Source organism: Candidatus Eremiobacterota bacterium, from assembly GCA_031082125.1.
Taxonomy (GTDB): domain Bacteria; phylum Vulcanimicrobiota; class CADAWZ01; order CADAWZ01; family Ess09-12; genus Ess09-12.
Window position 1 is genome coordinate 287,602 of sequence record JAVHLM010000002.1, and the last position, 57,671, is coordinate 345,272.

The following is a 57,671-nucleotide window of genomic DNA, read 5'->3' on the forward strand; positions in this document are numbered from 1 at the left end:
TCCCCGATCTAAGGGAAAAAGATATCCTTTCCTCTCCTTATGCCGTGAACAGCTACACCGTATCCAGCAACCTGGGGGGCGAGGAAGGCCTCAGGGATTTAAGGTCCAAGGCCCATAAGGCAGGGCTCCCGGTCATGCTCGATTTCGTGCCGAACCATACGGCCCTTGATCATCCCTGGGTGACAGAGCATCCTGAGTACTACGTGGGGGGCTCCCTTGAGGATTATTACCGCGATACGGGGACTTTCTTCAATGCAGGAAATGAATACCACCCCGTGGTGATTGCTCATGGAAGGGATCCCTATTATCCCGCCTGGACCGATACGGCGCAGCTGAACTACTTCAATGCCTCAACCCGCGAAGCAATGAAGGCCACCCTTCTAGAGATCGCTTCAAAGTGCGACGGTGTGAGGTGCGATATGGCGATGCTCATTCTTAACGAGATCCACATGGGTATCTGGGGAGAGCGCCTCTTTCCCGAGGGGCGGCGCAGAAGGATTCCCGGGGAGTTCTGGCAGGAAGCCATTGAGGAAGTCAAGGCAGTGCACCCCGAGTTTCTCTTTGCCGCCGAAGCATACTGGATGAAGGAGGGGGAGCTTCAGTTCATGGGCTTTGATTACACCTATGACAAGGCCCTCTACGACTGGCTGCGCTCTGCCGAGCCCCTCAAAATAGAGAATTATATCGGCGGGGGCCCCTTTTTCTATCAGGAGCGGTGCCTCCGCTTTATTGAAAACCATGACGAGGACCGTGCCGCCGCGGTATTTTCACCTGAGCACCTGAAGACGGCCGCCCTCATTGCAGGGACCCTTCCTGGAGCCCGGCTTTACCATGAGGGACAGCTGGAAGGATACCGCAGAAAACTTCCCGTGCAGCTCGGAAGGCGCGAGCGTGAAGACCGTGATGAAGAGCTGTGGCTGTTTTACGAGAAACTCCTCTCCCTCACCTCCCAGGAGGTCTTCCACCGGGGCAGGTGGCAGTATCTTCCCACTTATTCCGCCTGGGAAGGAAACAATACCTATCAGAATTTCATCGTGTACCTCTGGGCCCTGCGCACGGAGCTCTATCTCGTGGTGACAAACCTCTCACCGCAGCGCTCACAGTGCTACGTACCCCTTCCACCGGGGGGGATAGAGGGAAAGACCTGCACCCTTGTCGATCTCCTTGATGACAACCTCTACGAGCGTGATGGAGATCTGCTCTCCACGAAGGGCCTTTACCTGGATATGGGCCCCTTTTACCGCCACCTCTTCAGGATCGAGGTCCCCGCGGCGACCCAGGCCTCCCCTGTTTGAATCTTTTTTTAGTGTAAACACATCTTGATGTATATAAAAAGGGAATGTGAGGTGAAACCATGCGTTACGATAAAATGACCGTCAAGGCCCAGGAGGCCCTTCAGGCAGCGATGGATCTCGCATCGCACCACAGCCATCAGCAGGTCGAGCCGGAGCATCTCATGCTCTCCCTTCTCGAGCAGCACGAGGGGATAGCCGTCCCCATCCTGCAGAAACTCGGCGTGAACCCCCCCATGGTCATGGAGCGCCTCAGGGAGGAGCTGAAAAAGTCCCCTGCCGTATATGGCGGCGGCGCGGGGCAGGTATACATGTCGCCGCAGCTCTCAAAGATTCTGGAGGTGGCATGGCGCGAGGCCCAGCGCCTCAAAGATGAGTATATTTCCACGGAGCATCTCTTTATTGCCATTGCCGATGAGAAATCCTGCAGGGCTGGACAGGTGCTGCGCAGTATGGGGGTATCCCCCGAGGCCATTTACAAGGTCCTTGTAGAGATCAGGGGCACGCAGCGCGTCACCGACCAGAACCCCGAGGACAAGTACCAGGCCCTTCAGAAATACGGCCGCAACCTCACGGAGCTTGCCCGGTCGGGGAAGCTCGATCCTGTCATCGGCCGCGATGACGAGATAAGGCGGTGCATCCAGGTCCTCTCCCGGCGGACCAAGAACAACCCCGTCCTCATTGGTGAGCCCGGCGTGGGCAAGACTGCCATCGTTGAAGGCCTCGCCCAGAGAATAGTGAGCGGTGACGTGCCTGAGAGCCTCAAGGAAAAGAGGCTTGTAGGCCTCGACCTGGGTGCCCTTGTGGCAGGCACGAAATTCAGGGGAGAGTTCGAGGACCGTCTCAAAGCCGTCCTCAAGGAGATAGAGAGCGCCAGGGGTGAGGTTATTCTCTTCATTGACGAGATCCATACCCTTGTGGGGGCCGGGGCTGCCCAGGGAGCTGTTGACGCCGCCAATATGCTGAAGCCTGCCCTTGCCCGCGGCGACCTCAAGTGCATCGGCGCCACGACCCATGACGAATACAGGAAGCATATAGAAAAGGATGCGGCTCTTGAGCGGCGCTTCCAGCCGGTCTTAGTAAAGGAGCCCGACGTGGAGAGTACCATCGCCATCCTGAGGGGACTCAAGGAGCGCTACGAGGTCCATCACGGCGTCAAGATCAAGGACGGCGCCCTTGTAGCCGCTGCCGTGCTGTCCCACCGCTATATTTCGGACAGGTTTCTCCCCGACAAGGCCGTCGATCTCATCGATGAGTCGGCATCAAGGCTCCGCATAGAGATTGACAGCATGCCCACGGAAATAGACGAGCTGGAGCGGCGCGTGAGGCAGCTCGAGATAGAGAAGCAGGTTCTCTCCAAGGAGAAAGATGAGGCCTCCCGGGAGAGGCAGAGGAGGCTCGAGGAGGAGCTCGCCTCGCTCAAAGAGGAGAGCGACGAGATGAAGGTGCAGTGGAAGCTTGAAAAGGAGTGCATCCGGAAAATAAGCGATTACAGCGAGCAGATTGAGCGTTACAAGACGGAAGCAGAGGGGGCTGAGCGCCAGGGGAACCTCCAGCGCGTCGCCGAGATACGCTATGGGCTTATCCGTGAACTCCAGAACAAGATAGGCGAAGAGAACGCAAGGCTCGCCTCGATACAGAAGGAGAGGAAGTTCCTCAAGGAGGAGGTGGACGAGGAAGACGTGGCGGAGGTGGTCTCCAAGTGGACCGGCATCCCCGTGTCAAGGATGATGGAGGGAGAAATGCAGAAGCTCGTGCGCATGGAGGAGCAGCTCAGGAAGCGCGTGGTAGGCCAGGATAATGCCATCATGGCCGTGGCCAATGCGGTGCGCCGGGCCCGCTCGGGGATATCGGAACCCGACAGGCCCCTCGGCTCATTTATCTTCCTGGGCCCCACAGGGGTGGGCAAAACAGAGCTCGCAAGAACTCTTGCAGAGTTCCTCTTCGATGACGAGCGGGCCATGATCCGCATTGACATGAGTGAATACATGGAAAAACACTCGGTGGCGCGCCTTATCGGTGCTCCTCCGGGTTACGTGGGCTACGAGGAGGGGGGGCAGCTTACCGAGGCAGTGCGCCGGAGGCCCTACTCGGTGCTCCTCTTTGATGAGATTGAAAAGGCCCATCACGATGTCTTCAACGTGCTTCTCCAGGTCCTTGACGACGGTCGCCTCACTGACGGCCAGGGCCGCACCGTGGACTTCAAGAACACCATCGTGATCATGACCTCCAATGTGGGGAGCGTCTATATCCAGGAGCTGGGCGAAGACGAGGCCGAGGAGATGAACCGCAGGATCCAGGAGGCTCTCAAGGAGCACTTCAGGCCCGAGTTCTTAAACAGGCTTGACGAGATCATCATCTTCAACAAGCTCACAAGGTCCGAGATTTCCCGGATTGTGGACATCCAGGTGGAGCACCTGCGCACGAGGCTCAGGGACAGGAAGATTGACGTGGAGCTCACCGCGGGCGCCCATGAGTTTCTTGCAGACGCCGGCTTTGATCCCGTATACGGTGCCAGGCCCCTCAAAAGGGCTATAAGGAAATATGTGCAGGATCCACTTGCGCTCCAGATACTCGAGGGGCGCATCAAGGAAAACAGCCTCGTGACGGTGGACAGGGAGGAGGCCGGCCATGGTCTCACCATGATCGTTGCAGGAAGAGAGCTGCAGAATGTTGAGCGCTAAGGCAGGAGCAGTCCTTGCGATTTTTTTGGCTCTTTTTGTGGCCTCTCCCTCCCATGCCGGGGATCTGGAGGAATCAGGAGAGCCACCCTCCCTGAAGTGCACCTTCAGGGAGCTCCCTGTTCCCGCCATTCATAAGGTCACCCTCTCCCTCCCTGCCCGCGACGGCGTGAAGATTATCCCCTCGGCCCCCCCTTTTCTTGCACTGCTGGAGAGCGAAGAGGGGACGCTCTATGTCGGTGCGGGGTGCGGCCTCATCATCTCCTCTCCCGGAAGAAAGGAGTGGACCCTTTTCAATACCCTCAACGGCCTATGCTTCAACAGGGTAACGGCCTTTGCCGAGGGGAGGAAGAGCGTCTGGATAGCCACCTCGCCCCGGCTTATTAAGAGCCCTGTCCTTGGGGGCCTTATGAGGCGTGATGCAGACGGCAGGGGATTCCGCTTTTACGGGGAAGGGAAAGGCCTTCCATGCCCCTGGATCACCGAGCTTCTCCTCTATGAGAGCATTCTCTACCTTGGCACGGAAAACGGCATAGTCTTTTTCAACACGGCGACAGACTCCTTTATCTATGCGAAAGAAGGCTTCAATGCGCAAAACGTCTTCGTGGACGGGACCCATGTTCTGGTAGAAGCCGAGACATCCCTTCCCTCGCCGACGGAGCTCTACTCTTTCGGCCTTGAGGACCGGATAATAGAGAAGAAGGCCACGAAGACCTTTTCTGGATTTGACAGGATTGACTCCTTCGCCATGGAAGGCACGACGCTCTGGATCACCGGCTCATTGCTGAGGGAGGAAAAGGGTGCATCGAGCCTGCGCTGTGGAGGGCTCCATTTCTACGACTGTGACAGCGGCAGGCTTACCGAGGTGAAGGTTCCCCCGGGAATTTACGAGGAGTCTCTGAAGGTAAAAAGATGCGGTGATGAGCTTCTGCTCCTCTCTGACAAGGGATTCGGCCGGTGGGTCAATAACGGGCTTCTATTCTACAGGGTGCCTCCCTCGCTCAAAAGCTACCTGCCCTCGGTCATTGAGAGCTCCCCGTCTGGAGCCCTCCTGCTGGCAGCCTCCCGAGCGGTGATGGTCATGAAGGGTGACCGCCTTGAGGCCTACGAGTTTTCAAACACTCTCCCCGGCTCCTCGATAAAGGCCATGGCCCTCTGGGAAGGGAAGCTCTGGGCCGCTTCTGACACAGGAGCCATCACCCGCTTTGCCCCATCAGGTGAAGTGGAAGCCTCCTATGTCCCCGCGGAAGGCTCGCAGGTGGAGGAGCTTTTTCCCAGCACCGAGGGGAGGCTTTACGCCAGGTGCAGGCTCCCGGCGGGTCTTTTTGCCTATGACCGGGACTCTGACAGGTGGTGCCCCGCGTCTTCATGGGCAGGGGAGAAGGTGACGGATTACCAGGCAGTCCCCATGAGGTTCATGTCTCTTCTTGATACGCTGAGGCTTGAGGTGCCCCACGACATGGTGAAATGCATCGAGGACAGGGATTGTTTATGGGTCTCGACACAAGGCGCGGGCCTCATCAGAGTGAAAAAGTGAAAGAAGGGGGCGCAGGTATTGCATTCCCCTTCCACTTGTGCTATAATGAACAAAAATTTCGGAACTATGAGGCGAAAGACCGCCCGAAAGAGAAAGGGATGAAGACCATGAAGTTCGACCTTCAGCTTTTTGCTCATAAAAAAGGTATGGGAAGCTCGAGAAACGGGAGGGACAGCCATTCTCAGAGGCTCGGGCTGAAAAAGTCCGGAGGGAGCATGGTGATTGCCGGAAATATCATAATCCGCCAGCGCGGCACCAGGGTGAATCCGGGAACGAACGTGGGAATGGGAAGGGATCACACCCTCTTTGCCCTCGTGAACGGAAAGGTGGAGTTTGACACCAGGAACAACAAGTCTTTTGTCCATGTAGTGCCCGTATAAGGCAGACCACATCCCCGGGAGGTGCCCTCAAGTCCACGATGTGTGGACTTTTTTCGTCATCTGAACGATCAGGAGAACTCCGCGCCTGCCAAGGCAATGGCCTCTCAAGGCCATGAAGCTACTCACCGAGCGAAAGACAGAACTGCCAGGATCATGAAAGAACGTCTTATTGATGAAGCAAAGATTTATGTAAAGGGAGGCGATGGAGGAAGCGGCTGCACCAGTTTCCGCCGTGAGAAGTGTATTCCCCGCGGCGGCCCCGACGGCGGGAGCGGTGGCCAGGGCGGCACTGTCTATCTTGAAGCCGACAGCTCCATGAGCGATCTCCTTGCCTTCAAGTACAAAGTGCATTTCAAGGCCAAGAGGGGCGATCATGGCAAGGGAAGCCTGAAAGACGGAAAGTACGGTGAAGACATGGTGGTGAAGGTTCCCACCGGGACCATTGTCTATGACGTGGAGAGTGGCGATGCCCTTGCCGACCTCGTGGCTCATGGCGAGCGGTTCCCCGCGGCGAGGGGAGGCAGAGGAGGAAAGGGAAATACGGAGTTCAAGACGGCAATGAGGCACATTCCCCGTTTTGCTGAAAAGGGCGAGCCGGGAGAAGAGCACTGGCTCAAGCTTGAGCTGAAGCTCCTTGCCGACGTGGCCATAATCGGCTTTCCCAACGCGGGCAAATCCACGCTCCTTTCAATGCTCACCAGGGCCCTGCCCAAGGTGGCGCCGTATCCTTTCACAACCCTCACGCCCATGCTCGGTGTAGCGGCAATGCAGGGCAAAGTCATTGTGATTGCAGATGTGCCCGGCCTCATTGAGGGAGCTCACAGGGGCCAGGGGCTTGGCATCGAGTTCCTGCGCCATATTGAGAGGACCAAGATGCTCCTCCACCTCATAGATGCCGCAGAGTGCGCCGGGGAGGACGATCCCTTTCTTCCTTATGAGAAGCTCAGAGAAGAGCTCCGGCAGTACCGGGAGGCCCTCATGACAAGGCCTGAGCTGATAGTGTTCAACAAGGTCGATCTGCTGGAGGGGGAAGCCCCGAGGAAGCTGATAAGGGAAAGCTTCCGGAGCAGGGGAAGAGAGGTAAAGTTTCTCTCCTGCGAGACGGGCGAGGGGCTTGAGGCTCTTCGTGAAGAGGTATTCTCAAAAGCGTGGGAGGCTCCGGTCCCTGAAAAGGTCGTGCATATCGTGGAAAGGCCGGCCCAGCCTGAATTCACTGTAAGGCAGGACGAGGGACGCTATGTCGTTGAGGGGAAGAGAGTGGAGCACATGGTGGCCATGATCGATCTTGACAACGATGAGGCGGTGCAGCATCTTCAGAAAAAGCTGAAACGACTGGGCGTGGAAGAGGCCCTTCTTGCCAGGGGGGCTAAGGAGGGCGATACGGTGGCCATTGGGAAGAGCGAGTTTGACTTCAGCCCCGATGGGTAGATTATCGTTTTATGAAAAGAATTTTTGCGGAGTACTGCGCAAGAAGGAGGTGGCGCTTTTTATCGCGAACTCATGGGGAAAGAGATCCCTATAGAGCAGGCCCTGTGCCGCACCGGCGATCGGCCGGCGGGAGGCGAACTGCCCGGCGCTCTTTTATTTTCCCCTATGATACCAGGGAAAGATGGAGATACAGCATTCTGTTATGGGAGGTAACGGTTTTGAACGCGTACGAGGTGACTTATATTATCGATTCGGCACTGACGGAAGAGAATGTACAGAAGACCATTGAGAAGTTTTCTGACCATGTGAGCAAGGCAGGAGGCCAGGTGGTGAACGTGGACAACTGGGGAAAGAGGCGCCTTGCCTATGAGATAAAGGGAAAGCTCGAAGGGGTATACGTGACGATGCGGTACAATGCCCCCGAGAACGTCTCATCGGAGCTTCGCCGCATTATGGGCATCGATGAAGAAATCGTGAGAAACATCATCATCAGAGTGAATTAAAGAGAGGTTGCATGTCAAGCTACAACAAGGTGATTCTTATCGGGCGCGTCACAGCCCTGCCCGAGATGCGCTATACCCAGACCGGCAAGCCTGTCACGTCCTTCACCATAGCGGTGGACCGGCCCCGCAGGAGTGAGGGCAAGGACAGGGAGACCGATTTTATCAGCATAGTGACCTGGCAGAAGCTTGCCGAGATATGCTCCCGGTACCTTGACAAGGGGAAGCTCATCTGTATCGAGGGCAGGCTCCAGGTGCGCACCTATACGACGGCAGACGGCCAGAAGAGAAAGGTCTATGAGGTCGTCGCCTCTGACATGCGTATGCTGGGAAGGCCCAAGAGCGAGGGGGGAGCTTCCCAGGACGAGACGGAAGGCCACATCGTGGAAAGCGGTGACAGGGATCTCGATCACCTGGGCATCTCTGACATAGGAATGGAGGATGACGTGCCCTTTTAGCGCGCCTGTCCCGCCGGCGGCACTCAGTGCCCCGTGAAAAGAACTAGAGAAAGGATGAACGGTATGAAGCGTGAGAGCAATATGAGGATGCGGAAGCCCAAGAGGAAGGTGTGCCACTTCTGCGTGAACAAGATTGTGAGCCTTGATTATAAGGATTTCAATGCCCTCAGAAAATATGTAAGCGAGCGGGGCAAGATCCTTCCCCGGAGGATCTCCGGTAACTGCGCGAAGCACCAGCGGGCCCTTACGAGCGCCATTCAGAGGGCGCGGGCAATAGCGCTTCTTCCTCACACCATATAATCCTCTCCCGGCGCATGCACCCTGAAGATATGCCCCCGCGGGGGGCGGCGGTGCGGTCGTGAAGGGGGAGACACATTATTTTCTTGAGGTGATAGACATGAAGGTAATCCTTAAAAAAGACGTGGAAAAACTCGGTGAAGAGGGTGCCATCCTGGAGGTCAAGAACGGCTATGCCCGGAATTACCTTCTTCCCAATAACCTTGCGATTGTCGCTTCCTCCGGGAACATGAAGACCTGGGAGAACGAGAAGAAGACGCGGGAGCGCCGCGTTGCCAAGAATACCGAGAAGGCGAAAAATCTTGCCGACAGCCTTTCCCAGAAGAACTTCACCATAAAGGCGAAGGCGGGAGAAGAAGGGAAGCTCTACGGTTCCGTGACCTCGCAGGACATTGTTGAGCTCGTGCTCGCACAGGCCAAGATAGAGCTTGACAGGAAAAAGCTGACGCTTGCGGAGCCGATAAAAAAGACGGGAAGCTACAAGGTTCCCGTGAAGCTCTTCAAGGGCGTGACGGCAGAGATCAGTCTTGAAGTGGCGCCTGAAGAGTAGGCGCTCCGTTTCCCCGAATGTGAGAGGAGAATCGACCTGTGCAGATCTCTGTTGACAGGGTTCCGCCGCAGAACTTAGACGCGGAGACATCGGCACTCGGTGCTTGCCTTATTGAAAAGGAGGCGCTCGCAAGGGTTGCAGAGATACTGCCCGATCCCGCTGATTTTTACCGCACGGCTCACCAGGTCATCTATAACGCCATCCTGAAGCTTTATGAGCGGGGCGAGCCTGTCGATCTGATCACGCTCACCAACGAGCTTCGCAACAGCAGCAAGCTCGACGAGGTGGGCGGCGTGGCGTACCTCACCTTCCTGATAGATTCCGTCCCCACGGCGGCCAACGCCGAGTATTACTCCACCATCATCAAGGAGAAGGCGATACTGAGAAACCTCATCACCGCAGGCATGAACATCACAGGGATGGGATACCGCGAGGATGAGGCTGCCGAAATGATAGTGGACCGCGCGGAGACGGAGATATTCGGCATCGCGCAGAAGCGGATGCTCTTCGATTTTGTGCCCCTCAAGAAGGTCATGGCGACCACCTTCGAAAAAATCGAGGACCTCTATGCGAGGAAGGCCCATGTGACGGGTGTGTCCACCGGCTACAGGGATCTTGACCATTACACCGCAGGCCTTCAGAAGGCCAACCTCATTGTCGTCGCCGCGAGGCCCGGCATGGGGAAAACCGCCATCTGCCTCAATATCGCCCATTACCTTGCCACGAGGGAGAAGCTGCCCGTGGCCATCTTCAGTCTTGAGATGGCCAAGGAGGAGCTCGCCCAGCGCTTTCTCTGCGCCGAGGCACGCATTGATGCCCAGCGCCTCCGCACCGGCTACCTCGAGGAGACTGACTGGCCCCGCCTCACAAGGGCAATGAACGTGCTCTGCGAGGCACCCGTCTTCATTGATGACACACCCAACCTCTCGGTCATGGAAATGCGCTCCAAGGCCCGCCGCCTCAAGAGCAAGCATGGCATCGAGCTTGTGGTCATCGATTACATCCAGCTCATCAGGGGCTCGTCGCGGATTGAAAACCGCAACCAGGAGATATCGGAGATATCCCGCCAGCTGAAAGCCCTCTCCAAGGAGCTGAGTGTTCCCGTTATCGCCATCTCACAGCTCTCCCGCGAGGTGGAGAAGCGCCAGGACAAGCGCCCCATGCTCTCCGATCTCAGAGAGTCGGGGGCTATCGAGCAGGAAGCCGACATGGTCATATTCATTTACCGCGATGATTATTACAATCCCCATTCAGAGAAGAAGAACAAGGCCGAGATCATCATCGCCAAGCAGAGAAGCGGTCCCCTGGCCACGATAGATCTCATATTCCTTAAGCAGTTCACCGTCTTTGTGTCAGAGGAGAAGATCCATGTGGAGGAATAGATGAAAGGAGTGTGGTGCTATGGGTACGACGAAGAAAGTGGTAAAGAAGTCAGTAAAAAAGTCTCTTGAGGCCCATCTGGAGAAGGTCTACAGCGACAAATACCAGGTGGTGACCGGTGTGCCGCTCGCGATGGCAAAGAAGTTCATCAAGACCCTTCTCACCCAGGTGGTGAAGGAGAGCAAGGATGCCGGCACCTATAATCTTCCCCCCGATCACGGCAAGAGCATGCTCGAGGCCGCCAAGAAGGATCAAAAGGTGAAGAAGGCCATCGAGCTGAAAAGGAAAGAAGGGGTCACCGACGAGGATTTCATCAACTGGTGGGCCGTTCCCGATGTGGAAAGGCGCCTTCTGCTTCGCATCGATGAAACAAACAGGATGGGCCTCTTCATGAAGTTCACCAACATCGACAGGATGCCCGCCACGGAGGCGAACAGGCTTGTCCTCAAGTATCACCCCCTCTACGGTGAGCCCCAGGAGACCGACAATGAGGCTGATATGGACAGGCCCCTTCCCGCCGAGCTCCGCGAGCGGATCACACGGTACGCCGAAAACCTTAAGGAAATCCCCGTCGAGGAGCAGCAGGCTCTTATTGACAAATTTTCCACTCTCAATGCCCGTGTCCGGCATGAGATAAAGAACAAAGCTCTCTAAGGGGGGGGCCATGCCAGGCACAAGAGAACAGGTCTTCAGGCAGCTTCAGATACTGAGGAGGATCCAGGTGCGCTCCACTCTCACCGCGCAGGACCTTGCGAGGGAGCTCGAGGTGAGCGTGAGGACCATATACAGGGACATAGGCCTCCTCAATGAAAGCGGTTTTCCAATCTATTTTGATAACGGCTACCGCCTGCCGGGCGATTATTACTTTCCCCAGATCAACTTCGAGATGGATGAGCTTGTAGCTCTCTTCCTGAGCAGCAGGTTCCTGCTGCGCTACCGCGATCTTCCTTACTACAGGCTCATCAAGTCAGCGATGGACAAGATAGAGGGGAGCGTCAACGCACAGTACAGGGAGATGCTCACAAGGCTTGACCACCAGTTTGCCGTGGGCATTCCCTACGAGATGTTCGAGGGAACCTCGTCAAAGACCACTGACACGGTGAACAAGGCCATTCTTGATCACAGGTGCCTTGAGATTCTCTACCACACCTTCATGGATGACACGGTAAAGACAAGGAAAGTTGAGCCCTACGGCATATTTTTCTCCCAGGACAACTGGTATATTCTGGCATTCTGCCACCTCAGGAGGGAGATAAGGGAGTTCAACCTGAAGCGCATCAAGAAAGCCACCATTCTCGAGGAGAAATTCAGCCTCCCCGAGGGCTTTACCATTTCCCGGCACCTGTGCCATCCCTGGGATTTCGGCGAGGACGACCCCGTGAAGGTGGTGATACGCCACAGCCCCCCCGCGGCCAGGAAGGCAAGAGAAGCCCAGTGGCATCCCTCGCAGGAGTTGAAGGAGCAAGATGACGGCTCCGTCATCATGACGGTGAAAGTGAGGGCCCCGGAAAACATGATCGCCATGATCCTCTCCCAGAGAGGTGAGGTGGAGGTTGTCTCGCCCATTTCCCTGAGGCATGAAGTGGCCTCAGAGATCAGGAAGATGGCTCTCCTCTATGACGGGAAGCCAAGGGGATCACCGTGAGGATTTTCTCTTCTTCCCCTTTTTCTGGGTGAATTTTCGGGCCTGTGCCGCTTCTTTCTCTTTCAAGGGCGGCTTTTCTTCTGCCTCAGGGGTCTTCCCGGCATCAGGGGGTATTTCCCTCTCTTCCAGCCGCTTGACGGCCGACATGACCAGCGTTTCACCAAGCCCTTTCAGGTGGGAAGCGAGTTCCTCGTGGATGCTTCTTGCTCTGCGCTCCGCCTCATCTATGATGAGGGCTCCCCTTTTCTCCGCTTCCCCGAGAATCCGGTCATACTCATCGCGCGCATGGGCAAAAAGCGTCGAGAAGTGCTCGTCGAGGGCGCTTTTTGTCACTTTGATCAGGGCTTCCTCAAACAGGCTTTTCATATCAAGCTGAGGCGCGGCCTGCGATGCCTCACAGGGGACAGGTGGCGCTGCAGGCATTGGTTCGTCGGCACCTGCCTGGAGATCTCCTGCTTCCAGAGGCACCGGTGCGGACATAGAGATCTCGGCAGGCACCGTGATCCCGGGTGGTATTTCAGCGACAGCCTCGGCAGCCGGTGCTGTTTCGGCTTCAGGGGTGGCTTCAAATACAGCTTCCGGTGGTGCCTCTGGGACTGCTTTCGCCCTTTTGAGGATCTTTTCCATTTTTTCTGCCCGCTCCCCCCGGAGTCCCAGGGAGGCTGCCTTGCCGGCGACAAGATCCATGCACTCAGGCGGCACCGGTGCCGGCGATGAGTCATAACTGTCAAGCAGGGAGATTGAGAGGTACGCATTGAGCTCAAGAGCTTTGGTGAGCCACTGAAGTGAATGGCTGCTGTCGCCGAGCTCCCTGTAGAGATCAAAGAGCTCCCGACAGAAGAGAAAGTGGGCGTCATGCTCAAAAGCGTTGAGGAAATAGGGAAGGGCGCTCTCGCGCCCTCCCCCGTGAAAAGCAGATTTCCCTATGTAGTAGTAAGTCCACGAAAAGTTTCTGTTCATTGAGAGAAGCTCTTCGAAGACCGTCCTGGCTTTCCCAAAGTCACCGGCGATGAAGGTGTCATACCCCATGGAGAAGCCATCGAACCACTCCTTTGCATTCTTGAGCTTTGAATATATCTGGGTGGCAAGCTTTTCCGAGGCTTTTGCCCTGGGGAAGAGACCCAGGAACGCCTTGAAGGTGAGGAGGGCCTGCTCTGTGGTGCCCAGGTTCTGATAGGCTTTCCCGAGGGTGATATAGACCTTTTCCGCCATATCGGACTTGCCGCCCACGGTAAAATCAAGGTCGATGCCCCGTTGGAGGCTGTGCCGGGCATTTTTCCAGTCGTGGGCCTTGAAATAATAAAGCCCCTGCAGGAAATAGGGCTCACTGAAAAAGGGATCTTCCTGAATGGCACCATCGAGGGTCTTGAGGAATTCTTCCCTCTGGACTCTCGGATCAATGAGCTGGGCCTTTTTCAGGAGCGCAGCGGCCTCGATAAGCATAGCACCCGGTCTTTCTATGGATATAAAAGGTCCGGGTACAATTTCTCCATAGCGGCGCCCTGTTCCTCTGGAATGGGAAAAGATTGTGCAGGAAAGAGGCGCTTCTCCCATGAATCCTTAATATCCCCGGGTGAAGAAGCCTTTTCTGCAATGGGTGATCATTCCTCCCATGAGGGGAGAAGAGGTGCCATTATGAAGACAACCGTAGGCGATCCCCCCCGCTGGTACCGCTGGGGTATATTGCTCATGGTGAGCATCACTGTTTTTGGAAGTTATCTCGCTTACGACAGCATCGGCCCTATCGGCCCCATGATCAAGAAGGCCCTGGGCTATGACAGCAGGCAGCTCGGCCTTCTCTACAGCATTTACAGCATCCCCAACATCGTGATGGTCTTCCTTGGAGGGTTTGTCATAGACAAGATCGGGACCCGCCTCGGCGGCTTCATCTATGCCTTCCTGGTGCTGCTGGGCGTTCTTATCACCGCCATTGCACCCTCATGGCACCCCGTGCCTTCCTTCATCATGCAGGCTATCCCCGCAGAGTGGCAATGGAGCCCCGTGTTTATCTGGATGCTCCTTGGCCGCTTTGTCTTCGGCCTCGGCTCGGAGTCTCTCATTGTGGCCCAGAGCACCATCATTGCCCGGTGGTTCAAGGGCAATGAGCTTGCCCTCGCTTTCGGCCTTAATCTCACCGTGAGCCGCCTGGGAACTTTTGCCGCCTTTTTTACCTTCGGGTGGATAGCCGACCATTTCCGGTCAATCCAACCCGTGCTCTGGGCGTCAGTGGTGCTCTGCGCCGTCTCGCTTGCCTCATATCTGATCTATATCGCCATGGATAAAAACGCCGAGCGCAGGTTCGGCCTTTCTATGAGCGATGGGGGAGGCGATAAGGTCCTTCTTTCCGACATCTGGAAGTTTCCTGCCTCATTCTGGTACATCAGCACCCTCTGCGTGCTTTTCTACTCTTCCATCTTCCCTTTCACGGCCTTTTCCACGGACTTTTTCCACGAGAAGTGGGGATACTCCCAGGATTATGCGAGCAAGATCTCTAGCATCATCATCACCTTTTCAATGATATGCACGCCGATTTTCGGAACTCTTATCGACCGCTACGGGAGAAGGGCCTCGGTCATGATAGTCGGCTCCCTTATGCTGATACCGACCTATCTGCTGATGGGCTACACTTCTCTTCCCCCGTGGATTCCCATGTCCATCATGGGTATAGCCTTCTCGCTCGTGCCGGCGGCCATGTGGCCCTCGATGCCTCTCATCATCAATGAGGCAAGGCTTGGCACTGCCTACGGCCTCATGACCATGATACAGAACTTCGGCCTTGCCCTCTTCCCCTTCGTCATCGGCTGCGTACATGACAAGACCGGCAGCTACGTGCCGGCCATGCTTGTCTTTTCATCCCTTGGCGTTGCCGGGATTGTCTTTGCCGTCCTTCTCTACCTCAGGGAAAGGGAACGCCTCGAGCTTGGAAGACCGGCTACGCCTCCTTGAGGGCGGCAGCCTCTTTGCTGGTCCGCTCTCTCATTGAAAGTGCGCCGGAGATGCATTTCTGGGTGCAGATGCTGCAGCCTACGCAGCGCTCGGCATCGGTGACGGGAACCTTCTGCTCGTCAAGCGTGATGGCGAGGTACGGGCACCTCGTGCAGTTCCCGCAATGAACGCAGAGCTCGGCAGTTACCGTGGAGATTTTCTTCACCGGTGTGAGCTCCATGAAATCTGTGACAGGCCCGGGGAGGGCAATCCCGATGAGCTTTTCCACCGAGGGAATTCCCCGCTCTGCCAGCAGGTGCGAGAGACCCTGGTGGAGCTCATCGATGATGTGGTAGCCATATTTCATCGCGACGGTGCAGAACTGCACGGTTCTCACGCCCAGGGCCAGGAAGTTGGCGGCTTCCAGGTAGTCCATGGGGCCTCCGTTTCCCGAGATATGAACACCCAGATGGGCCACCTTGGCAAGCGTCAGGTTGCTGATGGGCGTGACACCCCTGCCGCTCATGCCTACGATGATCCCCTCTTCCCACTCCTTTTTAAGACCTTTCCTGAAAAAGAGCGTGGGGAACGTGTTGGCCAGGGTGATGCCAGCCTTTTTGCCGGAGTGCTTTTCAATGACCTCCTTGATGGCCATCACGATGGCGGCAATGGAGGTGACCTGGGCGGTGAGCTTGAAGAGCTTGGGAATGTCGGGGCTGCTCACCTCGAGGATCCAGTCCGTGATCTTTGCCGTGAGGGCGGCGTTCTGCGACACGATGTCGCCCTCGGTGCCGTCGCCTCCCTGGGGGCATGAGAGGCTGTATTCGATGGCCATGGCCCCTGCGTTTTCCAGAGTTTTCGTGTTTTTCTGCCACTGCTTCCTGTCGGATTCATCATTTCCCGTCACAGGGCCTCCCGTAGAGGCTATGGTGAGCCTGTCAGGGAACTCACGCACCAGGGCTTCCACTTCTTTGCAGACCCGCGAGAGGGGGTGGCCCGACACGTTGTCGCAGTTCCCGTAGGTAAGGGGGCTGAAAGCGTGCATGTACTCCGAGGGGATATGGATGGCCACGTCGTCAAAGGCCGTTTTCATGATGCCGCCTGCCCAGCCGGCCTCGTAGGCCTTCTTCATCTGCTGGTAGCCGTCGGTGGGCGGCGCTGCCGAGAGAATGAAGGGCGATATGAGGGTCCTCCCGAAGAAGTCCGTGGCGAGGGGGACTGGAAGGTACCTGTAGCCGTCAACGGGCACGAGGCTCTTCACCGGCTTGGGGAACGAGGGCTTCTCGCCGCCTGAGAGAGAGGCGTGGACCAGGAGTGCGGCGTTCTTGCCTGCCGCCACGGCCTCTACCACCGTAGTGGGCCCGTTGGCGCAGTCGCCTGCATAGAAGAGGCCCCGGTGCTCCTCTCTCTTTATCCCCGCTCGGTTTCCGATGGCCACTACCACGTGGTCAAAGCCGTCGCGGGCCACTTCGGTGCCGGCCACCTCGGCGATGTCTCTCAGGTTGAAGGCCGTGCCTTCAGGGAGGGTCACCTTGACGGTCTTAAGTCCCGTAATCTTCCCGTTCCGGGTTATGAGGGCCGTGACGCGCTGGCGTGTGCTCACATCAATGGCGTGCTCCATGAGCTCCATGCGCTCGCGCTTCGTGAGGGGCATTTCATCGAGGCGCTCGAGCACGAACATCTCCACCCGGGCGGCGCCATGGCGTTTCGCGGTCACGGCGCAGTCGGTGGCTGTGGCTCCGCCGCCTATGACGGCAACGTTGCCTTTCATGGGGCGGGAGGAAGGGCTGTCAAGATACTCGGTGCCCATGAGGGCCTGTTCTTCGCCCGGTATGCCCAGCCTGATGGGGGTTGGAAGGCCTGTGGCCACTATGACGGCATCGAAGCCTTCCTTCAGGAGCGCTGCAAAATCGGTAATTTCCTTCCCCTTCTCAAGGGTGATGAGCTCATGGGAGAGGGTGAAGTCGAGATCGCTCGTGATGACCTCTCTGGGGAGTCGGTGCTCGGGGATCCAGTTGCAGGCGCCGCCCGCCTTCCCGGACTTCTCAAATAACTTCACGGTGTAGCCTTTCTGGGCAAGGAGTAATGACGCTCCTATTCCTGCGGGACCTGCGCCGACGACAGCGACCTTCTTCCCGTTGGGCTTTCCTTTTTCAAGAGGGGGCAACGCCTTGAGAGTCTTGGCTCTCTCTATTATTGAGGCCTGTACCGCCGGAATGTTGATAGGGTTGTCAAATTTCAGCCTCGTGCAGCCGCTTATGCAGTGCTTCTCAGGGCACACAAGCCCGCAGATTCCCCCCAGGGGATTGGCAGTCATGATCTCGGCGGCGGCGCGTCTGAAGTCAAAGGCTTCACCACGCCGGGTCGCCATGATGAAATCGCAGGGAGAGCAGTTTGCGGGGCACGACGAGCGGCATGGCTTCTCCTCGCAATACTCGCAGCGCTCAAGCTCAGAGGTGAGCTGGGCATCGGTGAGAAAATGAGACTCGTTATTCAAGAGAACACCTCCAGATTTCCCGGGTGGGTAGTTTTGTCTGCCTATGTCTTCTCCCAGAAGGGGGAAAAAATCCTGCCTTGAGGGGAGAGGGTATTTGTCACGCCGTGTCAAAAGAGAGTCCGGGGGCTTACCCTCCCCGGGAATCATAACAAGACAAGGAGTGAACGGCATGTTTGATAAGAACATAGTGCTTGAGACCACCCAGGGTACCATCGAGATAAAGCTCATGCCCTACGTGGCGCCCAAGGCCTGCGAGAATTTCACTACCCACGTGGAGAAGGGCTACTATGACGGAATACTCTTTCACCGTGTCATCAAGGGCTTCATGCTCCAGGGAGGCGACCCCGAGGGGAACGGCACGGGGGGAGCGTCAATCTGGGGGAAGCCCTTTGAGGACGAAGTGAGCACCTCGGTGAAGTTTGACCGCCCCGGCCTCGTGGCGATGGCAAACAGGGGTCCCAACACCAACCAGAGCCAGTTTTTCATCACCACCTCGACGCCGGCGCACCTGAATATGCGCCATACCATCTTCGGCGAGGTGATTTCAGGCTATGACGTGGTGCAGAAGATCGAGAGTGCCGAAACGTCAGGGAAGCCTTACAACCGCCCCCTCACCGATCAGAAGATACTGAAGGCGACAGTGAAGAAGTAGCCCCACCTGCAAAGTCTTCAAATAATCAGGGCTGTATCAGGTTCGCGAGTCTTGACATGCGGAATGAAATCGTGTATATTCATTACGTCATGGGGCAGTAGTTCAGTGGTAGAACGTCGGTCTCCAAAACCGAATGTCGTGGGTTCAAGTCCTGCCTGCCCCGCTTGAAAAAAGCCCGTCACAATGAGAAAAGACGGGCTTTTAATTTTTCTCAAGAAGAGACCGGCCACCCCCTCCCCCGGGGATACCGCCCCACTCACGCCTGAATATATATACACCCCGCCCCTCACCATATGGAGGGCCTCTGCGGTAAGATCCTTCGTCATAAAAGAAAGAGACCCCAGCCTCGGCCAGAGCCTCCATAGGCAAAGGAACAATGAACCATCTATCCTGGATATGACCCGAGGAAAGCTGCGGGTGAGAGATAACAAATGGGGCATCCTTTTTGGATCCCACCATTGCCGGAGAACACTCTGGTAATCATCTTTTCCACCTCCTCTTATTACTGCCTTCTATAATTATTTTATACTCATGTTATGAACAATCCGAGAAGTTTCCGTGAAGAAACAGTGAATAAAGCGTCATCTTTACACTTATTTTTTCTTCCTGTATAATGGAAGGGAAGGCAAAGGAGAGGAATTACAAGGTGCCTGTGTAAGATATTTTTTCTTCGACCCGGAGGAGAAAATCAGAAGGCAGCAAGAAGATCACTTCCATGAGCAGGTGTGAAAAAATTGAAGAGCAGCCTCTGCAAGAGAGGCAAGGAATACTTCATCAAGTATCGAGACTTCGCAGGCAATCAGCGCCAGGAGCGCTCAGGTCATATCAAAAGCGAGGCAATATAGAAATTATACGTGTTATGGGCCAGGAGATGAGGATAAGTTTCGCCCATGGCGCGAAGAGATAGTCATATGAAAAAAGACGTCACGGCGGCCATCATTGAAAAAGAAGGAAGGGTGCTGATCGCCAGGAGGAAGCATGGCTTCCATCTCCAGTATAAATGGGAATTCCCCGGCGGCAAGATAGAGCAGGGAGAAACGCCGGAGTGCTGCCTGGCGAGGGAACTGAAGGAGGAATTCGGCATAGAATCAACTATTGGTGAATTCGTGTGCCGCAGTGAATATGATTATGGTGACAGAACGATAGAGCTTCTTGCCTTTCGTGTCACTCATGTGGCGGGAGATTTTCATCTTGACAGCCATGAGGAGATACAATGGGTATTCCCTCAAGATATGGCGGGATTTGATTTTGCCGAAGCAGATAAGCCGATAGTGGAGAAATTACTCCAGGAGTCTGAAAAAGCCCCGGAATCCCGGGATAAAAAGGCCATGTGATGACAAAAGAATGGCGGCCCGGCTATTTCTCCTGGGCGACTGGAGCCACGGAAAGGGCGCGCCCGGTCTGCGATCAAAGCCTTCTCTTTTCCCACCGGGGAAAAAATGCTATACTAGAGGGAGCGCAGTACCACCACCGGCACGACGACGCCATGAGGAGACCCGATGGAATCGATTTTTTTTGACGCCAACCCCTCGCTCAGGCAGCTCACCGACAATGCCTCGAAGGCGAACGACATGCTTCAGCGGGCTCAGCAGAAAGAGCTGAAGAAGGTAAAGACCACGAAGACGGCGCCTGTTGACAGTGCGGATCTTTCCACTGAGACGGAGTTTATGGGCGACGATATGATGGGCTCCATGGACCCCGATGACTTTGGCGGCGGGCGCTCGAAGCACTATTTCTCCGCAGATGAGGAGGAGTTTTCCGAGGAGCGCCGCGAGCGCCTCATGGAGGAGAAGGCGCGCCGCGAAGAGGAGGAAAAGGAGGAGAGCCAGAGGAAGCTCTCAAGCTTTATCAAGACCCTCAAGGGCGAAGATGCCGGAAGGCCTGCCGCTGCCCGGGAACGAGCAGGCGCTCCCCCCTCTTCCTCCGGTGAATCCGGCGAGTCTCCTGAAGAAGGCGGTGCAGAGACCGCGATGGCAGCTATGAGCCCCAGCATCCTCGATGATGAGAGCCCTCCAGGGCACGGAGAGGCGCCTCCCGTTCCTTATCCCGACGCCCCGGCGATGGAGACGATGAAAGCTCCCCCGGTGTTCCGTGAAGGAGCGGCGGGGGCCGGGAGCACCGGTGAGAGCGCGGTGCCTCCCGAAGAGGGCGGGATTGAAAAACCGCCGGAGCTCAAAAGCAGGGAAGACGTGACCCTTTCCCGGGAAGCACGGAAGGCTCCGGGGAAAACGACTGCTCCCGCGGGAGAGGCGGAGAAAAAGCCACCTCCCGCTGAGCAGCAGGGGTGGACCTCCCTGCTTGCCTGGGATGAGGGCTTCATTATCGCCGAGCCGCAGAAGAAAGTGGAGCAGGCCGAAGAGGCAGCGGAGGCACAGATGGTCTATGAGGCGCTTGATCTCCCCGAAGAGAGCGCTGAAGCCCTCGCCCTCGGGAAAATCATCGAGGCGATGCTTGTCTCCCCCCTTGAGGCACCGTTATTCTCCCTCGTCAAGGAGGCCCTTGCCCCCTTGGGCGACAGGGTCCTCAAGGTGTGCCGCGATTTCGGCACCAGAATTGCCGTGCTTGGAGAGGGTGAGTCGATCCTGCCATATCTTCCTGCCATGGCCGAGAACGGGCAGTACGGCCACCTCAGGGCCGCCTATATCCCCGGGGAGAAGCTCTGCATCTTTGGCGCCGAGGAGCTCCGGGGAAAGGGTGAGTTCTTCCCCCCGCGCCTTTATTTCGCCCATGCTTTTGACCATGCCCTTGGGAAGGATGAGTTCGCCTCCCTGAAGTCGGCGGCGGTGCAGAGCAGTTACCGGGCCTGCATGGCCTGCGAGGCAGGCCACCTGAGTGCCGATCTCTTCTCCCTGGTGAGCCCTGTCCATTATTTCGCCCAGGCCGTTGAGAGCTATCTCCGGGAGGGAAGACCCGGCGGCGCCTTTTTCACCCGTGATGAGCTCTACGACTATGATCGCTCAATGTACCATTACGTGGAATACCTGTTCAGGGAGATCAACAAGGAGCCTTCCCGTCCAGCCGGGGAACAGGGCGGGGCGGCGCAGGAGGGTGCAGGCTCGTGAGCATCAAGATGGTCATCTATCCTCTTCTTAAATCTTCAAGAGGGTATCATCCCGCCGAGTTTGAAGTGGCCGAGGTGACGCTCTCGGAAGGCGAGCTCGTAATCCACTGCCCTGACGGTGCCCTGCGTGAGAAGATCGCCGAGATTTTCTCCATGCCCCTGAGGGTAAGAAGGTCCGAAGGCCCAATCCCGCACATTTTTTCCCATGGGTACGAGGAAGTAGCGCCCCGCACGGAACGCTTTCTGCGGGAGATGAGCTGCAGGCTCCGCGCTTTCAACCTCCACGGCGTGCTAAAGGGCGGCCTGGCAGAAGCCCGTCAGAGCAGGGGCCCCCTCGCATAGCGGAGGGTAAAGTCGCAGAACGCGTCAATCTCAAATATCCTGGGCCATGGAAGACGTATCTGGCAGGTGAAGGGCTCTTCAACACTGACCTTTGCAGGCCTTGAAGAAAAGAGAGGAAGGATGTACTGGCCCCCGAGGATTTTGTGAAAGAGGGCTTCGGCACGCCTCACCACCACGCCGTCAATGAGATGCTCCACCCTCTGGTGAAAGCTCCCCAGGTCATAGGTGGAGATATTTTCATGGGTGCAGAATTTCTTCACCTTTTCCCTCACTTCTGACTGGTAGATCCAGTCATCGAGAAACCTCGAGAACGTAAAGGCCAGGTGGGCTTTCTCGGCCATGGCGGGATTTGAGATGAGGTGGCGGAACCTGAGGGAGAGCCACCTCAGGGCGGACTGAGAGATAACGGTCCCTATGGTGTTGCCCGCAGTGTTCCAGGCAGCATAGGCGGCAAGGGAAGGTATCCTGAACCGCGAGGTGAGGAGCTCGGCCAGCGTGCAGTCGGCGCCATTTGCGTAAGCTACGTCTGCCACGGCTGCCAGCCTGTCCATCGAGAGGCTCTCCTCTATCTTCTGCATGAAAGGCATAAGCCTCTGGCGGGGCGTTCTCCCCAGGACCTGGAAGCCGGCTTCCTGCTGCCCATGGGGATTGAGGTGCACGAAAAGATCGATAGATTCCTCTTCCCGCGGGCATTCCTCGAAGGAGAGCATGCCAAAGTATGATGAGATGAGCTCGGGAACGTTCCTGTCCTCGTAAAGGGTGGGCCTGTTTTTCCCCCTCGTCGAGCTGTACAGGACGTGGTAGCGGGGCTTTTCCCCGAAGCGCTCACAGGCAAGGCGCGTCAGCAGCATGAGGGCCATCTCGTCGGTGCCGGGATAAATAAAAGCATTGTCCAGTGATTCATCCCTGATAAATTTTTCAAGGAGCGTCTTCTCATAGAGGTTGAGGCCCCTGGTCACTACGTCATCGAGGCCCAGCAGCAGGCAGTCGAGGAGCCCCTCCTTTCTCCAGAGGAGGCACTGCCTGTTCACTTCGTGGTTCCGCCTGCGCACGTCGAAATATTCTCCCGAGATGGCTCCCTTAAGGGTTTTTTTTGCCTTCTCTATCTCTTCTGCGAGTCTTGCGGGCTTCTTCAGGGAGATCTCATGGAGTGATTTCACTATCTTCAGGAAACGCGGAGCCTCCTTGGCGATGTCAGACGATGAGGAGGTGGGCATGGTTCTCATGATGACGTTATAGCTCGCCACCATGGGCACCCGCCTCCTCCTGAGCCATTCTCCAAGGTGCTTCAATGTGCGCGCTGTTTCATGAGCAGTGTGATAGGACCCTCTTGAGGCGATGAGGCCGCCATGGACGAGCATGTCTATTGAGATAAGGGCCGCATCGGCCCGTGACTCCATATCGCCAAGCCATGAGAAAAGCTTTCTGGTGTTCCCCGGGAGAAAGTAGTTCCCCAGGTACTCGGCGGGAGGGGTGAGGAGCGTGAAGTTCACCATCGAGGCCAGGGCCTCGGGGTAGTTCATGGTGCAGGGCCTGTTGTCGAGAGGAATGAAAAGAATGTTCATAGGCTCTTTCCTTATGGCTAAATGAGGCGGTTGACAGTGAGGCTTTTCTCCAGGCTCAGCTCTTTTCTGTTAAAGGTCCTCACGGTGACGCGGAACTCCCAGGTGATCTCAAAAGTGTTCCAGCGGTGGGAAAAGGGAGCGTCGGGAGGCGTGGGAAACTCGAAGTTCGCCACAAGGTATCCTGTCTGCTCGTCTTTTATGGAGCTTTCCCTTGTGAGGCTCCAGATGGTCCTGTCAAGGGTGTATGACTCGTCGAGGGACTTCTCCCTTGCACGGATCTCGAAAGAGATCTCCTCAGGCACCTCCTGGGGGATATATTCCATGGAAAGAGAGCCGGTGAGGGTTTCACCGGCCATGAGGGAATCCTTTTCAAGCTCAATGCGCATCTTTATGGATTCCTCCTCAAGCACCAGGGCCACGGGCTCGGGGGGCTTTTCCCGGGGCGCATAGGGAATCACGGTGATGTGCATTTTTTCGATTATGTCGCGGGCCCAGGGGATCGAGACCTGCCCCTTGATGAAGTAAAGGCACTTGACGACCTCGCTCGCATAGGAGGGAGGCAGGGTGTCGGGGATTCTGAATTCTATCGGGAAGGATGAGGGTGGCGTCCCTTCGGGAATACTTTCGTGCTGCCCTTCGTCCCTGGAAAGCACCACGTGCTGCTCATTGACAAGGGGCATGACCACTGAGCGGGTAATGCTGTTTGCGCCAAGAATTTCTTCTCCCTGGAGCGACAGTATAATCTTGTCAATGGTGAGCTTTTCCTGCAGGTTGAAATGAATTTTTCCAGTGATATGCTCCCCGGGGCGAAAGATCTGCCTGTCAAGCTCGATCTCTAGAGTGCTTTTCATGAGAATGCATCTCTCCTCTGGGCTTAGTTGTTGCTGCGAAGAAGCATCCTGTCAATTGCCGTCCTGAACTCAGCCGTCACCTCCGCGATGCGCTCCCTCTCCTTACCTGTCACCACGGCCCCTATGGCAATTCCACCGGCTCCTGCCCTGTGGAGATAGGGTATGTCCTGGGGGGATATCTTTCTCTGCGTCGGTATGAAGACAGGCCTTGAAGCCTTTTTGACAAGGGCGCCGTACAATGCCAGGTCCTTGCCGGAGAGGGGCTTCCCGTAGCCTTCGGGGTGAATCACCGAGGCCTCGATGATGTCGGTGCCTGCCGCCTCCAGGGAGGGTATGTGGTCAAGCGGGAACGTGTAATCGGTGGCGACCACCTTGGAGAACTCCCCGAGGCCGAAAAAGGGGCAGGGGATGTGATGGGCAAAGATGTCCAGGAAATCGAAGCCAAGGGCCGCGAGTTCCGCCATTTCCCCCAGGGAGGCCACCTCTTCCGCACCGGGCACGATACCGACGGGGATGTCCAGCAACCCGGGAAGCTCCGAGATTTTTGATTTCTCCTGTTCCCAGGTGCCGAAATGGGTCCCTGAGGCACGGTGGTGGCAGTTCAGGTGCACCTTGATGGCGTCGGCACCGGCTTTCTGCACGGCAAGCGCAGTCCGGGCATCATTTTCAGGGAGGCTCACAATGAGAGTAAAGCGGGTGGTGATGATCTCCTTGAGGGTGTGATTTTTCATGGTGGTGCTCCTGTGAGGCCGAAGGCATGGTCTGAAGTATCCACAACTATTTCTTCCTGGGGGTGAAAAATCCTTTTGAGAGCAGCACATCCTGGAGCCTGGAGCCCCGGCCGGTGCGCATAATCCCCTCCATTCCGAATTCTGATTTCGCGGGAAGGTTGAATTGATAAATCTGTTTTTTTATGATAGAATATTTGTGTGGTAAGTGAGGTGCCTGCAATGGCGCCGGGGAGATGACAAAAGAAAGAAAAGGATGCCACAGAGGGACTCTGGGGGACTTACGGGTTTTTGTGATTCTGATGAGACGCATCTGTCATTGATGGGACGGGAAAGATAATCCTATGCCGGAGCAGTCCGGGGCACCTTCAATGCGGTGCTGCGGAAGCGGCAGGAGAATACTCTATGCCATCAGTGCCCCCCCGGGTACCGCCTGCACCCTCTTTCGGAGTTGTTTCCCTCAGAGCAATGTTCCATGAAGATTATACGGATTGAAATGCCGAGAAAGGATTTTTGCACGGAAGGGATAATATACTACTCTAGGAGTGCAGTAAAGCAGGCAGGAAACCGTAAGAAATAAGACAACAGGCGGTGCATTTTTGGAGCAGACTCCTCAGCAAGGAAAAAGTTACACCTTAGTATTGACGGTACTGGTGTTTGTTGCATTGTACTTCATTCTGCGTGATTTCTCATGGACGCAAGAGAGGAACATGGGTGTTCTTCTTTTTGGCATTGCTGCAATACTTATTGAGCTCTATGCCGTGGAAGTTCCTTATTATGGTTACGCGAGCCTTGGGTTCTGCATCTATTTCTGCTGTATCATAAACCCTCTCCTGGGATGGCAGGTGGCCTGCGTCATCGCCCCCATCGCGCTCCTTGCAAGAACGCTCATTATCAACAGGCAGCCATGGTGGTACCGCATCAGCGATTTTTCATCAACCCTTGCCATGACCATGGCGGCCGCCTATGCCTTCAGAATCATCTATCAAGTCCTTGATAAGTCCGAGACTATGATACAGGCCCAATTAAAAGGCGAAGTGACGCTGGTATTCTTTGTCGCCATGATTGCCAGCGCTGGCGCCTATTTTCTCGTGGATTTCATCATTGCCACCACCTCGGCAGGCCTTCTGAACGAATCCTTTCAGAAGACCTGGCATACTGTGCGAAACAAGATAAGGCTCTTCAACGTGATCCTCTTCCCTCTCGGCGTCATCACCTTTTACACTTATCGAGTTTCTCCCTGGGCGCTCCTGTTTCTTATCCCCCCTCTTGCGGGCCTCCGTCACACCCTCAAGCTGTTCATGGACGAGCTGGTCCTTCTGAACCAGGAAGAGCTTGAGCTCTCCCTCAAGAACACCCAGAACGATCTTCTCGAGATAAAGTCCAAGAATGAGCAGATCACCGAGGATCTCCAGAAAAAGGTGGACGAGCTCTCCATCGTCTATGAGATGGGTAAAGCCCTCGGCGCGAGCATCAACCTCGACGGCACCCTGGACATCATCATATCAATGATAAGAAAGCTCATCGTCTACCAGAGCTGCGTGATCTTTCTATTGGAGAAAGGAAATCTCACCCCTGCCAAGTTCATTACCCCCTACAAGGAGCTCCTGGCCCTCTCGCCCCTCCTGCAGCTTGAGGAGACCATTGTGAACCTTGTGGTGCAGAACCGGAAGCCCCTGCTGGTGCCTGACATGCAGACCGTGAACGAGCAGAGGATTTTCAAAGACGAGAAGTGCATCATGTGCGTTCCCCTTATCATCAAGGAGCGCATCATAGGCGTCATCTACGTGGGGACCACCAAGCAGGGAACCTACAACGAGGATCACCTCAACATTCTCTCGATCCTTGGGAACCAGACGGCAATAGCCATTGAATCGGCGCAGCTCCACGAGGACAAGGAGCAGTCCCTGATGATGACAAGGAGTGTCAACGAGAAGCTTGAAAAGACCGTCCGCCAGCTCTCGGCCCTCAACGAGCTCGGCAAATCCCTGGGCAGCAGCCTCAAGATGGATGACACCCTTAATTTCATAGGCGAAAAAATGAAGCATATCATAGATTTTCAAAGCTTCATCATTTTCACCGTAAAGAAGGATGTGGAGGTGGAGCTCATTCCGCAGCGCTGCGTGAGCCCCTATGCCGAGCTTTTCAAGAATATCACCATCAAGGTTTCTGAAGGAGTCCTCGGGTGGGTCGTGTCGCAGAAGAAGCCCCTTCTGCTTGAAGACACAAGGGAGTCAAGGCTCCCCAACGTGGTGGAGCACGAGCGGTCGGCCATTATCGTGCCGATGATCGTGGAGAATGATGTCATCGGGGCCTTCTATGTGGGGAATGCCCAGCCCCATTATTATGACGAGGAGAGCCTCAAGCTGGTTTCGACGGTCACCTACCAGACCGCCATGGCAATCAAGAACGCCGAGCTCTTCGAGAGAACCATCGCCCTTGCCATCACCGACGGTGTCACGGGCCTGTACACTCACCGTTATTTCCAGGAGCGCATCCTGGAGGCCTGCAAGGAATATGAAAGGACCCTCAAGTGCTTCTCCCTTATCATGCTGGATACGGATCATTTCAAGCAGTATAATGATACGCTGGGCCATCCTGAAGGCGACAAGCTGCTCCGTGAGATCGCGGCTCTGATAAAGAGCTATACCAGAGATAGCGATCTTGTGTGCCGGTATGGCGGTGACGAATTCTCCGTCATTCTCAAGGAGTCTGACAAGGCCAATGCCATCAAGACGGCGCAGAGAATAAGGGAGGCCTTCCAGTTCCGCTTCCATACTTACAAAGTCAAGGTGACGGCAAGCATCGGCGTGTCAAGTTTCCCTGAAGACGCCACCACGAAGGTTGATCTGGTCACGGCAGCAGATGCGGCACTCTATAAATCTAAAAAGGGCGGGAGGAATTCCGTCAATTTCGCTCCATCCCTCAAACAGATGCCGCCGCAGCAGCCGGGGCCGGGAGCATCGTCATCAACGCTTATGGGTGCCAAGAAGAATGTGCCTTCGGCCCTTACGCCAAAGCCGATATAGCACGCCATGCAATAGTCAGTGCTTGATGAGCCTTGTGTATGCAGGGCTCTTTGCTCTTTATACTCAAGAGCATACCAGACGACATCATTGAAAATGCAGAATTACTCATCAATTCTGCATCTCTCAGAGGAGGGATCACGTAATTTTCAATGTGCGTCAGTATATCCGAGATGAGCATCAAGGAGGGGACCTATGAACGGGAGAATACTGGTCGTTGATGACGAAGAGGCCATTGTGGAGTTTGTAGAAATCAACCTTGTGCGGGCCGGATACGAGGTGATCAAGGCCTTCAACGGGAATGACGCGCTGCATCTCCTGAAGGAGAAATCTCCCGACCTTGTGGTGCTTGATGTGATGCTTCCCGACATCGACGGCTTTGAGGTCCTCAAGTCGGCCCGGAGCATTTCCGGCGTCCCTGTCATCATGCTTACGGCCAGGAGTGAGGATATGGACAAGATTGCAGGCCTTGAGCTGGGAGCCGATGACTACATGGTGAAGCCCTTTAATCCCTGGGAGCTCATTGCCCGTATCCAGGCGATTTTCCGGAGGCTCTCGCCAGCCCGGGAGGCTGAGGCGCAGAAAGTCGCTTTTGGCGATATGACCATTGATCCCCTGGGAAGGAAGGTGTGGAAAAAAGGTAACCTTATTGAGCTCACCCCGCGGGAATACGATCTTCTCCTGCTGTTTTCCGGCCATCCCGGAAGGATCTTCACCCGGGAGGAGGTGCGCAAGATGATATGGGGACACGAATTTATCGAGGAGCGGAGCATTGACGTCCATATCAGGCGCCTGAGGGACAAGATAGAGGACAACCCCATGGATCCCACCTACATCCTCACCATATGGGGCGTCGGTTACAAGTCTAATCCGCGCTTTGAAGAGAAAGCCCGTAAATAGGTGAGTGGGGGGGCAGTGTGAACAATATCAGAACCAGGCTCTTCCTCACCTACTTCCTTCTTATCCTTTTCACCATCGGTCTCATGGGGACTCTTTTCTATGTCCTTACGAAGGAGCACCTGCTCAAGAGCAAGGATTCGTATCTGGAAAATGCCGCCGAGTTCTTCCTGAAATTCATCACCCCCTCCGTCAGCAAGGAAGAGGACCTCGGCCCTGCCACGAGGTTTTTTATCCGGCAGTGCTGGGAGCACATGGACTACCAGCTCCAGGTGATAGACCGCAACGGCGATATCATATCCGATTCAAGCGGGATGCCGCCCTTCCCCGGGAAGGGGGAAAAGCGGTTCCTCATCGCCCTCAGGGGAAAGCCCTCCTCGTGGACGGAAAAAATCAACGAGGAGCAGCTCCTCGCGAGGTGTGTTCCCATCAAGATAAGAGGGGAGATTATTGGTGCAGCGAAGCTCTCCATCTCTCTTGAAGAGTTTGACGCCATGTTTGCGGTGCTGAAAAGGGATTTCTTTCTCACCTTCTTTCTCTCCCTCTGCGCCGCCCTGGGTATGGCGCTTCTTTTCATAAGGACCCTCATGCGGCCTGTGGCCCGGATAAGGGACACGGCAAGGCGGATAGCGAGAGGAGATCTCACAAGCCGAGTAAATTATAAGAGCTCAGATGAGCTCGGGGACCTGAGCATGACCATCAACTTCATGGCTGAGGAGCTCAGGAAGCTGGAACAGGCCCGCTCGGAGTTTCTCGGGAATGTCTCCCATGAGCTCAAGACTCCCCTTACCATCATCAAGGGCTTTGTCATCACCCTCCTGGGCTCCCCCGATCTCAACAAGGAGTGGGTGCGGTCCCTTGAGATGATAAACAGGGAGGCGGACAGGCTTACGCGGCTTGTGAACGAGCTCCTGGAGCTCACCAGGCTCAGGAGCGGCAGGGTGGAGCTTCATCTGTTAACCTGCGAGGCAAGGGAGCTCTTCACCAGTGTTCAGGCGCAGATGGAGCCGAAATCCGAAGCCCTGGGGGTAGCGCTCAGGATGGAGTGCGTCGAAACCGTTCCAAGGCTCTTTATTGATCCCGACAGGTTCAAGGAAGTGCTTATCAACCTTATTGACAATGCCCTCAAGTACACTCCGAAGGGAGGCACCGTTGAGGTGAGCGCCCTGGTCCGCCACGAGGCATTTCAGGTGGTGGTGAAGGATAACGGCCCCGGGATTTCAGAAGATGAGATCCCCTATATTTTTGAGCGCTTTTTCCGGGGGAGTGCCCGTAATCAGAAAGTGGAAGGCACAGGCCTTGGCCTTGCCATCGTGAAAGAGATAGTGGCAGCCCACGGAGGAGATATCAAGGTCGAGAGCAAGACCGGTGTGGGCACAATATTCATGGTGACTCTCCCCTTCAGGAGTCCAGGGACTCTGGGGGATAAATAAAAAGAGGGGATTGCTCCCCTCTTGGCTACTGGCTTCTTCCGCTACTTACTGTACGGCGTCTTTGAGGGCTTTTCCAGCTTTGAAGGCCGGTACGTTGCGGGCCTTGATCTGGATCTTGCCGCCAGTTCTGGGGTTTCTGCCGGTGCGGGCTGCACGATGTCTTACCTCAAAGTTCCCGTAGGGGATGAGGCGTACAATCATGTTCTTTTTGAGGGCATCTCTGATGGTCTTCCAGAAGGCATCGATTGTGAGTTCGGTGTCCTTCTTTGAGAGCTTGGTGTGCTTCGCGATGCTCTCGATTATCTCTTTCTTGCCCTGCACCTTCGCTTTTCCTTTGACCGGGGTCATTTCACTCCACTCCTTCCAATGATTTATACTTTTGACGAACATTTGTTCTTTGTATGAAAAGGAAACTCCTTCTTTTTATGAAAAAGAAATAAAAATTTTTTTACAGGAGAAGGGAAGGAGGATTGAGGGAAGCCTTTTTCTTATATGAGGTATCAAAAGAATATGTCACTCACCTGAAAAGCCTTCTCAGGTTGAGATGCCTTGTGAAATACCACAGGACCACGCTCACGATGAGGAGCCCGCAGAAGCCGAATACAAAGGTGGGGCCATAGTCTTTCTTGGGGCCCTCCGGGAGCGGTGAGGGAGAAGGAGTGGGCGTTATGACGCCAGGGGGTTCGGGAGTCGGCTCAGAGCCTCCGCCTCCACCCTGAAAGCCTGGGCCCCCGCTTTCGGTCGGGGGGGCTTCCACTGTTTCGCCGGGCAGGGTGGGGGTGGGCGAAGCGACGATCTCCTTGGTTCTGAGGTTTACGGGAGGCACCTTGGGGCGGTGGGCAGAGAATGAGAAGACCTCCCCGGGTATGAGGGCGATCAGGAGCAGGGAGAGGACGAAGACAAGGGAACGGGTTATTCGCATCTCTATCCACCAGAATATTCTTTTCACTGATATTATACGATAAGCGCAGAATTCCTTCAACACCCCGGAGGCTCTGCGCTTATCGTAAACACGGGAGAAAGTGCTACAGGTTCTCTTTTGTCTCAGATATGGCGCCCTTGTCAACGAAAGAGAGTATTGACCACGAGAGGCGCGCCTGGCTCTGGGCCTTGTTATAGCACGCGGTGGAGAAGAACGGGGCTGACCGGTTCTTCAGGTTGGTGTCATAGCTCATTTTCTGCCAGTGATAGCCCATGCAGCTCGTGCCGTTGTTAAAGCCGGCGTCGGCCTCCACGTCGGCAAAGCGGGAGATGATGCAGCCGGTGAACTTGAAGATGCCGCCCTGATAGAGCGTGGCGCTGTTGTTGGTATTATCTTCAAGCTGGAGGGCCCCGTAATTGAAATCCCAGTTGATCTGCGTTCTTCCCTGGTCGGTCATGGCCGTCCACTTGTCCACGTAGTACTGGCCGTTTTCCTCGAGAAGCCACGAGGGCCTCGTGCCGCCGTTCCCGGTCTTTATTGCCTGGCCGCTCTCAAAGGAGATGGGGATTTTTCTGACGGTGTCGCCTACGCCCGTGGGAGGATTCGAGGGAACCGTGGCAGGCTTGCCAAAGGGGTTATGGCACATGTTGAAAAAGTCCATGGTCATGCTGTGGTTCTTGGAGCCTATGGTGGCCGTGACCTCCAGGGTCTGTTTCTGGGTGTGGGCGGGATCGGTGAATCTGCTGTCGGTGGGCGGAATATAGTCGCTGTCGCTTGGCTTGGGCATCTTGTAGTCATTGAGAAGGACGTGGTTCTTCGCAAGAAGCCCCAGGGAGGGTGCCTGCATGTCCTTGCGGTACACAAGGTCGCCTACCACCTCGAGGTTTCCTTCAGGCTGCTCGTTTACGGTGGCATCATAGGGAGGGTAGCGGAACTTGAACCGCGTCGGGTTGGCGACGTAGGTCTCATATTCGCTCTTGGTCATGGACCAGATGGGGCGCTGGGCGCTTGACACTTCGGTTGAGGGGATGCAGTTTATCATCTCGGTGTGCGTGCCGTTCGCATCGGTCCATTGCCGCTCCTTGTAGCACTGAAACACGTATTGGCTGGTACTCGTATCATAGACATTGCATGTCGTGAGGCGCTGGTCAAAAAGGCTTGTGGCGGAGTAAGCCTGGCTTGCGTTGAGGGAATCGGCTTCCCTGTTTGAGCTTGAGTCTGCCACTATGGTGACGGGCGCCGTGAGATGGCCTTTCCCGGGGTTCCCATCGGCATCCTCGCTGGAATTGGGATTCTTGCCGACGACCTGCACGTTCCCCCCCTTCACATAGATGATGTTTTTAAAGTCAGCATCATCGCTGTAGAAGGTTTTCGAATAGGCGTCTGTTCCTGAGGCGGCGACGAACTCGCCCGTTGTGGTGTCTCTCCTGAACTTCTGCACGGTATACTTGGTTTTCTGAGGGTTGTTGCTGGCGTCAAGGACCGGTTCCGTGGTGATCCTGTAAGTGGGAGCCTCTATTTTTTCCCCGGCATAGTGGAGGTCGGGCCTGAGCTCCGAATCAGCCACTTCTATGAACCACCCTTTTGAGGCGCCGGTGCTTCCGTCCTTGGCGAGGTTGTAAAAGAAGCCGTTCTGGGCGGTGTTTGAAGCGTCAACATAGCTGAGCTTCTCGGTGCCTCCCGAGGTCTTCCAGATATGCTCATGGATATTCATGGCCGAAGCGCCTGTTTCATAGGGATCCTTGGTATTCTTGAAAATATCGCCTGACATGAAGTTCCCGGCCCCGTCCTTCATCCCCGTGTGGTACTGGATGCCCACGGCACTCGATGCGGTGGAGGATTTTCCGGATTTCTGCGCGATGGCCTTGCCGTAAAACTTGGGCCATATGTCGGTATTGCTCGAGTTCGAGCTGTTGAGGAGGTCAAGGTTGATGCTCCCGCTGAAGTCCTGGTTGCTGGGAACCCATCCACTTGATACATTAAATGCGGCGCTCACCTGCGGCTTGGCCCATTGAGGTTTCGTAGGATCGTTTATATTCTCTGGGCCGTCAATCTTTATGGCGCCGTCCCAGTTGAAGTCCTCGCAGACAAAGACCGCGTCGTCGGTGTACTCTTCACGGTTGGGATAGTGGTAGCCTCCGCCGATATCATAGGAGCGGATGTTCTGATATATTGAGCCGGGGAACTCGTTGCTCAGGCGGGCCAGGACCTCCCGTGACGACACAATATACTCGGGATTGACGGCGGGGTCCTTGTCCTTGGCGCTCATGATGCGGGCTCTCACAATGACGCGGTAGTTGATGTTGAAAGTATATGCCGCCTCGCCGCTCACCACGACGCTCTGCTCGCTTTCAGGCATTACAAGGATTCTCCAGTGGCCGTAGAGCTTTGTGTCTAAAAAGCCCAGGTCCTTCAGGTCCGCCTGGGTAACGATGACCATGGCGCCTGAGTTGGTGCCATTGTAAGGGGCCATATTGAATTCACTGTCGCTTGCCGCGGGGATGATCGTGATTTTCGGCATGATGGAAGAGCTTCCGGGATCGAGGGCGGTGAGGTGCTCCCTCAGGAAGTTCACTTTGGTGGAGGCGTTGAGGTCCCAGTTATGCGGGTCGCCCATATGGTAGATGGCATAATCTATCCCGGCGTTGGCGTAGGCCACTGCCACGGCTTCCTTCTCATAGCCTGCCGATGCCCGGCTGTTGGTGAAGGATATGCCGATATAAGTGACGCCCATGGTGAGAATTGCAAATACGGTGAAAAGGGCGATCACCAGGGCGATGCCTTTTTCCTTTCCTGCGGGGGTCCTGTATAGTCTCATAACAAGCCTCCTTTGCCCGAAGTCTCTTATCCCTATTATCTCAGAAAATCAGCTTTTTTTCAAGGACAGGAATGCAAAATCCAGGAATTTGCTCTCCTTGTGATGGGGAGTTCATGGAGGAAACGCGGCGGGGGGCTTCTGAGCCTACCGGAGGCTCACGGCGCATTCAAGAGTCACTTCTTTTTTCCGCAGGCGCGTATAGCTGTTGTCGGCCATGCTGAATCTCTGGCCGTAATTTTTGTGGTTCTGAATGACGGTGAGCTTGATGTTGAATATCCGGTCGTCATAAAATGCGGTGGAGCCCACCTGGGGATGGGAGGCGGTGAGGGTTATCCTGTCGTTGTCATAGGGCAGCTCTATCACGGTGGTCTCGGTATAATGGGTGTCCGTGCTGTCGGGCTCGAATGCTGAGAGGGCGACGGTGAAATTGCCGCTCGTATAATCGAGGCCTTTCACGGCAGTATTCAGGCTCGTCGAATCATACGCCGACCACGTTCTCCTGAGAAGGCGCGCTTTTTCATTGGCGTCTGTGGAGGTGCGCGGAGGAAAAACCCTGTACTCCACCAGGCGGTACTGGTTAATGTCGGTCTGGTAGTTGATGTTCGCCGAGGAGTTATAACCAAGGCCGTAAAGCTCCATGAATATGATGCGCTCGTTGTCGGTGGTGCCCGTTGAGCCGTTGGTCCACGCGGTATTGGCATCCAGTACCGACGGGTAGAGGACTCCGGAGGTGTACTGGGGGGACATGCCGAGGCGGGGAGGCTTTATGGCCTGGCGAAGCTCCGCCTGGAGTGAGTTCATGGCATTTCTGGCGTTCTGCTGGGCCTTCACCTGGGTTCTTCCCAGTAACGAGGCATCGCTTGAGCTTTTAAAGAGAGCAAAAGTGATGGTTCCCACAATGACGAGCAGAAACGAGGCAACCAGCACCTCTACGAGCGAGACGCCCCCGTGCTTTTTCACAGATCTGCCATGGTGTGTCATGAGCGAGCCCCCCTTAGTAGTCCATTTTATTGTCCGTTCTCCATGAAGTGACCGTCACTGATTTCGGCACAAGGAGCCCCGAAGAGCCTCTGAACTCGATCCAGGCCACGGTGACGCTTATCTTCGCCATACGTGACTGCGTTCCCGAGATATTATCGGGAAATTCCGTTGATACATTGAAGTCGGGGAAGACCGTGATGTGTATCCCCGGCAGAGGGTTCTGAGCGGTGGGAGTAGAGCCGCTCACCACATGGGGAAGGTAAAAGACCTTGGGCGGGTTCTGCTGATCGAGCACGTTGGTCTTGAATGATCTCAGGTTTGCCGGGTCATCATCTCCCCAGCAGTAAACGGGGCAGTTCTGCTGCCACGTGGTATTGTCGTCTCCGTAGAAATGATAAGGCCAGCAATAAGTATTGGAAAGGGTAGGTGTCCACCCCGCCGTGTTGTTCTTTATGGCGAGCTTCCAGATGGAGAGGGCATCTATTCCCGAGAGGTTTGAGGTATAGAAGGGGCGCATGTTGATCTCCTCGGCGATGCCCCTTGCGATCTCCGTGGCCTGGTTGGCCAGCTTGTTGGTCTCATTCAGCTTGTAGCCGCCCGGATACACGCAGGCTGTGGCCATGATCACCATGGCAAGCAGAATGACGGCGATGATAATCTCCAGGATTGAGAGGCCCCGCTCTCTTGAGAACACTTTTCTTTTCCGCATTGGGCTGCACCCCCTAAAACTTTGATACGAGCTGGTAGATAGGCAGAAACACGGAAATCAGCACAAAGCCCACCATACCGCCAAGCACGAAGATCATGATGGGTTCTATCATAGATGCAAAGCCTGTAAGAGCATATTCAACCTCGGTATCGTAATAATGGGCAAGTTTTTCCAGCAGTATGGGGAGGTTGCCCGTCTCCTCACCGACGGCTACCATGTGGCCCACGATGGGAGGGAAGAGGCGGTTTTCCTGGATGGGCTGGGAGAGGCGCATGCCGGCCTTGAGGGCCATTTTGATCTCGTCGATGATGCCGCTCACCACCTCATTTCCCGCGGCCCTGGACACGATCTCCAGGGAGTGGACGACGGGCACGCCGCTGGAGATGAGGGTGCCCAGGGTCCTGCAGAACCTGGAGAGAATGACTTTTTTGTTGATCTTCCCGATAAGGGGCAGCTCCAGCAGGATCCTGTCCTTCTGGCGCTTCCCGAGGGGTGTCTTGGCAAACTGCATCGCGAGAAACCCCAGTACGACGACTCCCCCCACGGTGGGGAAGAAGATGAGGGGATTCAGGATCCCCTCAGTGATGAAGATGAGAAACTTCGTGCAGGCAGGCATTTCGATGTCAATACCCTGGAAAATGGCGATGAACTTGGGAAAAATGTAGAACACGAGGCCCAGGGTCACGATAATGGAGAACACGAAGACAAAGATGGGGTATACCATCGAGGCGGCCACTTTTTTACGCAGCGTATTCTCCTTTTCCATGAGCCCGGCGAGCCTGTCGAGGACCTCGCCCAGGGCGCCGGCCATCTCGCCGGCTTTCACAAGGCTTATGTAGACAGGGGAGAATACGTCAGGGTGCTTGGACATTGCCTTTGAAAGGGAGAAGCCTGACTTGATGTCGTGTGAGACTGCCATGACGGCATAGCCCAGCTTCTTGCTCATGGTCTGCTTGGAAAGGGCATCAAGCCCCCTTGTGATGGGGAGCCCGGCGTTAAAAAGCACGGCAAACTGGCGGGTAAAAACTGCCAGCGCGTAGAGGCTTACTCTCTGGAGCTTGCGCGCTATCTCTCTGGCATAGGAGAGGATGTCGGACTGCTGCTTGATATTGGTGACGGTGTAACGGGAGGTCTTGAGATCCTCTATGACGGTTTCCAGGTCCGGTGCTTCTACGGTGCCGCTTACCACCCGACCGCGGGCGTCGAGTGCCTCGTATGCGAATTTGGGCATTGCTATGCCTCCTGAGTCAGGTTCTTTTCAGCAACATATAAACCAGGCAAGTGGCCAGGGCACCTGCCGGGAAAGTGACCGCTTTTTGCTTACCATAAATATATCACAAAACAATCCCATTTTCAATTATATGTTCCCTCTTTTCATGGGCGCCTGCCTGCTGGCGCTCCCGGGCCTTTAACCAGAGGGAGCACTCCAGGCGCTTTTTTTGAAGGGCGCAGCCCAGTTCATCGGGCTTCAGGATGTCTCCATTGAAGAGGAGGGCATTGGCATGACAGCCTCCGCTGCAGTAATAGCGGGCCCAGCATGTCCTGCAGGGCTTCTTGGAGAGCACAGTGGCATCCAGGAAGGTCTGGCGGAGCTCATCGAAGCGCGGGCTCACTCTCGGTGAGAAGAGGGAGCCCATTGAAAAATCAGCGATCTCCTGGAGCTGGTGGCAAGGGAATATTTCCCCGCCCGGCGTGATGGAGAGATACTCCACGCCGGCGCCGCACCCGGTGAGCCTTCGTGCCGCGCAGAGGGGGGAATCAAGATACACCTTGAAATGGAAAAATTCAAAGGGCCTCTTTTCCCTTGAGGAGGTGAGGGCCATCCGGGCAAGGGCCTCGTACTCCCTTTCAAGCACCGTGAGGTGCGAGATGTTCACGGCCCACACCTCCTCATCTTTTCCCCTTGCAGGCTCGAGGGAAAAGTTCCTGAAGCCATGGGAGATAAAGAACTCGGCGATTTTTGTGAGCTCAAGGCCCGAGGGGGTGAAGGTGCCTCTCAGGTAATAGTTGCGGTAGCGGCGTTTTTCGAGAAAGCGCTTTATCGATGCGAGGACCTCCTCCCACGAGGGCCTGCCGTTGAGGAAAGGCCTGTGGCGGTCATGGAGCTCCCGGGGGCCGTCAATGCTCAGGATGACAGAGAAATCCTCGCTGTCAAGAAAGGAGGCGATGGCGTCCGTGAGGACGGTGGCATTGGTGGTGACGGTGAACTTGATTTCCTTTCCAGATTTGCGGGCCTTTTTCCGACCATGCTCCACGGTCTTGCCGATGACCTCGAAATTGAGGAGGGGCTCCCCTCCGAAAAAATCCACCTGGAGCGAGGCACCCTGCCTTGAGTGCTCAAAGAGAAAGTCGATGGCCCTTTTCGCCGTGGGGAAGTCCATGATGTCGCGGGGTGTGTCCTTTTTCCTGGCAAAGCAGTAACTGCAGTGCATGTTGCAGTCTGAGGTGACATTGAGGCAGAGGGCCCTCAAGGTTCTTCCCGGAATTTCAGGAGAGAGCTCGGTATCGTTCTCTTTACGCTCAATGGCTGCCAGTTCCCGGTCAAACTCGGAGAGGCTCTCACCGCGGAGGTCTGGTGAGCCTTCGCTGCGGCAGAGGGCAGCATAGATGCCATCATCCAGAAGATAAAGCCCTCCCCTGAAGCCTATCAGGAGGTGGGTGCCCTCCATGCTGAAAAGGTGAAAAAGTCCGGGGTCAAGCTTGTGCATAATGATTCCACGGTGATTCCTGTGAAATGTTTTTCTTCCTTGAGGGAGTTTTTCCCTCTTTGCCTGCGGTACTTCCCTGAAAAGTGCGTCTTCTGCACGATCCTGAAAGAGGAGATGGAGAATGGAGGAGAGAATTCTCATAGGAATAAAAAGCCTTAATGGAGGAATCAAGTCATGTCGTTTCTTGACAGATTGGGCGAGCAGGTGAAGAAAGGGAAGCAGATCGCGCAGAAAGGCAAGGAGCTTGCCATAAAGAAGGCTGAGCGGACGCTCAAGGTGGAGCGCCTCAAGATAGATATCAACGACCTTCGCAAGAAAAAAGACCGGGATATGAGGACCCTTGCGAGGAAAGTCTATGAGCTTTACTGCCAGAACCAGCTCGAGAGCCAGGATCTTGTGGCGCTCTGCCAGGAGATAAAGACGACGCAGTGGCAGATTGACGAAAAATGGTCGGAAGTAAGCCATTTGAAGGAGCTCAGGGACTGACCGTGACGCCCGTGAGAGAGCTGCTCCTTGGAACAAAAAACCGCCATAAGATAGAAGAAATCACCACAATCCTCCATGGTGTGCCTTTTGTGATAAAGACGGCCTTTGATGTTCCCGGGATTGCCGATGTAGAGGAAGGATATGCCAGTTACGAGGAAAATGCCCGAAAAAAGGCATTTTTTTATGCCTCCCAGGCGGGAATGCCTGCGCTTGCCGATGACTCGGGCCTTGAGATCGCATATCTTGACGGGCAGCCGGGAGTGAGTTCCGCCCGCTTCATCGATCCCGCCATGACCTTCACCGAGCGGAACATAAGAATTCTTGAAATGATGGAATCCGTAGACGACAGCCTGAGGGCAGCCCGCTTCGTCTGCGTGGTGGCCCTTGCCCGGCCTGACGGCCTGGTGGCCACTTTCCAGGGAGAGCTGCAAGGCACCATAGCCCGCGCGATGAGCGGGGCCCACGGGTTCGGCTATGACCCCATATTCTGGCTCCCCGATTTCGGCAGGACCCTTGCCGAGCTTGAGCCCCGGGAGAAAAACCAGATAAGCCACAGGGCAAGGGCGCTGAAAGCCGCCTATGCCACCCTCGTGGCCCTCTCTGCATAAGGTGCTCTCATTTGATTTTGTCTGAATTAAGTGCTATAATTTTCAGTAAGAGTAATTCTGTACCGTGGCCGCCGCCGGTGAGGCCCGGTTTTTAAGGAGGTATGGCAATGCAGTTTTGGAACTCAGTGGGTATGGGAACGCTTTCTGGTATGATGATGGGCTCGAGCCGTGGAATCGGGTCACGCGGCCATCTTGATGCCCTGGGCGCCCGTATCGGCGTAGGAAGGTTTGCCGAAGATGCCCATGGAGACTCGCCCTTTGACGGCTCTGTCCTCATGGGGAAGGCTCCCCCCTTTCCGTCAAGCTCGATGGATCGCCTCAGGTCCCTGATGTTTGCCCACATGCAGGCCAGGGAGAACGCCACTAATGAATTCGCCCAGAAGCTCAACGACATGAAAGAGAAATTCTTTGAGTCCCACTCGTATCAGACTGCACCCAATGAAGAGGGGCAGGCCAAGGTGCTTCTCAACGAGCAGGGGCAGCCTACGCTCATGGAGGGCGGAGAGGATGCGATGCAGCGCGCTTCCCGCCAGGAGTTCGAGGCGTCAACCCGCCAGGCCCTCAGCGACCTGCATACCAATGAGAAGGAGACCTTTCTGCAGGATGAGAAACAGCAGATCATGAATTTTCTGCAGAACAACAGGAATGAGCTTGGTAACCCCTCGGTGCAGAGCGAGCTTCAGAAAATGATACTCCTCACTCAGAAAAAGGCGCTGAATCTCCAGAGAACCCAGGAAGAGGAGATTTGGAAAGTCGATCTCCCCACCGATGAAATGAGAGCCCAGGCCGATGACGAGATGCAGAAGCTCCGCAAGATGGATGATGAGCACCAGAACGTCGAGGATGCATCCCGGGAAGCCCAGGAGCTTATCATGTACCAGGAAGAGGTCAACGCTTTTCTCCGCGATGAAAAGGAAAAGCTCCAGTTCCAGGAGAAGGATGAGGTCTTCCTGAAAGGCCCTGATGCCTTTCTGAAGCCGCCTCCGGCGCCGCCGCTCTCGTCGGTCCTTCCTCCCTATCTCACCGAAGCCCTTTACAACATGGGGATATATTCAATTGACTGAAGGCATTACTGGCTGCTCTGCTGAATGAAATTCATCTGCAAGGTCTGCAGAAGTGCCTGGTATTCCTTTTTCTCCTTTTCCTCCATCCATGGGCCGAGCTTTTCCGTGAGGGCTTGAGCGCAGTCGATGGCAAGCTTTGCCTGGGTGAGGTCCTTTGTTGTGGTCTTGGTAAAGGGGTTCATGTGAAGGCCCATGAATATCCATGACTGCTGGGCAAGAGAAGCGATGAGGTATCTCACAAGAGTATAGACATCTTTAGGCATCAGTTCATCGAGAGAGATGTCGCTTTCAGGAGATGGGGTGCCGCCGGGATTTTCTGCCATAGGTGGGCTCCTTTCTGGTCTTTCCCTCAGAGGGGTATGATTTTCAAAAGCCATTGATATTTCTCTCCCCGGAGCCTCAAGCCCTTTCTTGCCCCGGGAGCTCTTCCGGGAGCAGGTTCACGCTTCGGGAGTGCAGGGCTTGCGTGATGCTGACAGCTCTTTGATCAGAGGAATTGAAGGTGATGCTCTAGAATTACAGGCTTATGCAGTTATTGGGGGTGGAAGCTTATGGCATCTCTGGTAAGTGAGTTTCTCAGGAGAAAGATGGAGGAGAGAAATCTTTCTCTGGAAGGCCTTGCAAGTTCAATGGGAATATCGATTGATCTTACAAGAAAATATCTCTCGGAGTCAGGGAGGTATCTCCCCTCTGACAGGGTGGCGAAAAAGCTTGCCATGGCCCTCAAGCTCACCAGGGAAGAGGAGAGCGAGCTTCTGCGCCACCTTGAGCAGGACAGGGAGAAGGCCCTCCCTTCCGATGAGCTGCTTGCTGATGATTTCGTGAAAGGAGCCCCCTGGAAGGGCGCCGTCGGCGCTCTATGGGCGGCCCTGGTGCTCAATCTCATTCTCACGCTCGCAGCTCTGGGAATAGGCATCATGCTGCTTCTCAGGCAGTGAGAAACAGCGGGCCCTACCCGTCCGCCGGGAAGCCCGGAAGGAGGAATCGCGTGGCAGAGGCAATCGTAGAGTGCATACCAAATTTTTCCGAGGGACAGAGGGATGAGGTGATAAAGGGAATTGCAGAAAAGTTCAGCTCCGTCGCGGGGTGCAAACTGCTTGACTGCAAGCCTGACAAGGATCACAACAGGACCGTTTATACCATAATCGGGTCGGCGGCGGCGGTGAAAGAGGCAGTCCTCAATGCCATTGGATATGCCGCGGAGCATATTGACATGGAGTGCCACCGGGGAGAGCATCCCCGTATTGGAGCCTGTGATGTAGTGCCTTTTGTTCCCATTGCCCGGTGCACCATGGAGGAGTGTGTAGCCCTCTCAAAGGAGGTGGCCTCCGAGATATGGAAGCGCCATGGCATCCCGGTATATCTTTACGAGGAATCGGCGGCAAAGCCCGAGAGAAGGAACCTTGCAGACATAAGAAAAGGTGAGTATGAAGTCCTCAAGCGCGAGATTTCGCTGGAAGGCCGCAAGCCTGATGTGGGCGAAGCCAGGCTTCATCCCAAGGCAGGCGCTGCCGTGGTAGGTGCGAGGAAGGCCCTCATCGCCTATAACATCAACCTCAGCACCTCCAACATCAAGATTGCCAAGGAGATTGCAAAGAGGGTAAGGGCACGATCGGGGGGGCTTGCCTATGTGAAGGCGCTTGGAGTCATGCTCAAGGAGAGAAATATTGCCCAGGTCTCAATGAACCTCACGGACTTTTCAAAGAGCGCTGTCTACACGGTCTTTGAAATGGTCAAGAGCGAGGCGACACGGTATGGCGTCCACCCTGTGGGGAGCGAGGTCATTGGCCTTCTTCCGCTGGAAGCCCTCGTGGAGGTGGCCCGCTTCTATCTCAGGATTGAGGAGTTTCAGACCGCACAGATTCTGGAGACCCACCTGATGGACCTTTAGCAGTACCAGCCTTTCCGGGAGGTTGCGATGAAAGAGCGTGTCGATGTCATCGTGAGAGCCGGGCAGCTTGTGACCTGCAGCCCCGGGGGCGCGCCCCGCAAAGGAGCGGCAATGAGGGACGTGGCGGTCCTGGCGCCTGGCGCCCTGGCCGTCAGGGATGGGATCATAAGGGCGGTGGGGACGCCGCAGCAGATCGAATCATCCTTTGAGGTCTCCTCCGAGGGATTCATTGAAGGGGCTCTTGTCATTCCCGGCCTTGTTGATGCCCATACCCACCCCGTTTTTGCCGGAACAAGGATTGATGAGTATTTTCTCCGTGCGCAAGGGGCTACTTACCTGGAGATTCACCGCCAGGGCGGCGGGATACTGAGCACGGTCCGTGCCACCCGTGCAGCCTCTGACGAGGCTCTGCTGGAGCTTCTTCTTCCCCGGCTCGACATGATGCTCATGCATGGCACCACCACCGCTGAGGCAAAGAGCGGCTACGGCCTGTCAGCCTCCGAGGAACTGCGGGAGCTCCGCATCCTCAAGGAAGGGGCACGGCGCCATCCCCTGGAGCTGGTGAGCACATTCCTGGGAGCCCACACGGTCCCCTCGGAGTTCAGCGAAGACCGCGGGGGGTATCTTGACGAGATATGCTCCGTGATGCTCCCTGCGGTAAAACAGCAGGAACTGGCGGCCTTTGTGGATGTCTTCTGCGAGGAGGGGGCTTTCTCTCTCGAGGAGACAGAGAAGATATTCTGTGCCGCCCGGGATCTCGGCCTCGGGCTCAAGATCCACGCGGAACAGTTCTCCTCGCGGGGGAGCGCCCTTATGGCGGCACGCATGGGGGCTGTCTCATGCGATCACCTCCTCCGCCTTTCCAGCCAGGATATTGAGGCATTGAGGGGACTCTTTACGGTCCTGGTCTTCATGCCGGGGACCGAGCTTTTCCTCAACATTCACGAGTACGGCCCGGCGCGCGAGGCCATTGACAGCGGTCTGGCCGTCGCCCTGGGGACCGACTTCAACGCGGGGAGCTGCCTCTCGGAGTCAATGCCGATGGCCATGGCTCTCGCGGTGCTGCAGATGAGGCTTGCACCGGGCGAAGCCCTCATTGCCTCCACCGTCAATTCAGCCCATTCCCTCGGGAAAGGCCACCTCGTGGGGAGCCTTGAGCCCGGGAAACAGGCTGACATGGTCTTCATTGACTGCGGGGACTACCGGGAATGGCTTTATCATTTTGGCGTCACCATGGTGAGCCATGTAATGAAAAAGGGCTCCATGGTCTTTACCAGGGGAGCTGTGGCCCGCCCCGGGGTATGAAGCCCATCGGGGCTTGGAGAATTCCAGTGAAGGAGCAGCCATGTTAAAAGACAAGACCGTAAGTGAGTTTCTGAAAGCTCTTTCCTCTGCTTCGCCGGCGCCGGGCGGGGGATCGGCCAGCGCCCTCGGGGGGGCGATGGCTGTCGGACTCTTCGAGATGGCCGTGCGCATCACTTATAAAAACGTACCGGAGCTCATAGATCCCTTTCTTGCGAAGCTTGTCCCTCTCAGGGAACAGGGAGTTTCCCTGATCGACGAGGATACGGAAGCCTTCAGGATAGTCATGGAAGCCTACGGGCTTCCCAAGGACGGCGAGGAAGAGAGGAAGGCGCGGAGCGTGAAGATTCAGGCGGCTCTCAGGAGGGCCACTGAGGTTCCCCTCAGGACGGCGGAAAACAGCCTTGCCCTTATGCAGGGGGGCCAGGAGCTCATTGCGCTCTGCCGTGAAAGCTGCATGTCTGATGCAGCCGTGGGATTTTTCCTTGCCGAGGCGGCCTTCAAGGGCGCTCTTGCCAACGTGGAGCTGAACCTCTCGTCACTGAAAGACGAGGCCTACGTGGGAGAAGTGCGGGAGAGAGTCCGGGTCATGAGAAAATGGCATGAGGAACAGGCCGGGGTGGTCCATCTTCTCATCGCCCACAGGCTCGGCTATTGAGCGCCGGAAGAGAAATATCGCCACACTCCCGCGGGGCGAGGATCCAGTGCCTCGATCCGGAAAGGGCTGAGGGGATCCTCAGGGCTTGGCGGAAGTGTTGAGCTTCTTTACAAGCCTGGATTTTTTCCTGGCTGCCTTGTTCTTATGGACAATACGCTTTGAGGCGGCCTTGTCGATGGTCACAACGGCTTCCCTGGCAAGCACTTTTGCCTCTTCGTTCTTTCCCTGGGCTATAGCGGCCTCGGTCTTCTTGAAGGCGGTCTTCACCTTTGATTTGGCGGCCACATTCTTGTCATGGCGCTTCTCTGACTGCTTGATTCTCTTTTCTGATGGTGATTTCTTGGCGGCAGGCACGTGTATCCTCCTTTATCCCGTGAAACTTAGGTTCCATGCAGCTTGTAAGGCGTTTTGAAAAAAACCTGATACATTATAGCATGGTGCCCGCGAATATGCAATATGTTCCCAGGAATTGGGGAGGATTTTTCGCTTCCCCCGGTAAAGCTATTCTTTCCTGTCCTGCAGCGCGGGACCCAATGCCGCGGGATTCAGGGATTTTGAGACCAGCGAGGCGGAGAGATGAAATCCAGCGTTTTAAGACTCCTCTTACTGTATTTCATTGTTTTTCTGCTCACCGGCCCCGCCTTTTCAGGGCCGGAAGCGGAAGAGGTTTTCCTCCATGGGGCCGATCTGGCGGGAAAGGGGGCTTATTATTCAGCCTGCGACGAATTTATGAAAGCCTCCGCCCTCTATGAGGCCGCAGGAGACAGGAACGGTCAGGCACGGGCTCTCTGCGAGGCAGGAAAGGTAATGGCCTTTCTTGGTGAATCATCGAGGGCCCTCGCGCTTTATAAGGATGCAAGGGCCAGGAGTCCTCAGGGGACAATGGCGGGACTTTACATGGCGGCCCTTGAGCTTGACCTCGGGAGCTATGATGAGGCTCTGGAGACCCTGCGCTCCTGTGACAAGGAAGCCACCCTCTGCAGGAAATTCCATGAGGGCCTTCTTTATTTTGAGACCGCCAGGGCTCTTGCCGGGAAAGGGGATAATGCGGGAGGGGCCCGTTATTTTCACAGGGCTCGAGAGGCGGCCCGGACCCGTCCCTGGCCTTTCCTTGAGGGCCTCTCGCTGGCCTTTGAAGGCACCTGCCGGGGGGACCTCCTTCAGCCCGAAAGAGCCCTTCCCCTTTTCCGCGAGGCCGAGGGATATACCGCCGGCGATCCCAGCCTCAGGGCTCTTGTTGCCTGGCGTGAGGGCGCGTATTTCCAGTCCCATGGCTCCCCTGAGGGAGCAGTGCTTAATTACCGGCAGGCAGTCGCCGCCGCCGGCGAGGAGGGAGGAAGGCTCCCTTTTGATGAGGCCCTCCTTTTCCCCTCTCCCGGAAGGGATATTTTCGAGAGCCTCATCATGCTGCTCATGGACGGGGGAAGAGAGGAGGAGGCTTATTATTACTGTCTTCTCTGCAAGGAGACTGATTTTGGCCTCTTCCTTGAGAGGAGCCTTCCCGGCACGAAAAGGGCCCCGGTAGTCCCTTCGCTTCAGGAAATCCGCTTTTCCCTGGCCCCCTCGGGGGCTCTGCTGGAATTTTTCACCGGCAGGAAGAGGTCATACTGCTGGTATATAGACAGCGACACTCTCGAGGGAAGGATCCTTGATCCGGCGAAGGGGGGTGTCGCAGAAGGTGCAGTGAGCCTGATTGCCGCTGCAAAAAGCCCTCTTTTCTTTGTGCCTGATGCGGGCCTTATTTCCTTTCCCTTTACCGCGCTTGTGGATTCAAAGGGTGTGCCCTATGGGACGAAGGCGACGGTAACCATTGTGCCCTCCACGGCCGAACTTGTTTACAGGGTCCCCGGCTCCCCGGCCGGGATGACTGCCTCTCTTCTGTGTGCCCTGGGTGAGTCCCCGGCTCTTCCGCCCCTTCCCGCCTCACTGGAGGAGCTTGCGGCAGTCTCGCCGTTCTGTGCCCCGAGGATTGTCTTGAGTGCCGGGGAGATGCGCCGTGACAGGGTTATCCCCCCCTTAAAAGATTCGCGCCTCGCTTTTCTTGCTACATGGACTCTGCGAAGGAACGGTTTTCCCGGGCTGACACTCGCCGACGGCCTCCTTCTTCCCTCTGATATCCTCTCGCTTCCCTCATCCCCGCCTCTTGTGGTGCTCTCTCTCTACAGCCCTCCCGGGAGCACAAGAAATGAGGGCGATATGCTCTTTTTCGTCAGATCGTTCTGCCGGGCGGGAAGCGCTGAGGTCTTCCTTGCAAGGGAAGGTGCTTCTCCCCAGGCAAGAAAAACTTTTCTTTCAGCTCTCTTCAAGGCGCTTCGCGACGGAGCCACACCGGATGAGGCCGTGAGGATGTGGCTTGGCAGGAATCCCGAGAACCGAAAGGATCCCTCCACGTGGAGCCCCTTCGTTCTCTTTTCCGTGTCACCGAAGGCAGGTGCCCGGCTCTAGTAATAGATGGTCCGTGTCAGGTGGTAGGGGAGGCGGCTCCCCTCCTGTCCCTTTTGCCAGAGAATCCAGTCAATTTCACATGCGCTCAGGGGCCTCCCCTTCTCATTCAGGCGCTCCTTCAGGCGCTCAACGGCGGTGACCGTGGCAGCTCTTATCTCTACTTCTTCAGGAGAGCCTGCCGGGAGAAAGATACGGGTGTCCACCTTACTGGCCAGTGGTGCGGAATAGGAGAGGATCCCGAGGCTCCTCAGCACCTGGGGGATTTTATAGTCGGCAAAGGCAGTGAGGCGCTCAAGGTTGTGAAAGAAGCCCCATTCCCTGCCGGAAAAAGTTCCGGCAAGGTCGCTCACCAGAATCTGGGCCCTCTTGAAAAAATACACTTTTTCACCACGGTAAAGGGCCTCGTCGTTGAAGGAGGGAAAGTGCCGTGCAACTTCTCCCGCCAGTGCCAGAGCGTCATGACCGGCCGACTCCACCAGCGCGGCAAAAGACCCGTCAAAATGCGTGATAAGGGCGGAGCCTGCTTCCCTCAGGTTCTGGAGGCGCTCCCTGAAGAGGGGAATTTCCGCCGTGCCGCCGAGAACCTCCCTGAGTGCCTCTTCGCTGAGGGTAGAGAGAAAGAGGGGATCCCAGAGGGGGATGCCCTTCAGGAATGCGCAGGTGAGGGCAGCGGCGAGGGCCCAGTAACCGTCAAGCCATCTATCCCGCCATGGGACTTTCCAGCGCGGCGCGCCGGGGTCGGGGAAAAAGCAGAAATTAAGAGCATCGAGCACCAGCACATACATGAGAGTCTTCCCGCTGCCGTCATAAAAATGCAGTTCCCTGTCCCATGGGGGCGGAGCAGTTTTGTCAAGGGCCATCCTCTCGGCTATGCCGTCAAGGGCCTTCTCGCTGATGAAAACATGCTCGGGTCTTGCAGTGACATGGGCGCAGGATTCTGCTATTTTCAGAATTTTTTCCACGGGAGTGCCTATTCTGCCACGATGAGGCCGGCCTGCTGGATGGAAAAGTCGAACTCCATGGCGATGGTTCTGGGGCTGCCCAGGAGGCCGTTCAGGGTCATGAGGTTCCTGATATCTTCATTGCTCACCGTTTTCCCCGTGAGCCGGGCCTCTTCTTCGAGGAGCTCTATCGTCTTATCCAGGTCCTTTGCGGCCTCATCTTTCCGCTCGAGCTGTTCCAGGGAGAGGGCCCGGGCGATATAACCCGGAGTATAGTCGTGCTTGAGGCCGAGACAGCGGTTAAAGAATTTGATGGCGTTCCCGTGCTTCTCCTGACCGGCCAGGGCAAGGCCCTGGAGAAACCATGCCTTGTGGTACTTTGCATTTATCTCCGCGGCCTTTTCCCCCATGACAAAGGCTTCATCGTGGAATTTCAGGAAATACTGCGTGATCCCCCTGTCGATCCAGGCATCTATGAGGGTATAATCGCAGGCGATGCTGGTATCAAAGGCGTTGAGGCTGTCCTCGAACTTGCCTTTTCTCGCGTACCAGAGGGCCATATTGTACCAGGTAAAGGCATTCTTGCTGTCCAGCGAGAGGGCGATCTTCAAGTCAGCAATGGCGTCTTCGAAACGGCCCACCTTGCAGAGGATGATCCCCTTGTTGATGAAGGCCTCGGGAGTCTTGTAGGAGAGCTCTATGGCGCGCTCAAAGCAGGCGAGGGCTTCCTGGGGACGCCTGAGCCGGTCGAGGAGATATCCCTTGTTTATCCATCCGTTGACGTTCCGTGGCGAGACCTCATGAATGAGCTCGCAGCTTGCCAGGGCCTCTTCAGGCTCATTCTGCATGAAATGGCAGAGTGCCTTCAGCGAGAGGGCCTCTTCCTGGAGGCTGTCCAAAGCAAGAAGCCTTGTAATGGTAGTGACGGCGTCCTTGTAAGACTCCAACCGGTAAAGGAGAAGGGCAAGGTTTTTCAGGGTGCTGACCCGTGCCCCCTCGATCTCAAGGGCTTTCTCGAAGCACCATTTCGCTTCGTTGAAGCGCCTCTGGAAGCACATGACCAGGCCCTTGGCCTCCCAGGCGTTGGCTGAATCGGGGTTGGATTCCAGGACCTTGTTGTAGTATTCGAGCGCCTCGTTTCCCTGGCCGCTCTTGTAAAGGCAGAATCCCTTCTTGATGAGGGGAAGCTCATAGTCCGGCCGGTTTTTGAGGGCAAGGTCATAGCATTTCACGGCTTTTTCAAGATCATTGAGATCTTCATGGGTGATCCCCTGGTAGAAGAATATCTGTGCTTCCTGGGGCCGGTATTTTGAGGCTGTCATGAAGCACTTGAGGGCCGCCTGCCTCTCTCCCATCCTCGCGAGGGCGTCGCCCTTCTGGATAAGGCAAAAGATGTCCTTCTGGTCCTTCTTGAGGGCAGAGTCAAAAATCTTGACGGCATCTTTCAGGCGCCCCAGCAGAGCCATGAGAATGCCCCTGTACTTGAGAATCTGTGTTGTTTCCTCAAGGCCGTCAAGCCCATTGAGAAGACTGTGGGCCTTGAGCTGGATCAGGCAGGCAAGGCCAATCTCCTCCATGAGGGCAAGCTCCCTGATTTTGAGGGTCATATCTTCCGGAGCGAGGGAAATGAGGTGCTGCACGCAGGCAAGGGCTTCAGAGCGGGTTCCCGGGAGTGCGCGGAGGATCTTGAAAAGCTTCTCCCAGGTCCCGGCAACGGTGGAGCTGTAAGTGAGGGCTTTCTTGTAACACATGGCGGCGGCAGGCAGGTTCTCATGCTTTGCCAGTATTTCCGCGGCCTGCTCCCATGCCCCGCTGTCATTTCCCCTTATTCTCAGGTACCGTGCAAAATTCCTGAGGGCGTTGTCATAGTCTTCCTTCTGAAGGGCTTCAACAGCCCTGGCTCTGAGGTCCTCCGGCACCTCGCTCTCTTTTTTCTTGAACATGCCCAGAAGGCCTTTTTTCTCCTCTTCCACCTGGATGGAGAATTCGGAGGCGGTGGCGAAGAGGTCGGCCACGGCCTTTCCAAGCTGTTCCCGTTCCCGTTCAACAGCTTTGTGAAGCATGACCACGTTCTGCCTGAAAGCGCTCCGGTAATAGGCGATGAGGCGGTCGCCGGGCCTTGCGAGGAAGGCGTCTTCCATGCATTTTCCCGCTTCATCGAAATAATAGAGCTCCTGGAGTATGATCCCTTTTTTGTAAAGGGCGCCGCCATGCCGGGGAGACCTGGCAAGAATGAGCTCGTAACACCGCAGGGCCTCTTCTTTTTCTCCGAGAATGAAGAGGTTGTCGCCCTTGGCCTCAAGAGCCTCGTCGTTGGCGGCATCGAGGGCAAGGAATTTGTCAAGCGTTGCCAGGGCGTCATGGAACTTTCCCAGCAGGAACTGTGAATCGGCCTTGCCCATGGGAGCCCTCATATCGTGGGGGTCCATTTCCATGACCTTGGAGAAGCTCTCTATGGCAGCCTCGTAATCTCTCAGCTGATAAGTGATGGATGCCTTGAGAAACCAGGCATCCTTTGAGAGAGGGTTCAGCTCCAGGGCTTTGATGGTGCATTCCAGCGCCACATGGAACTCTTCGGCGGCGATATGGCAGAGACCTTTCTCGTACCAGGCGTCGCCAAGCCTGGGGTTGGACGCGAGGGCCCTGTTAAGGCACTCAAGCGCCTCCTGCTGCGAGCCTATAAGGTTGTAATAAGCCCCTTTCTTGGCCCACACCTCGGCATTTTCAGGGTCCACCTTGAGGGCGTTGTCATAGCAGAAAAGGGCTTTCTCGTAATCCCTGAGGAGGAAGAGGGAGTTTCCCCTGCTTATCCATGTGGGCGCGAGCCGGTGGTCGATGAGAAGCGACTTGTCAAAGCACTGGATGGCCTCATTGTGCAGCGAGAGCGCCGCGAGGGATTCTCCTTTTTTGGCCCACAGCGCGGCGTTTTCCGGCATCTGCTCCAGGGCGCGGTCAAAGGGCTTGAGGGCATCATTGTGGCGGCCCAGGGCCGCCAGTGAGAGGGCCTTGTTCCCCCACTCCTCAGCGGTGAGCTCCGTAGCGGCCTGCTCTGCCTCCATCTCGGTCCCCGTCACTTCCCTGAAGATGAGCTGGAGGGCCTGCTCCACCTCCCTGAAGCTTCCGTAGCGCATGGCGGGGTTTTTCTGCAGGCATCGCATCACGACAATCTCGAGATCTGCGGGCACGTCGGGGCTGATATCACCGGGCGGAGGGGCGATATAGGTGGCATGGTTTTTCATGTATTCCATCATGTCGTTGCCCGGTATGGGCTTCTGGCCGGTGAGCATCTCGTAGAGCATGATCCCGAAGGAATAGATGTCGGCCCTCGTGTCTATTTTTCCCCCGGCCTTGAAGCTTTCCGGCGCCATGTAAGCGAAGGTTCCCTGGGTCTCTTCATCGTCCGCGGCTTTGGAAGCGGCTTTCCCTTCCCCCTCTTCAGGATCCAGTATTTTTCCCAGGCCGAAATCGGTGATCTTGAGGGTGAGATCCCTGTCAATGAGGCAGTTGGCGGGCTTGATGTCCCTGTGCACTATGCCCATTTTCTCGTGGGCATAAGCCATGCCTGCGCAGAACTGTATGGCGAAGCTGAGGGCTGCCTCTACCTCAAGGGCTCCCTCCTGCAGGTAGCCTTCCAGGTCGCCCCCATCGATATATTCAAGGAAAAGGGCCGGGCATCCCTGGATGGTCTTTACGAAGTAAGCCCGCACGATGTTTTCATGCTTTTCCAGCTCAATCCATATCTGGGCCTCATGAAAAAACATCTCGTTTACCTTCTTGTCCCAGAGAAACTGTTCCTGGAACATCTTGACGGCATAAGGCTGCGAGGATTCCACGTCCTTCACGATGTAGACGACGCCCATGCCGCCCTTGAAGAGCTTGAGCACCTCGTATCGCTCTTCTATGAACTCTCCGGGCGTCCAGACCTTGAGCTTGACGGTGTCTTCCTTTTCCTCCTCCTTGAATGACTCCTCTTCCTTTTCGTGGCCCTCTACAGTTTCGCGGTATTCAAGGATTTCCCAGATGTTTTTCACCTTGGGCACGAAGGAGAAGCCTCCCTTGAGGAAGTCTCTCACCGAGATATCTTTGTAGCACGCGGCGCAATTCCTGGTAAAGAGCTCCACAAGGGCCCTGAAAGGATCGTCGGTGCTCTTGATATCGCTCGGGGGCTTTCCGGAGAAGAACTCTCTGTAGTTGAAGTGCCGTGCCGGGATAAGATGGACTGCCTGTTCGGCCTGCACGGTAAAGATAAGGAAGGGCTGATCGGTCTTCTCATCCTTTTTCTGGAGGTTGAGCATATAAAGGCTTGTTATCTTGTCCCAGGGCACCGAGAGAGAGCCATAATCATGGCGTCCCATGAATTCCTTCTCACCATAGGTGCCCGTTGAGAAACGCCTTATGTCTTTTATATCGCGCTGTAATGTCATAAGCCTTCCGGTGAATCATGCTTTGAGAATACAGGCATTGTGCCGGGATTGTCTCTCTTCTCCCCGCTTCATTGTCAATAATATTTTCTTGCTGTGAAGGCAGAAATCCTCTCATGCTCTGCAGTGCTCTCAGTAGAGGGAAGGCTATGAAAAATTCTTGGTGAAAAGAAGGGTTTCTCTTGTTGAAAGTGAATAACACACTCTAACTATAGAGAGAATGACGCTGAAAGAGGAGGATTGAATGGACGAAGAAAATCTTGATATATCGCGCATTAACCAGCTTATGGATCAGAGCACGCAGACTCTTGAGAGCCCTGATGAGATTCTTGAGGACTGTCTCAAGAACATTGTCGAGGCCATTGATGCGGAGCGGGGCTTTATCATGCTCTATGATTCAAATTTTGACGAGCTCAATGTCTTTGCCGCCTGCAACATAGACCCCGACACGCTCTTCACCACCGCTGAAGTGAGCCAGACCGTGATAAACAACGTGTACGAGGAAGAAAAGTCGGTAATGAGCTCCAATGCCCTTGATGACCCGAGGTTTTCCGAGAAGTCGAGCGTCGTGATCTCAGGCCTTCGTTCCATTGCCTGTGTTCCCATTCTCATAGAGAGCGGGCTTGTAGGCCTTATTTATGTGGACAACCGCCTGAGGATAGGCGCTTACGAGCAGAAGCACCTCCAGTTTCTGGAGACCTGCACCAGGAAGCTTGCCGAGGTGATCCTGAAAGTGTTCCCCGAAACGCAGGCCAAGCCGAGAAAATAGCGGCAGTACCCATGTCCCTTCTTAAAGAAGCTCCACAGGGTGCTTCTTTTTTTCGGGGAGGGGGCCGGGCAGCAATGGAGGGATAATGCCATGAAAGACAGGATTGTGCTTGTCACGGGAGCGAGCTCAGGAATCGGCCTTGCAGCGGCGAAGCGCTTTGCCCTTGCCGGGGCATCCCTTGTGCTTGTTGCCCGCGGGGAGGAGAGGCTCCAGCGCCTTCGGGGCACCCTCGAGAGCGGCGGGGTCAAGGTTCTTTCCTACTGCGCCGACGTGGGGAAGGAGGAGGAAGTGCGCCACGTGGTGAGCGACGTGGCAGACCGGTGGGGTGCTCCTGACGTGCTTGTGAACAATGCCGGTGTCGGATACCGCGGTGCTGCAGAAGATCTCCCGCCGGCGCGCTTTGACGAGATGCTGGCCACCAACGTGAGGGGGCCCTTCCTCTTTACCAGGCATATCCTTCCCCTTATGAAAAAGCGCGGTGCCGGCCATATCGTCTATGTTTCATCAGGCGCCGGGAAGAACGGCATCGCGGGCCTTTCAGGCTACTGCGCCTCCAAATTCGCCCTCATGGGCTTCGCCGAGTCGGTGGCCCTGGAAGCCAAGCCTTTTGACGTGAAGATCTCTGTGGTGGTGCCAGGCTCCACCAATACGGACTTTCACAGGACAATGGGTTCGGAGCCCTCTCCGGAGGCGAGGAGCTCGATGATTCAGCCGGAAGATATTGCGGAAACCATATATCATGTCGTCACTACGGCAAAGACTTTCTGGATTTACGAGGTGACCACAAGGGCTCCTCTCATGGGACGGTAAACAGCGTCCCCCATTGAGCCCCCAAGGAGGATGATATGAGGAGAGTTCTGGGAATATTGCTGTTTCTCCTGATGACGGGATTTTCCTGGGCAGGCGAGGGAAAGGTGCTCACTTTTGAGACGCTCATGCAGTTCAGGAGAATAAGCGCCCCCATAGTATCGCCTGACGGGAGCCGCCTGGTCTTCGTGGTCTCACGGGCGGACCTGGAAGCCAATCTTTTCAACAGCGACCTGTGGATTGCCGGGGCTGCCGGCGGGATGGTGAGGCAGTTTACCCAGGGCTCCGGGAAGGATGGATCACCCGCATGGTCTCCCGACGGGAAGAGAATCGTCTTCGTTTCCGACAGGGGAGGGAAGGATCAGCTCTATCTTATTGACATCGGCGGCGGCGAGGCCTGGCAGCTCACGAAGCTCAGCACCGGCGCGGCAGACCCTCTATGGTCACCTGACGGCAAATATATCCTCTTCACGTCCACGGTCTATCCCGAATGCGCCGGTGACGAGGGACAGAAAAAGAAGCTGGAGGAGGAGAAAGCCTCACGCGTCAAGGCAAAGGTTTATGAGAGCCTTCTCTACCGCCACTGGGATCATTTCCGCAATGGAAAAAGAAGCCATCTCTTCATCGTGTCCGCCGCCGGGGGGACGGAGCGCGATCTTACCGCCGGCGCTGACTCTGATGTGCCGCCTCTTGCCCTTGGCGGCAGGCGTGATTTCTGCTTCTCTCCCGACTCAAGGGAGATATGCTACACGGCGAATACCGACAAGATGCTTACCCTCAGCACCAACAATGATCTCTTCGTGATCCCTGCAGCAGGAGGCAAGGCCAAAAGGATTACCGCCAACGCAGCCAACGACAACCAGCCCCTCTATTCACCTGATGGTGCCTTTATCGCTTACAGGGCGCAGATGAAGGCGGGCTACGAATCGGACCGTTACCGCCTCATGCTTTATGAAAGGGGCACAGGGACAGTGCGGAACCTCACGGAGCCCTTGGACCGCTCCGTCGATGAGGTCATCTGGGCTCCGGACAGCAGGGGCCTTTACTTCACCGCCATGGATGAGGGATACTCTTCACTGTACAGGGTTTCCACGAAAGGAAACGATGCGCAGAAGCTTCTGGGAGGCTCTTACAATCACTCTTTTTCCCTCTCACCGGACGGGAAGCGTTTTTACTTTCTCAGGGAAAGCTCGGCGCGGCCTGCAGAGATATTCACGGCTCCATCACGCGGTGGCGAGGCAAGGGAACTCACCTTTCTCAACCAGGGTCTTGTCTCCAGGCTCGCCATGAGAGCGGCCGAAGAATTTTCCTATCCTGGCGCAGGAGGCGCCAGGGTCCACGGCTTTCTTATCAAGCCGCCCGGTTTTGACGCCGGGAAGAAATACCCCCTGGTGCTCCTGATCCACGGGGGCCCCCAGCAGATGTGGGGCGATACCTTCGGGGCAAGCTGGAACCCCCAGGTCTTTGCAGCGTGCGGCTTTGTCGTGGCCAAGATCAACCCGAGAGGGAGCGAGGGCTACGGGCAGCAGTTCTGCGACGAGATCAACAGGGACTGGGGCGGGAAGCCCTATGAAGATCTTATGTCGGGCGTGGACTTTCTCGTATCCCGCTATCCCTTCATAGACCAGAGCCGCCTGGGCGCTGCAGGAGCATCTTACGGCGGCTATATGGTGAACTGGATCGCCGGGCACACCACCCGCTTCAAGTGCCTCATATCCATAGCCGGGTGCTATAACCTTACGGGCAAATACGGCGCCACCGATGAGCTCTGGTTTCCCGAGTGGGAGTTCGGAGGGCCTCCCTGGAGTTCAGACGGCCAGTACGAGAAATGGTCCCCCAGTTCTTTTGCCGCGTCGATAAAGACGCCCACGCTTGTGATCCATGGGCAGCAGGACTTTCGGGTGCCCGTCACCGAGGGCATGGCCATGTTCACCACGCTCCAGAGGCAGGGGATCCCTTCGCAGTTTCTCTATTTCCCCGACGAGGGACACTGGATTTCAAAGCCCCTGAACCTTGAGCTCTACCTCGCCACGATAAGGAAGTGGCTCGAGCACTGGCTCGGGAAATAGCCGCGCCTTCCTGAAGGAACCCTCCCTTTTCTGTTGAATATAAGCATGTTTTTTTATCGTTTCATTTACCCGCGGGGGGTGGTGCTTTTCACCAGGTAATGCCGCGAGACTTTTCCCCGGGCTCTGCCCCGGGTGACGTAAAACTTTAAGGGAGGTATGGAATGAAGAAGAGGACTTTACTCTGGGGAGGAATGCTGCTGGTGCTGGCCCTCACGGTATGCCTGCTTGCAGGGCCCATGGGGTGCGGCGGATACGGAGGCGATTCAAGCGGCGGATCAGGCAACAAGTACGGCTGGAATAAATCAACGGGCACGGTGGGCGGCTACTGCTACTCGCCTTCTGCAACAGGCCGCGGTGACATCGTGGTGGCAAAGCAGATCACAAATCTCCCTCCCGGATACGTGGCAAAATCGGGCATCAAGGTGAGGGGTACCAACACCAATGCCGAGGCGGTCTCTGATTCCGAAGGGTACTTTGAGCTCCAGGACGTGACCGTGGGATATGCCTGCACGCTCTCTTTTTACGAGAACGACGTGCTTATGAGCACCCTCACCGTTGACAATGTGGAGCCCGACTCTGAAGGTGTTACCCTGGCGACTTCGCAGGGCTATGAGGCGTGTCTCATACCGCCGGCAAAGAAGCCCTGGACCTATATCTGCTATATCGCCGCGGACAACAGCCTGGGTGCAGCGCAATCAGGCTATCCTCCCTATGCGGAAAATGTCATCGACCAGATGGAGGTGGTAGGCTCCAGCACTGCGGTGAATGTAGTGGCATTCCTGGACGAGCCGAGCCAGAATTCCAAGATTTATTACGTGATCAAAGATCCCAATTACAAAGTGCTCTACTCGCCTTACCAGGATCTGGGATCCAATGTAGATTCCGGGGATTACAAGACCTTTGTGCAGTTTGTGCAGAGCGCGATGACCCTTTACCCTGCCGACCATTATGTAGTGGATATATGGAACCATGGGAGCGGCCCTGCTTACGGGAAGGGGAAGAGACAATTCATCATTGAAAGCGGCTCCCGTGACATCTGTTTTGACGACGTGACCAGCAATCAGATTACCCTTCCCCAGCTGAAGACCGCTCTTGCCTCCATCAAGAGCTCGAGCGGCAAGAACGTGGAAATTCTTGTCATGAGCCTCTGTCTCGCGGGAGGATATGAAACCGTCTATGAGATGATGGGCTCCGTGGATTACTGCATCGCCTCTCCGCCCTCCATATGGGGGCTGTATACTTTCGACGCGGCAAGCATCCCCTTCCAGCCCTATGACACTTTCCTTAACAGGATAACGAACAATTACACGGCATCGGTGAAAGACATGGCCATAGGGCTTGCCCAGGACTCTTTCAACCAGCATGTCTCGAGAATGCCGCCGGGAGAAGAGGTTAACCAAGGCACTTACAAGACCTATGTGGAGCACTGCATAATCTGCCTTGATATCAACAAGATGTCTGTCATCTCGTCGCTCTTCTCCACCTTTGCCCTTGAATGCTACAATGCCATGATGAATACGACGCAGCCCAAGTATCTCGGCAAGCTCCGCGAGATAAGCACCAATGTGCCCCGGTACTGTCTTGACGACCCGGAGCAGAACTTCTATGCCTACCTGAATGACCTTGAAGCCTTCGCCTACCTCATCAGCGTGACATCGACAGGCGATCTTCCCTCATCGCTCCAGACCGCCGCCTCGAATCTCATGACTGCCATCGGCTACGGGACGGCAACAAATGAGCTATTCCTTTACAGGAACGCATCGAGCGGCTATACGCCCTATTGGATACAGTGCGGCATGCTGAGCGTGCTCATCCCTTACAACGGCAACTTCACTATTCCCTCGAATTACAAAACCTGCGATTCCTCCAAGGACACCAAGTGGGGCGATTTCGCCACGGGCCTCTGGCCCCAGTCCTCGCCGAGCGTCCAGCCCTCAGGCTCGCCTT

Annotated in this window: 48 protein-coding genes and 1 tRNA gene (2 of these 49 only partly in view); 33 read left to right on the plus strand and 16 right to left on the minus strand. The window is 55.9% G+C overall.

The window, feature by feature from the left end; all coding sequences use genetic code 11:
• From RDV48_03615 to RDV48_03670, 12 genes are all read left to right on the plus strand, one after another.
• On the plus strand, positions 1-1,295 hold the 3' portion of the coding sequence (locus RDV48_03615) for an alpha-amylase family glycosyl hydrolase (GenBank protein MDQ7821864.1). It extends 241 nt beyond the left edge of the window; 1,295 of the gene's 1,536 nt are visible here — the last part of the coding sequence; its start codon lies off the left edge, out of view; its stop codon occupies positions 1,293-1,295.
• 59 nt (positions 1,296-1,354) lie between these two features.
• Positions 1,355-3,976 (plus strand): ATP-dependent chaperone ClpB, encoded by a 2,622-nt coding sequence (gene clpB, locus RDV48_03620; GenBank protein ID MDQ7821865.1) that lies wholly within the window; start codon positions 1,355-1,357, stop codon positions 3,974-3,976.
• Complete coding sequence (locus tag RDV48_03625; GenBank protein ID MDQ7821866.1) at positions 3,963-5,510, plus strand: hypothetical protein; 1,548 nt, start codon at positions 3,963-3,965, stop codon at positions 5,508-5,510. The genes clpB and RDV48_03625 overlap by 14 nt, the downstream gene beginning before the upstream one ends.
• A gap of 107 nt (positions 5,511-5,617) precedes the next feature.
• A complete protein-coding gene (rpmA, locus tag RDV48_03630; GenBank protein MDQ7821867.1) occupies positions 5,618-5,890 on the plus strand; it encodes a 50S ribosomal protein L27 in 273 nt (90 codons plus the stop codon).
• Between the two features lie 153 nt (positions 5,891-6,043).
• Positions 6,044-7,318, plus strand: coding sequence for a GTPase ObgE (obgE, locus tag RDV48_03635; GenBank protein ID MDQ7821868.1), 1,275 nt, complete (start codon positions 6,044-6,046; stop codon positions 7,316-7,318).
• Positions 7,319-7,536: 218 nt separating this feature from the next.
• Positions 7,537-7,821 (plus strand): 30S ribosomal protein S6, encoded by a 285-nt coding sequence (gene rpsF, locus RDV48_03640; GenBank protein ID MDQ7821869.1) that lies wholly within the window; start codon positions 7,537-7,539, stop codon positions 7,819-7,821.
• An 11-nt stretch (positions 7,822-7,832) separates the two neighbouring features.
• Positions 7,833-8,276, plus strand: a complete 444-nt coding sequence (locus tag RDV48_03645) for a single-stranded DNA-binding protein (GenBank protein MDQ7821870.1) — start codon at positions 7,833-7,835, stop codon at positions 8,274-8,276.
• A gap of 63 nt (positions 8,277-8,339) precedes the next feature.
• The gene (rpsR, locus tag RDV48_03650; protein MDQ7821871.1) at positions 8,340-8,576 is read left to right on the plus strand and encodes a 30S ribosomal protein S18; all 237 of its coding nucleotides are present in this window, start codon (positions 8,340-8,342) and stop codon (positions 8,574-8,576) included.
• Positions 8,577-8,673: 97 nt separating this feature from the next.
• The gene (gene rplI, locus RDV48_03655) at positions 8,674-9,123 is read left to right on the plus strand and encodes a 50S ribosomal protein L9 (GenBank protein MDQ7821872.1); all 450 of its coding nucleotides are present in this window, start codon (positions 8,674-8,676) and stop codon (positions 9,121-9,123) included.
• A 38-nt stretch (positions 9,124-9,161) separates the two neighbouring features.
• The gene (gene dnaB / locus RDV48_03660) at positions 9,162-10,505 is read left to right on the plus strand and encodes a replicative DNA helicase (protein ID MDQ7821873.1); all 1,344 of its coding nucleotides are present in this window, start codon (positions 9,162-9,164) and stop codon (positions 10,503-10,505) included.
• A 19-nt stretch (positions 10,506-10,524) separates the two neighbouring features.
• A complete protein-coding gene (locus RDV48_03665) occupies positions 10,525-11,157 on the plus strand; it encodes a hypothetical protein (GenBank protein ID MDQ7821874.1) in 633 nt (210 codons plus the stop codon).
• A 10-nt stretch (positions 11,158-11,167) separates the two neighbouring features.
• Positions 11,168-12,148 (plus strand): YafY family protein, encoded by a 981-nt coding sequence (locus RDV48_03670; GenBank protein ID MDQ7821875.1) that lies wholly within the window; start codon positions 11,168-11,170, stop codon positions 12,146-12,148.
• On the opposite strand, the gene RDV48_03675 is transcribed toward RDV48_03670, so the two are convergent.
• Complete coding sequence (locus RDV48_03675; GenBank protein MDQ7821876.1) at positions 12,140-13,591, minus strand: hypothetical protein; 1,452 nt, start codon at positions 13,589-13,591, stop codon at positions 12,140-12,142. The two genes, RDV48_03670 and RDV48_03675, sit on opposite strands and share 9 nt — an antisense overlap.
• A 192-nt stretch (positions 13,592-13,783) precedes the next feature.
• Here RDV48_03675 and RDV48_03680 point away from each other — a divergent pair, with 192 nt between their 5' ends.
• On the plus strand, positions 13,784-15,094 hold the full coding sequence (locus RDV48_03680) for an MFS transporter (protein ID MDQ7821877.1): 1,311 nt from the start codon (positions 13,784-13,786) through the stop codon (positions 15,092-15,094).
• On the opposite strand, the gene RDV48_03685 is transcribed toward RDV48_03680, so the two are convergent.
• Positions 15,081-17,570: an FAD-dependent oxidoreductase gene (locus tag RDV48_03685; GenBank protein ID MDQ7821878.1), complete on the minus strand. Its 2,490-nt coding sequence runs from the start codon at positions 17,568-17,570 to the stop codon at positions 15,081-15,083. The two genes, RDV48_03680 and RDV48_03685, sit on opposite strands and share 14 nt — an antisense overlap.
• Before the next feature lie 169 nt (positions 17,571-17,739).
• On the opposite strand from RDV48_03685, the gene RDV48_03690 reads away from it, so the two are divergent.
• The 5 genes from RDV48_03690 to RDV48_03710 all read left to right on the plus strand — a co-directional run bounded on the left by RDV48_03690 (position 17,740) and on the right by RDV48_03710 (position 21,625).
• Positions 17,740-18,222, plus strand: coding sequence for a peptidylprolyl isomerase (locus RDV48_03690; GenBank protein ID MDQ7821879.1), 483 nt, complete (start codon positions 17,740-17,742; stop codon positions 18,220-18,222).
• A 91-nt stretch (positions 18,223-18,313) separates the two neighbouring features.
• Positions 18,314-18,385 (plus strand) — tRNA-Trp (locus RDV48_03695).
• A 748-nt stretch (positions 18,386-19,133) separates the two neighbouring features.
• Positions 19,134-19,556, plus strand: a complete 423-nt coding sequence (mutT, locus tag RDV48_03700; GenBank protein ID MDQ7821880.1) for an 8-oxo-dGTP diphosphatase MutT — start codon at positions 19,134-19,136, stop codon at positions 19,554-19,556.
• A 165-nt stretch (positions 19,557-19,721) separates the two neighbouring features.
• A complete protein-coding gene (locus tag RDV48_03705; GenBank protein MDQ7821881.1) occupies positions 19,722-21,284 on the plus strand; it encodes a hypothetical protein in 1,563 nt (520 codons plus the stop codon).
• Positions 21,281-21,625 carry a hypothetical protein gene (locus RDV48_03710; protein ID MDQ7821882.1) on the plus strand — a complete coding sequence of 115 codons (345 nt, stop codon included), beginning with the start codon at positions 21,281-21,283 and terminating at the stop codon, positions 21,623-21,625. Before RDV48_03705 ends, RDV48_03710 begins: the two co-directional genes overlap by 4 nt.
• Here RDV48_03710 and RDV48_03715 read toward each other — a convergent pair.
• The 3 genes from RDV48_03715 to RDV48_03725 are packed head-to-tail and all read right to left on the minus strand — an operon-like array spanning position 21,601 to position 24,772.
• Entirely contained in the window at positions 21,601-23,190 is a 1,590-nt protein-coding gene (locus tag RDV48_03715; GenBank protein ID MDQ7821883.1) for a DUF4127 family protein, read from the minus strand. The genes RDV48_03710 and RDV48_03715 overlap by 25 nt on opposite strands.
• 17 nt (positions 23,191-23,207) lie before the next feature.
• Positions 23,208-24,041 carry a hypothetical protein gene (locus tag RDV48_03720; GenBank protein ID MDQ7821884.1) on the minus strand — a complete coding sequence of 278 codons (834 nt, stop codon included), beginning with the start codon at positions 24,039-24,041 and terminating at the stop codon, positions 23,208-23,210.
• A gap of 23 nt (positions 24,042-24,064) precedes the next feature.
• A complete protein-coding gene (locus RDV48_03725) occupies positions 24,065-24,772 on the minus strand; it encodes a hypothetical protein (GenBank protein ID MDQ7821885.1) in 708 nt (235 codons plus the stop codon).
• A gap of 707 nt (positions 24,773-25,479) precedes the next feature.
• On the opposite strand from RDV48_03725, the gene RDV48_03730 reads away from it, so the two are divergent.
• The 3 genes from RDV48_03730 to RDV48_03740 all read left to right on the plus strand — a co-directional run bounded on the left by RDV48_03730 (position 25,480) and on the right by RDV48_03740 (position 30,125).
• Positions 25,480-27,798 (plus strand): diguanylate cyclase, encoded by a 2,319-nt coding sequence (locus RDV48_03730; protein ID MDQ7821886.1) that lies wholly within the window; start codon positions 25,480-25,482, stop codon positions 27,796-27,798.
• Between the two features lie 192 nt (positions 27,799-27,990).
• Entirely contained in the window at positions 27,991-28,695 is a 705-nt protein-coding gene (locus RDV48_03735; GenBank protein ID MDQ7821887.1) for a response regulator transcription factor, read from the plus strand.
• Positions 28,696-28,712: 17 nt separating this feature from the next.
• Complete coding sequence (locus tag RDV48_03740) at positions 28,713-30,125, plus strand: HAMP domain-containing sensor histidine kinase (protein MDQ7821888.1); 1,413 nt, start codon at positions 28,713-28,715, stop codon at positions 30,123-30,125.
• A gap of 45 nt (positions 30,126-30,170) precedes the next feature.
• Here the strand turns inward: RDV48_03740 and RDV48_03745 are convergent, their stop codons facing one another.
• From RDV48_03745 to RDV48_03775, 7 genes are all read right to left on the minus strand, one after another.
• Complete coding sequence (locus RDV48_03745) at positions 30,171-30,446, minus strand: HU family DNA-binding protein (protein ID MDQ7821889.1); 276 nt, start codon at positions 30,444-30,446, stop codon at positions 30,171-30,173.
• Positions 30,447-30,642: 196 nt separating this feature from the next.
• Complete coding sequence (locus RDV48_03750; GenBank protein MDQ7821890.1) at positions 30,643-31,047, minus strand: hypothetical protein; 405 nt, start codon at positions 31,045-31,047, stop codon at positions 30,643-30,645.
• 103 nt (positions 31,048-31,150) lie between these two features.
• Entirely contained in the window at positions 31,151-33,865 is a 2,715-nt protein-coding gene (locus RDV48_03755) for a hypothetical protein (protein MDQ7821891.1), read from the minus strand.
• Between the two features lie 144 nt (positions 33,866-34,009).
• Positions 34,010-34,846, minus strand: a complete 837-nt coding sequence (locus RDV48_03760; protein MDQ7821892.1) for a hypothetical protein — start codon at positions 34,844-34,846, stop codon at positions 34,010-34,012.
• Between the two features lie 13 nt (positions 34,847-34,859).
• On the minus strand, positions 34,860-35,555 hold the full coding sequence (locus RDV48_03765; GenBank protein MDQ7821893.1) for a type II secretion system protein: 696 nt from the start codon (positions 35,553-35,555) through the stop codon (positions 34,860-34,862).
• A 13-nt stretch (positions 35,556-35,568) separates the two neighbouring features.
• Complete coding sequence (locus RDV48_03770) at positions 35,569-36,786, minus strand: type II secretion system F family protein (GenBank protein MDQ7821894.1); 1,218 nt, start codon at positions 36,784-36,786, stop codon at positions 35,569-35,571.
• 103 nt (positions 36,787-36,889) lie between these two features.
• Entirely contained in the window at positions 36,890-38,263 is a 1,374-nt protein-coding gene (locus RDV48_03775; GenBank protein MDQ7821895.1) for an SPASM domain-containing protein, read from the minus strand.
• Positions 38,264-38,437: 174 nt separating this feature from the next.
• Here RDV48_03775 and RDV48_03780 point away from each other — a divergent pair, with 174 nt between their 5' ends.
• The 3 genes from RDV48_03780 to RDV48_03790 all read left to right on the plus strand — a co-directional run bounded on the left by RDV48_03780 (position 38,438) and on the right by RDV48_03790 (position 40,421).
• Positions 38,438-38,749 (plus strand): hypothetical protein, encoded by a 312-nt coding sequence (locus RDV48_03780; protein MDQ7821896.1) that lies wholly within the window; start codon positions 38,438-38,440, stop codon positions 38,747-38,749.
• Between the two features lie 2 nt (positions 38,750-38,751).
• Positions 38,752-39,357 (plus strand): RdgB/HAM1 family non-canonical purine NTP pyrophosphatase, encoded by a 606-nt coding sequence (gene rdgB / locus RDV48_03785; protein MDQ7821897.1) that lies wholly within the window; start codon positions 38,752-38,754, stop codon positions 39,355-39,357.
• Between the two features lie 107 nt (positions 39,358-39,464).
• A complete protein-coding gene (locus tag RDV48_03790; protein MDQ7821898.1) occupies positions 39,465-40,421 on the plus strand; it encodes a hypothetical protein in 957 nt (318 codons plus the stop codon).
• A 5-nt stretch (positions 40,422-40,426) separates the two neighbouring features.
• On the opposite strand, the gene RDV48_03795 is transcribed toward RDV48_03790, so the two are convergent.
• Positions 40,427-40,744: a DUF1844 domain-containing protein gene (locus RDV48_03795; GenBank protein MDQ7821899.1), complete on the minus strand. Its 318-nt coding sequence runs from the start codon at positions 40,742-40,744 to the stop codon at positions 40,427-40,429.
• Positions 40,745-40,972: 228 nt separating this feature from the next.
• Here RDV48_03795 and RDV48_03800 point away from each other — a divergent pair, with 228 nt between their 5' ends.
• Genes RDV48_03800 through RDV48_03815 form a run of 4 tightly spaced genes read left to right on the plus strand, consistent with a single transcriptional unit; the run spans position 40,973 to position 44,272 of the window.
• Positions 40,973-41,359, plus strand: coding sequence for a helix-turn-helix transcriptional regulator (locus RDV48_03800; GenBank protein ID MDQ7821900.1), 387 nt, complete (start codon positions 40,973-40,975; stop codon positions 41,357-41,359).
• A 50-nt stretch (positions 41,360-41,409) separates the two neighbouring features.
• Positions 41,410-42,312, plus strand: coding sequence for a glutamate formimidoyltransferase (gene ftcD, locus RDV48_03805; protein MDQ7821901.1), 903 nt, complete (start codon positions 41,410-41,412; stop codon positions 42,310-42,312).
• A 27-nt stretch (positions 42,313-42,339) separates the two neighbouring features.
• Positions 42,340-43,617: an imidazolonepropionase gene (gene hutI, locus RDV48_03810; protein MDQ7821902.1), complete on the plus strand. Its 1,278-nt coding sequence runs from the start codon at positions 42,340-42,342 to the stop codon at positions 43,615-43,617.
• Between the two features lie 40 nt (positions 43,618-43,657).
• Positions 43,658-44,272: a cyclodeaminase/cyclohydrolase family protein gene (locus tag RDV48_03815; GenBank protein ID MDQ7821903.1), complete on the plus strand. Its 615-nt coding sequence runs from the start codon at positions 43,658-43,660 to the stop codon at positions 44,270-44,272.
• A 78-nt stretch (positions 44,273-44,350) separates the two neighbouring features.
• Here the strand turns inward: RDV48_03815 and rpsT are convergent, their stop codons facing one another.
• The gene (rpsT, locus tag RDV48_03820; protein MDQ7821904.1) at positions 44,351-44,626 is read right to left on the minus strand and encodes a 30S ribosomal protein S20; all 276 of its coding nucleotides are present in this window, start codon (positions 44,624-44,626) and stop codon (positions 44,351-44,353) included.
• Positions 44,627-44,848: 222 nt separating this feature from the next.
• On the opposite strand from rpsT, the gene RDV48_03825 reads away from it, so the two are divergent.
• Positions 44,849-46,717 (plus strand): CHAT domain-containing protein, encoded by a 1,869-nt coding sequence (locus tag RDV48_03825; GenBank protein MDQ7821905.1) that lies wholly within the window; start codon positions 44,849-44,851, stop codon positions 46,715-46,717.
• Here RDV48_03825 and RDV48_03830 read toward each other — a convergent pair.
• Both RDV48_03830 and RDV48_03835 read right to left on the minus strand, forming a co-directional pair.
• A complete protein-coding gene (locus tag RDV48_03830; GenBank protein ID MDQ7821906.1) occupies positions 46,714-47,679 on the minus strand; it encodes a queuosine salvage family protein in 966 nt (321 codons plus the stop codon). The two genes, RDV48_03825 and RDV48_03830, sit on opposite strands and share 4 nt — an antisense overlap.
• 8 nt (positions 47,680-47,687) lie before the next feature.
• Entirely contained in the window at positions 47,688-52,082 is a 4,395-nt protein-coding gene (locus RDV48_03835; GenBank protein MDQ7821907.1) for a tetratricopeptide repeat protein, read from the minus strand.
• Between the two features lie 241 nt (positions 52,083-52,323).
• Here RDV48_03835 and RDV48_03840 point away from each other — a divergent pair, with 241 nt between their 5' ends.
• The 4 genes from RDV48_03840 to RDV48_03855 form a co-directional block, all read left to right on the plus strand.
• On the plus strand, positions 52,324-52,848 hold the full coding sequence (locus RDV48_03840) for a GAF domain-containing protein (GenBank protein ID MDQ7821908.1): 525 nt from the start codon (positions 52,324-52,326) through the stop codon (positions 52,846-52,848).
• Between the two features lie 90 nt (positions 52,849-52,938).
• Positions 52,939-53,658, plus strand: coding sequence for an SDR family oxidoreductase (locus RDV48_03845; GenBank protein ID MDQ7821909.1), 720 nt, complete (start codon positions 52,939-52,941; stop codon positions 53,656-53,658).
• Between the two features lie 35 nt (positions 53,659-53,693).
• Positions 53,694-55,724, plus strand: a complete 2,031-nt coding sequence (locus RDV48_03850; GenBank protein MDQ7821910.1) for a S9 family peptidase — start codon at positions 53,694-53,696, stop codon at positions 55,722-55,724.
• A 161-nt stretch (positions 55,725-55,885) separates the two neighbouring features.
• Positions 55,886-57,671, plus strand: partial view of a clostripain-related cysteine peptidase gene (locus RDV48_03855; GenBank protein ID MDQ7821911.1) — the 5' portion only. Its footprint extends 122 nt past the window's final position; 1,786 of the gene's 1,908 nt are visible here — the first part of the coding sequence; its start codon is at positions 55,886-55,888; its stop codon lies beyond the right edge, outside the window.

What these genes read in the sequence shown, in the direction of transcription:
- RDV48_03800 (MDQ7821900.1), top strand. Translation starts at nt 40,973, where the DNA reads ATGGCATCTCTGGTAAGTGAGTTTCTCAGGAGAAAGATGGAGGAGAGA.
- RDV48_03670 (MDQ7821875.1), top strand. Translation starts at nt 11,168, where the DNA reads ATGCCAGGCACAAGAGAACAGGTCTTCAGGCAGCTTCAGATACTGAGG.
- RDV48_03840 (MDQ7821908.1), top strand. Translation starts at nt 52,324, where the DNA reads ATGGACGAAGAAAATCTTGATATATCGCGCATTAACCAGCTTATGGAT.
- RDV48_03755 (MDQ7821891.1), bottom strand. Translation starts at nt 33,865, where the DNA reads ATGAGACTATACAGGACCCCCGCAGGAAAGGAAAAAGGCATCGCCCTG.
- RDV48_03835 (MDQ7821907.1), bottom strand. Translation starts at nt 52,082, where the DNA reads ATGACATTACAGCGCGATATAAAAGACATAAGGCGTTTCTCAACGGGC.
- clpB (MDQ7821865.1), top strand. Translation starts at nt 1,355, where the DNA reads ATGCGTTACGATAAAATGACCGTCAAGGCCCAGGAGGCCCTTCAGGCA.
- RDV48_03690 (MDQ7821879.1), top strand. Translation starts at nt 17,740, where the DNA reads ATGTTTGATAAGAACATAGTGCTTGAGACCACCCAGGGTACCATCGAG.
- RDV48_03775 (MDQ7821895.1), bottom strand. Translation starts at nt 38,263, where the DNA reads ATGCACAAGCTTGACCCCGGACTTTTTCACCTTTTCAGCATGGAGGGC.
- RDV48_03675 (MDQ7821876.1), bottom strand. Translation starts at nt 13,591, where the DNA reads ATGCTTATCGAGGCCGCTGCGCTCCTGAAAAAGGCCCAGCTCATTGAT.
- RDV48_03715 (MDQ7821883.1), bottom strand. Translation starts at nt 23,190, where the DNA reads ATGAACATTCTTTTCATTCCTCTCGACAACAGGCCCTGCACCATGAAC.
- RDV48_03625 (MDQ7821866.1), top strand. Translation starts at nt 3,963, where the DNA reads ATGTTGAGCGCTAAGGCAGGAGCAGTCCTTGCGATTTTTTTGGCTCTT.
- obgE (MDQ7821868.1), top strand. Translation starts at nt 6,044, where the DNA reads ATGAAAGAACGTCTTATTGATGAAGCAAAGATTTATGTAAAGGGAGGC.
- RDV48_03850 (MDQ7821910.1), top strand. Translation starts at nt 53,694, where the DNA reads ATGAGGAGAGTTCTGGGAATATTGCTGTTTCTCCTGATGACGGGATTT.
- RDV48_03720 (MDQ7821884.1), bottom strand. Translation starts at nt 24,041, where the DNA reads ATGAAAAGCACTCTAGAGATCGAGCTTGACAGGCAGATCTTTCGCCCC.
- RDV48_03825 (MDQ7821905.1), top strand. Translation starts at nt 44,849, where the DNA reads ATGAAATCCAGCGTTTTAAGACTCCTCTTACTGTATTTCATTGTTTTT.
- RDV48_03760 (MDQ7821892.1), bottom strand. Translation starts at nt 34,846, where the DNA reads ATGACACACCATGGCAGATCTGTGAAAAAGCACGGGGGCGTCTCGCTC.
- RDV48_03765 (MDQ7821893.1), bottom strand. Translation starts at nt 35,555, where the DNA reads ATGCGGAAAAGAAAAGTGTTCTCAAGAGAGCGGGGCCTCTCAATCCTG.
- RDV48_03725 (MDQ7821885.1), bottom strand. Translation starts at nt 24,772, where the DNA reads ATGAAAAATCACACCCTCAAGGAGATCATCACCACCCGCTTTACTCTC.
- rplI (MDQ7821872.1), top strand. Translation starts at nt 8,674, where the DNA reads ATGAAGGTAATCCTTAAAAAAGACGTGGAAAAACTCGGTGAAGAGGGT.
- RDV48_03735 (MDQ7821887.1), top strand. Translation starts at nt 27,991, where the DNA reads ATGAACGGGAGAATACTGGTCGTTGATGACGAAGAGGCCATTGTGGAG.
- RDV48_03730 (MDQ7821886.1), top strand. Translation starts at nt 25,480, where the DNA reads ATGGGTGTTCTTCTTTTTGGCATTGCTGCAATACTTATTGAGCTCTAT.
- RDV48_03705 (MDQ7821881.1), top strand. Translation starts at nt 19,722, where the DNA reads ATGGAATCGATTTTTTTTGACGCCAACCCCTCGCTCAGGCAGCTCACC.
- RDV48_03815 (MDQ7821903.1), top strand. Translation starts at nt 43,658, where the DNA reads ATGTTAAAAGACAAGACCGTAAGTGAGTTTCTGAAAGCTCTTTCCTCT.
- RDV48_03750 (MDQ7821890.1), bottom strand. Translation starts at nt 31,047, where the DNA reads ATGCGAATAACCCGTTCCCTTGTCTTCGTCCTCTCCCTGCTCCTGATC.
- RDV48_03845 (MDQ7821909.1), top strand. Translation starts at nt 52,939, where the DNA reads ATGAAAGACAGGATTGTGCTTGTCACGGGAGCGAGCTCAGGAATCGGC.
- RDV48_03665 (MDQ7821874.1), top strand. Translation starts at nt 10,525, where the DNA reads ATGGGTACGACGAAGAAAGTGGTAAAGAAGTCAGTAAAAAAGTCTCTT.
- RDV48_03770 (MDQ7821894.1), bottom strand. Translation starts at nt 36,786, where the DNA reads ATGCCCAAATTCGCATACGAGGCACTCGACGCCCGCGGTCGGGTGGTA.
- RDV48_03795 (MDQ7821899.1), bottom strand. Translation starts at nt 40,744, where the DNA reads ATGGCAGAAAATCCCGGCGGCACCCCATCTCCTGAAAGCGACATCTCT.
- RDV48_03780 (MDQ7821896.1), top strand. Translation starts at nt 38,438, where the DNA reads ATGTCGTTTCTTGACAGATTGGGCGAGCAGGTGAAGAAAGGGAAGCAG.
- mutT (MDQ7821880.1), top strand. Translation starts at nt 19,134, where the DNA reads ATGAAAAAAGACGTCACGGCGGCCATCATTGAAAAAGAAGGAAGGGTG.
- RDV48_03645 (MDQ7821870.1), top strand. Translation starts at nt 7,833, where the DNA reads ATGTCAAGCTACAACAAGGTGATTCTTATCGGGCGCGTCACAGCCCTG.
- RDV48_03790 (MDQ7821898.1), top strand. Translation starts at nt 39,465, where the DNA reads ATGCAGTTTTGGAACTCAGTGGGTATGGGAACGCTTTCTGGTATGATG.
- rpmA (MDQ7821867.1), top strand. Translation starts at nt 5,618, where the DNA reads ATGAAGTTCGACCTTCAGCTTTTTGCTCATAAAAAAGGTATGGGAAGC.
- hutI (MDQ7821902.1), top strand. Translation starts at nt 42,340, where the DNA reads ATGAAAGAGCGTGTCGATGTCATCGTGAGAGCCGGGCAGCTTGTGACC.
- RDV48_03680 (MDQ7821877.1), top strand. Translation starts at nt 13,784, where the DNA reads ATGAAGACAACCGTAGGCGATCCCCCCCGCTGGTACCGCTGGGGTATA.
- rpsR (MDQ7821871.1), top strand. Translation starts at nt 8,340, where the DNA reads ATGAAGCGTGAGAGCAATATGAGGATGCGGAAGCCCAAGAGGAAGGTG.